This is a genomic window from Streptomyces sp. NPDC086519 (genome assembly GCF_040686075.1).
Lineage (GTDB): Bacteria > Actinomycetota > Actinomycetes > Streptomycetales > Streptomycetaceae > Streptomyces > Streptomyces shenzhenensis.
This window is the reverse complement of the sequence record NZ_JBFBJL010000068.1, coordinates 1-47,913: the sequence shown is the minus strand read 5'-3', so window position 1 is coordinate 47,913 and position 47,913 is coordinate 1. Positions and strand designations below refer to the sequence as shown.

General features: G+C 73.0%; 43 protein-coding genes. 10 read left to right on the top strand and 33 right to left on the bottom strand.

What is annotated here, in order from left to right; genetic code table 11:
- Positions 1-125: 125 nt before the first annotated feature.
- The 26 genes from AB0P24_RS39730 to AB0P24_RS39605 form a co-directional block, all read right to left on the bottom strand.
- Complete coding sequence (locus AB0P24_RS39730) at positions 126-563, bottom strand: HIT family protein (protein ID WP_365802853.1); 438 nt, start codon at positions 561-563, stop codon at positions 126-128.
- 93 nt (positions 564-656) lie between these two features.
- Positions 657-1,328: an LmbU family transcriptional regulator gene (locus tag AB0P24_RS39725; RefSeq protein ID WP_365802851.1), complete on the bottom strand. Its 672-nt coding sequence runs from the start codon at positions 1,326-1,328 to the stop codon at positions 657-659.
- 78 nt (positions 1,329-1,406) lie between these two features.
- Complete coding sequence (locus AB0P24_RS39720; RefSeq protein ID WP_365802849.1) at positions 1,407-3,146, bottom strand: AMP-binding protein; 1,740 nt, start codon at positions 3,144-3,146, stop codon at positions 1,407-1,409.
- Positions 3,143-4,558 carry an AMP-binding protein gene (locus tag AB0P24_RS39715; protein WP_365802847.1) on the bottom strand — a complete coding sequence of 472 codons (1,416 nt, stop codon included), beginning with the start codon at positions 4,556-4,558 and terminating at the stop codon, positions 3,143-3,145. Before AB0P24_RS39715 ends, AB0P24_RS39720 begins: the two co-directional genes overlap by 4 nt.
- A gap of 3 nt (positions 4,559-4,561) precedes the next feature.
- Complete coding sequence (locus AB0P24_RS39710) at positions 4,562-4,834, bottom strand: acyl carrier protein (protein ID WP_365802845.1); 273 nt, start codon at positions 4,832-4,834, stop codon at positions 4,562-4,564.
- The gene (locus tag AB0P24_RS39705) at positions 4,831-6,177 is read right to left on the bottom strand and encodes a condensation domain-containing protein (protein ID WP_365802841.1); all 1,347 of its coding nucleotides are present in this window, start codon (positions 6,175-6,177) and stop codon (positions 4,831-4,833) included. The genes AB0P24_RS39710 and AB0P24_RS39705 overlap by 4 nt, the downstream gene beginning before the upstream one ends.
- Positions 6,165-8,453, bottom strand: coding sequence for a peptidase domain-containing ABC transporter (locus tag AB0P24_RS39700; protein WP_365802839.1), 2,289 nt, complete (start codon positions 8,451-8,453; stop codon positions 6,165-6,167). The genes AB0P24_RS39705 and AB0P24_RS39700 overlap by 13 nt, the downstream gene beginning before the upstream one ends.
- 820 nt (positions 8,454-9,273) lie before the next feature.
- The gene (locus tag AB0P24_RS39695; RefSeq protein WP_365802837.1) at positions 9,274-10,212 is read right to left on the bottom strand and encodes a cupin domain-containing protein; all 939 of its coding nucleotides are present in this window, start codon (positions 10,210-10,212) and stop codon (positions 9,274-9,276) included.
- 246 nt (positions 10,213-10,458) lie between these two features.
- A complete protein-coding gene (locus AB0P24_RS39690; protein ID WP_365802835.1) occupies positions 10,459-11,196 on the bottom strand; it encodes a radical SAM/SPASM domain-containing protein in 738 nt (245 codons plus the stop codon).
- Between the two features lie 47 nt (positions 11,197-11,243).
- A complete protein-coding gene (locus AB0P24_RS39685) occupies positions 11,244-12,050 on the bottom strand; it encodes an FkbM family methyltransferase (protein ID WP_365802833.1) in 807 nt (268 codons plus the stop codon).
- Positions 12,051-12,120: 70 nt separating this feature from the next.
- Entirely contained in the window at positions 12,121-13,671 is a 1,551-nt protein-coding gene (locus tag AB0P24_RS39680; RefSeq protein WP_365802831.1) for a class I tRNA ligase family protein, read from the bottom strand.
- A gap of 120 nt (positions 13,672-13,791) precedes the next feature.
- The gene (locus tag AB0P24_RS39675) at positions 13,792-14,895 is read right to left on the bottom strand and encodes an NAD(P)-dependent oxidoreductase (RefSeq protein WP_365802829.1); all 1,104 of its coding nucleotides are present in this window, start codon (positions 14,893-14,895) and stop codon (positions 13,792-13,794) included.
- The gene (locus AB0P24_RS39670) at positions 14,888-15,913 is read right to left on the bottom strand and encodes a Gfo/Idh/MocA family oxidoreductase (RefSeq protein ID WP_365802827.1); all 1,026 of its coding nucleotides are present in this window, start codon (positions 15,911-15,913) and stop codon (positions 14,888-14,890) included. The genes AB0P24_RS39675 and AB0P24_RS39670 overlap by 8 nt, the downstream gene beginning before the upstream one ends.
- A 238-nt stretch (positions 15,914-16,151) precedes the next feature.
- Positions 16,152-17,156: an aminoglycoside phosphotransferase family protein gene (locus AB0P24_RS39665; protein WP_365802825.1), complete on the bottom strand. Its 1,005-nt coding sequence runs from the start codon at positions 17,154-17,156 to the stop codon at positions 16,152-16,154.
- Positions 17,153-17,935 carry a glycosyltransferase gene (locus tag AB0P24_RS39660; protein WP_365802823.1) on the bottom strand — a complete coding sequence of 261 codons (783 nt, stop codon included), beginning with the start codon at positions 17,933-17,935 and terminating at the stop codon, positions 17,153-17,155. The genes AB0P24_RS39665 and AB0P24_RS39660 overlap by 4 nt, the downstream gene beginning before the upstream one ends.
- Positions 17,936-17,982: 47 nt before the next feature.
- On the bottom strand, positions 17,983-19,200 hold the full coding sequence (locus AB0P24_RS39655; RefSeq protein ID WP_365802821.1) for a cytochrome P450: 1,218 nt from the start codon (positions 19,198-19,200) through the stop codon (positions 17,983-17,985).
- 116 nt (positions 19,201-19,316) lie between these two features.
- Positions 19,317-20,072, bottom strand: a complete 756-nt coding sequence (locus AB0P24_RS39650; RefSeq protein ID WP_365802819.1) for a class I SAM-dependent methyltransferase — start codon at positions 20,070-20,072, stop codon at positions 19,317-19,319.
- Positions 20,069-20,911 (bottom strand): methyltransferase domain-containing protein, encoded by an 843-nt coding sequence (locus tag AB0P24_RS39645; protein ID WP_365802817.1) that lies wholly within the window; start codon positions 20,909-20,911, stop codon positions 20,069-20,071. The genes AB0P24_RS39650 and AB0P24_RS39645 overlap by 4 nt, the downstream gene beginning before the upstream one ends.
- A 169-nt stretch (positions 20,912-21,080) precedes the next feature.
- Positions 21,081-22,013: a phytanoyl-CoA dioxygenase family protein gene (locus AB0P24_RS39640; protein WP_365802815.1), complete on the bottom strand. Its 933-nt coding sequence runs from the start codon at positions 22,011-22,013 to the stop codon at positions 21,081-21,083.
- An 8-nt stretch (positions 22,014-22,021) separates the two neighbouring features.
- Positions 22,022-23,083 carry an asparagine synthetase A gene (locus AB0P24_RS39635; RefSeq protein ID WP_365802813.1) on the bottom strand — a complete coding sequence of 354 codons (1,062 nt, stop codon included), beginning with the start codon at positions 23,081-23,083 and terminating at the stop codon, positions 22,022-22,024.
- Positions 23,084-23,113: 30 nt separating this feature from the next.
- Positions 23,114-23,917 carry a ChbG/HpnK family deacetylase gene (locus AB0P24_RS39630; protein WP_365802811.1) on the bottom strand — a complete coding sequence of 268 codons (804 nt, stop codon included), beginning with the start codon at positions 23,915-23,917 and terminating at the stop codon, positions 23,114-23,116.
- Positions 23,914-24,513, bottom strand: a complete 600-nt coding sequence (locus tag AB0P24_RS39625) for a class I SAM-dependent methyltransferase (RefSeq protein WP_365802809.1) — start codon at positions 24,511-24,513, stop codon at positions 23,914-23,916. The genes AB0P24_RS39630 and AB0P24_RS39625 overlap by 4 nt, the downstream gene beginning before the upstream one ends.
- Positions 24,514-24,517: 4 nt before the next feature.
- Positions 24,518-26,599: an aminotransferase class III-fold pyridoxal phosphate-dependent enzyme gene (locus tag AB0P24_RS39620; protein ID WP_365802807.1), complete on the bottom strand. Its 2,082-nt coding sequence runs from the start codon at positions 26,597-26,599 to the stop codon at positions 24,518-24,520.
- Between the two features lie 32 nt (positions 26,600-26,631).
- On the bottom strand, positions 26,632-27,876 hold the full coding sequence (locus AB0P24_RS39615; protein WP_365802805.1) for a hypothetical protein: 1,245 nt from the start codon (positions 27,874-27,876) through the stop codon (positions 26,632-26,634).
- A complete protein-coding gene (locus AB0P24_RS39610) occupies positions 27,869-28,396 on the bottom strand; it encodes a hypothetical protein (RefSeq protein ID WP_365802803.1) in 528 nt (175 codons plus the stop codon). Before AB0P24_RS39610 ends, AB0P24_RS39615 begins: the two co-directional genes overlap by 8 nt.
- Positions 28,380-29,435: a S66 peptidase family protein gene (locus tag AB0P24_RS39605; protein ID WP_365802801.1), complete on the bottom strand. Its 1,056-nt coding sequence runs from the start codon at positions 29,433-29,435 to the stop codon at positions 28,380-28,382. The genes AB0P24_RS39610 and AB0P24_RS39605 overlap by 17 nt, the downstream gene beginning before the upstream one ends.
- 478 nt (positions 29,436-29,913) lie before the next feature.
- Between AB0P24_RS39605 and AB0P24_RS39600 the strand changes: the two genes are divergently transcribed.
- From AB0P24_RS39600 to AB0P24_RS39590, 3 genes are all read left to right on the top strand, one after another.
- Complete coding sequence (locus tag AB0P24_RS39600; RefSeq protein ID WP_365802799.1) at positions 29,914-30,402, top strand: hypothetical protein; 489 nt, start codon at positions 29,914-29,916, stop codon at positions 30,400-30,402.
- A gap of 81 nt (positions 30,403-30,483) precedes the next feature.
- Entirely contained in the window at positions 30,484-30,831 is a 348-nt protein-coding gene (locus tag AB0P24_RS39595) for a hypothetical protein (protein WP_365802797.1), read from the top strand.
- Between the two features lie 175 nt (positions 30,832-31,006).
- Entirely contained in the window at positions 31,007-31,570 is a 564-nt protein-coding gene (locus AB0P24_RS39590) for a hypothetical protein (protein ID WP_365802795.1), read from the top strand.
- Positions 31,571-31,593: 23 nt separating this feature from the next.
- Here the strand turns inward: AB0P24_RS39590 and AB0P24_RS39585 are convergent, their stop codons facing one another.
- Together AB0P24_RS39585 and AB0P24_RS39580 are read right to left on the bottom strand one after the other, a co-directional pair.
- Positions 31,594-32,787, bottom strand: a complete 1,194-nt coding sequence (locus tag AB0P24_RS39585; protein WP_365802793.1) for an acyltransferase — start codon at positions 32,785-32,787, stop codon at positions 31,594-31,596.
- A gap of 440 nt (positions 32,788-33,227) precedes the next feature.
- Entirely contained in the window at positions 33,228-34,163 is a 936-nt protein-coding gene (locus tag AB0P24_RS39580; RefSeq protein ID WP_365802791.1) for a LysR family transcriptional regulator, read from the bottom strand.
- A gap of 139 nt (positions 34,164-34,302) precedes the next feature.
- Between AB0P24_RS39580 and AB0P24_RS39575 the strand changes: the two genes are divergently transcribed.
- From AB0P24_RS39575 to AB0P24_RS39565, 3 genes are all read left to right on the top strand, one after another.
- Positions 34,303-35,547 carry an MFS transporter gene (locus AB0P24_RS39575; RefSeq protein ID WP_365802789.1) on the top strand — a complete coding sequence of 415 codons (1,245 nt, stop codon included), beginning with the start codon at positions 34,303-34,305 and terminating at the stop codon, positions 35,545-35,547.
- Positions 35,548-35,644: 97 nt separating this feature from the next.
- Positions 35,645-36,115, top strand: a complete 471-nt coding sequence (locus tag AB0P24_RS39570) for a cysteine hydrolase (RefSeq protein ID WP_365802787.1) — start codon at positions 35,645-35,647, stop codon at positions 36,113-36,115.
- A gap of 100 nt (positions 36,116-36,215) precedes the next feature.
- Positions 36,216-37,217, top strand: a complete 1,002-nt coding sequence (locus AB0P24_RS39565; protein WP_365802785.1) for an NAD-dependent epimerase/dehydratase family protein — start codon at positions 36,216-36,218, stop codon at positions 37,215-37,217.
- Positions 37,218-37,447: 230 nt separating this feature from the next.
- Here AB0P24_RS39565 and AB0P24_RS39560 read toward each other — a convergent pair whose 3' ends face one another.
- Positions 37,448-38,563 carry a HAMP domain-containing sensor histidine kinase gene (locus AB0P24_RS39560; protein WP_365802783.1) on the bottom strand — a complete coding sequence of 372 codons (1,116 nt, stop codon included), beginning with the start codon at positions 38,561-38,563 and terminating at the stop codon, positions 37,448-37,450.
- A gap of 1 nt (position 38,564) precedes the next feature.
- Positions 38,565-39,365, bottom strand: coding sequence for a response regulator transcription factor (locus AB0P24_RS39555; RefSeq protein WP_365802781.1), 801 nt, complete (start codon positions 39,363-39,365; stop codon positions 38,565-38,567).
- 162 nt (positions 39,366-39,527) lie between these two features.
- Here AB0P24_RS39555 and AB0P24_RS39550 point away from each other — a divergent pair, with 162 nt between their 5' ends.
- The 3 genes from AB0P24_RS39550 (at position 39,528) to AB0P24_RS39540 (ending at position 41,843) form a co-directional block, all read left to right on the top strand.
- Complete coding sequence (locus tag AB0P24_RS39550) at positions 39,528-40,247, top strand: glycosyltransferase family 2 protein (protein WP_365802779.1); 720 nt, start codon at positions 39,528-39,530, stop codon at positions 40,245-40,247.
- A 229-nt stretch (positions 40,248-40,476) separates the two neighbouring features.
- On the top strand, positions 40,477-41,103 hold the full coding sequence (locus AB0P24_RS39545) for a DUF2064 domain-containing protein (RefSeq protein WP_365802777.1): 627 nt from the start codon (positions 40,477-40,479) through the stop codon (positions 41,101-41,103).
- On the top strand, positions 41,100-41,843 hold the full coding sequence (locus AB0P24_RS39540) for a methyltransferase domain-containing protein (RefSeq protein WP_365802775.1): 744 nt from the start codon (positions 41,100-41,102) through the stop codon (positions 41,841-41,843). Before AB0P24_RS39545 ends, AB0P24_RS39540 begins: the two co-directional genes overlap by 4 nt.
- Positions 41,844-42,156: 313 nt before the next feature.
- Here AB0P24_RS39540 and AB0P24_RS39535 read toward each other — a convergent pair whose 3' ends face one another.
- The gene (locus tag AB0P24_RS39535) at positions 42,157-43,395 is read right to left on the bottom strand and encodes a molybdopterin-dependent oxidoreductase (protein ID WP_365802773.1); all 1,239 of its coding nucleotides are present in this window, start codon (positions 43,393-43,395) and stop codon (positions 42,157-42,159) included.
- 113 nt (positions 43,396-43,508) lie between these two features.
- Between AB0P24_RS39535 and AB0P24_RS39530 the strand changes: the two genes are divergently transcribed.
- Entirely contained in the window at positions 43,509-44,867 is a 1,359-nt protein-coding gene (locus AB0P24_RS39530; protein WP_365802771.1) for a hypothetical protein, read from the top strand.
- Between the two features lie 273 nt (positions 44,868-45,140).
- Here AB0P24_RS39530 and AB0P24_RS39525 read toward each other — a convergent pair whose 3' ends face one another.
- Entirely contained in the window at positions 45,141-46,304 is a 1,164-nt protein-coding gene (locus AB0P24_RS39525; protein WP_365802855.1) for an NAD(+)/NADH kinase, read from the bottom strand.
- A 176-nt stretch (positions 46,305-46,480) separates the two neighbouring features.
- Positions 46,481-47,440 carry a serine/threonine-protein kinase gene (locus AB0P24_RS39520; protein WP_365802769.1) on the bottom strand — a complete coding sequence of 320 codons (960 nt, stop codon included), beginning with the start codon at positions 47,438-47,440 and terminating at the stop codon, positions 46,481-46,483.
- Positions 47,441-47,913 lie beyond the last annotated feature (473 nt).

Here is a 47,913-nt window from a genome sequence, read left to right as displayed (position 1 = left end):
GGTCTCCCCGGGCGCGCGGCGGGGGCTTTGGGCCGCGGCATACCCCGTTAGCGCTCGGAGAAGGGCCGACGCCTGTCCCTGCCGAGAAGGCCCTCACCCGTTTCGAGGCCTCTCGACGGAACCGTTCACGGCGGGGTGAGGGCTGTGAGGCCGGCCCGTACCGCGGCAGCGCTCGCTTCGAGTTCGCTCCGTTCGCGCACGCGCCAGTCCGCCTCGATGCGGAAGTCGTCTCCGGCGTAGCGGGGGAAGACATGCAGGTGTACATGGAAGACCTCCTGGAAGGCGGCCTCGCCGTCCGCCAAGAAGAGATTGACGCCCTCACATCGCAGGTCGGAACGGCGTAACGCGCGGGCGAGGCGGTGCGCCGCCGCCCACATGGGGACGCCGAGGGCCGGTTCCAGGTCCTCCAGGCCCGCCGCGTGCGCTCTGGGGATGACGAGCACATGCCCGGGAGTGACAGGTTGGTGATCCATGAAGGCCACCACCGTGTCGTCTTCGTACACGGTGCTGGCCTCGACCTGACCTTGCACGATCGAACAGAAGACGCATTCGCCGACGGCCATGTCCAGTCTCCTCGCGGTGGGCAGGGCCCCACCACACCAGAGCCCGGGCCACCCGCGCAAAGGCCGGGACTCCCCCGGGCCCCGGGCGCGGTTTCAGGTCCCGTGGCCCGGGTCGCCGTGGGCGGCGCGGTCCGCGAGGGACGTGAGCCACTCGGCCACGTCCTTGTCCTCCCGCTGCGCGGCTCGCCGCCACACCGCCCAGCGTTCCTCGCCGACCTCCAGGCTGAGCCGTGTTCCGCGTCCGCCGGGGGCGTCCCGTCCCGGCGCGTTCGCCCGCAGCCGCCGGCGCAGTTCGGCCTTGGACCAGCCGTACTCGATCGACCGGTCCAGCCACAGGTTCTGCTGATCCGGCGCAAGGGCGGCCACCTCCTGGTGGTGCTGGAAGCTCAGCTGCGGCCGGCGCCGAGGCACCGGGAACTTCCGCGCGACCCAGGCGTAGTTGCGGAGCGTCTGATGGTCCAGCCCCGTGCGCTCGATCGCCTCCCGGTAGCGATGGGGGTAGCGCTCGCTGCCGTAGACGAGCCAGTCGCCGGCCCACCAGGCGGACGAGTCCCTCACCGACATCAGTTGCTGTCCGACCCGCAGCCAGGCCGTCAGGGGCAGGTCGTCCGGCAGTTGCAGGCACGTGCGCCGGGCGCGGGCCCAGCGGTCGATTCCGAGGTGCGCGGGTTCGGGCACGGAGGCAGCGGCGGCGGGCACGGTTCTCGCGGCGTGGTCCGCCGGCCGCTGCCGGGGGGCGGCGGAGCTCCGCTGAACTGGTGACATGGCGGTTCCTGGAGTGGGTGGGCGACGGGGACCGGTCGTGGGCGGACGGCTCGCGGGCACCGCGGCGGCCGCCCGGGGTCATCGCGTCTGCGGCGATCGTTCCTCGTAACGGGCTCGCGTCTCATTGACCATGGGCTTGCCGCTGGTCGTGAAGGGCAGTTCCCCGGGGGACACCAACTCGACGTCGCGCACATAGAGTTCGAGCTCCGCGGCGAGGCGGCGCCGGATGTCCGCGGCCATCTCCCTCCGGTCTCGGAGGCTGCCCGCGCCGACCTCGGCGACCAGGCGTACCGCGGGGGGCGTGGACGGTACGGAGCCGGGACCGCCCGTGGTGAAGGCCACACAGCGGCCCGGCCGCAAACCGGTGACGCCCGCGCAGACGGCGCGAATGTCCGACGCGTGGAAGTTGCGCCCGTTCAGGACCACGGTGTCGTCAGCGCGTCCCAGGACGAAGAGGTGTCCCCGGTGGACGAAGCCGAGGTCACCGGTGGCATGCCAGCCTTCGCCCCCCGTGCCGCTCCGGCTCGGCCCGCGCCAGTAACCGGAGAACATCTGGGGTCCACGGATCCAGATCGGTCCGACCGTGCCGTCCGGACGGCCCGTCCGGTCACCCGGGCGGCCGATCGCCACGTCGGTGCCGGGCAACGGCCGCCCGGAGGAGAGCAGCGCCGACCGGGCGGGTACGGGCTCGGCGGTGTGCGGGGCGGGCACCACCCGGCCGGCCCGCAGCGCGTCGCGGTCCACGACGAGCCGCAGGGCCGGCTCGTCGTGGGTGCCGGCGGTCACGGCGAGGGTGGCCTCCGCCATGCCGTAGGAGGGACAGAGGGCGGCGGCGCGGAAGCCGGCCGCGCGGAAGTGCGCGGTGAACCGGTCGGCGGTGTCGGCGCGTACGACTTCGCCCGCGTTGCGCGCGACCCGCCACGAGGACAGGTCCAGCCGCGGCACCTGTTCGGCGGGGACCTTGCGGACACACAGCCCGTAGGCGAAGTCGGGTGCGCTGGAGACGGTCGCGCGCAGCGCCGTGATCGCCCGGAGCCAGGACGCCGGTGCCCGGGCGAAGTCCCGGGGCTCGAGCAGCACGGAGGCGTAGCCGCTGAACAGCGGGCGCAGGATTCCGGTGACCAGGCCCATGTCGTGGTGGAGCGGCACCCAGGTGACCGCGGTGTCGCGCGGGCTCTCCCGGTAGGCGTGCGCGGCCTGGGCGCAGCTGGCCCGCATCGCCCGATGGGTGATGACGGCGCCTTTGGGCGTGCCCGTCGAGCCGGAGGTGTACTGCAGCACGCCGATGTCGCAGCTCCCGGGGAGGTCCCCGGGCCGGGCCGGGCCGTCGGCGGACGCCACCAGGTCGTCCCAGGTGACGACGTGCCGCACCCCGGGGACCGGGGGCGCGCCGGACCCACCGCCGCTCTCGCGTCCGCAGCTGACGACCAGTACCGGCCGGCAGTCCTCGACGATCCCCCGCAGACGGGCCAGCGTCACCGGTGCCGGATCTGCCGTCAACGGCGGAGCCGGCACAGCGATCAGGCCCGCGGCCGTCGCGGCCAGCAGGGCCGCGGTGAAGGACAGGTCGTTGGGCAGGGCGAGGACGACGCGGTCGCCCGCCTCGTGGGTGTAGCGGGACAGGGCCGCCGCGGCGCGCCGCACCAAGGCGGACAACTGGGCGAAGTCCAGAGACCGGTGGATCACCCCGTCACGCCACACCGCCACCGCGGTCGCGCGCGGGCGCAGCCGCGCGTGCCGCTCCAACCAGTCGTAGGCCGTACCGCCCGCCGCCGGCCCGGCCTCGGTGCCGGGCACCGCCTTCCGGCCGGCGGTCATGAGGGCCGCCGGGAGGCCGCTGCGCCGTCTGCGGCCAGTGCCGCCCGTCGTATCTTGCCGCTCGCGGTGCGGGGCAGGGCGCCGCTCGGGTACAGCACGATCCTGGGGACGGGCAGGCTCCGGCCCGCGATCGCCTCGCCGATGGCCCGCGCCAGTACCGGTGAGCGGTCCGGGGTGCGGGTCTCCACGTGGCAGACGGGTCCGGGTCCGTCGACCACGACCACGTCGGTGACGTCCGGCAGGGCCCGCACCACGTGCTCCAGCAGCGCGTTCGTCTGCGCGCCCCCGTTCCCGGCCCTGCCGATGACGAAGAGGTAGCCCTCGGCGTCCAGGAAGCCGACGTCGCCGGTGCGCAGGACCGCGTCGTCGCCGCCCTCGCGGTCGACGGCCCGCAGGTGCGCGGTGATCTCGCCCGGTTCACCGGCGGGCAGCGCCGTGCCGTCCCGGTCGATGACGAGGTCGATCCCGGGCAGCGCCCTCCCGACCGAGCCGGGACGGCCGAGCCAGTCCTGCGTGCTGATCTCGGTGAGGATGCTGCGGGATGTGCCGTAGTACTCGTGCAGGACGGGTCCCAGCAGTGCGATCGCGGCGCGTTTCACCCCGGGCGGACAGGCGGCGCCGCCGTGGAAGACCGCTCGCAACGGGACGGCGGGGGCGCGGCCGGCCGTCACGACGTCGACCAGCAGGTCGGGGCTGAGCATGGTGCTGGCCACCGCGTGCCGGTCGGCCAGGGCCGTGAAGAGGGCCGGGGACCAGTCTCGTTGCACGATCACGGCGCTTCCCGCCTGTAGCGCGTACAGGGCGGGGCCGAGCGTGCCCAGGTGGTAGGAGGCATTGGCCATCAGGTGGGGGCCCTCCCCCGGTCCCGCCGCGTACCGCTCCGCCACCGCGACGCCCCGGTAGGGGCGCCGCGGCCGCACCCGGGGCACGGCCTGCGGCTCGCCGGTCGTGCCGGACGTGGCGAAGGCCAGGTACCCGGCGGCGACCGCCGGTCCCGGAGCCGGGGGGCGCGCCGCGCCGGCGAGGACCAGCGACTCGTCACCGGTCACCGGGCAGGGCAGCGCGAGGCTGTCGGCTGTTGCCGCGGGGTCGTCCGTCACGTGCAGGGCCACCCGCATGTCGGCCGTCAGCCGGTGCCCGGCGGACGATCGCAGCAGGTCCGCCTCGACGGGGAACAGCCCGTATCCGTGGGCGAGTGCTGCCAGGGCCAGGGCGAAGAACCGCGGGCCGGTGGGGATGTCGGTGGAAAGGACGCTGCCGTCCGGCACCCCGCGGGCGCGCAGGCCGCGGCCCAGCGCGTCGGCCCTCGCGGTCAGCTCGCCGAAGGTGCAGGTGTCGGGCCCGGCCGCGACGGCGAGCCGGCTGGGATCGGCGGACGCGGTCCGCCAGGGGCTCCAGAGGTACGGCCGCACGGGTCAGTCCTCCTCGGCGGCCGCGCGGACGCCGGCCGGGACGGGGCCACCGGCCAGTTCGGCGGCCAGGGCCCCGAAGCTCTCCGCGCGGTGGATCAGCTCGATGTCGACGTCGGTGCCGAGGCGCTCCTCCAGCAGATCGGCCAGTTCGACCGCGGCGACGGAGTCGCCGCCGGCGTCGAAGAAATTGTCGTCGGGCGCCATCGCGTGGCCGAAGACCGCGGTGACGGTCGCCATCACCTGGGACAGCAGCGCGTCGGGGGGCAGGTGACTCATGGCAGGGCCTTTCCGGACGGCGACGACGGACGGCGGACGCCGACCGCGTCCTCGACGATGTGGTGCACGATCGACCGCGCCAGGGGCTCGCCGATGCGCCGCCCGTCGAAGAGGAGGTCGAGGAGGACGGCGTCGCGGTACTCGTTGCACCGCAGGTGAAGTGCCGCGCGCTCGGTGACGGAGATACGGCGCAGTGGATAGGCGTCGGGGGTGATCCGCAGCCCGTGGTCACCGCGGCCGCCCCTCAGGTCGCCGGGGAAGGTCCGCAGGTTGACGTAGATGTCCCGGGCCGGCGGGCCGGCGTCGTCGGAGGCATCCAGCATGCCGGCCAGTTCGCGGGCGGTGAGTTGCTGGTGGCGCAGTGCGTCGACCATCGCCTGGCCGACCTCGGCCACGACGTCGGGCAGGGCGGCGCCGGGGGCGCCGATCGCGAGTGGCGCCGGTCCGGCGAACATACCCACCACGTCGCGCTCGGCGGTACGCCTGGAGTCCAGGGACGTCCACAGGCTCACCCGGCGCTGTCCCGCGCACTGCGCGAGCGCCCTCACGAACGAGCCGACGAGCCACTGCATGACGGTGCACCGGGCACTCCGGCAGGCTTCGCGCAGCGCCTCCACGGCGGCCGTGGGGATCTCCGCGTGGACACTGCCGTTCGGGGTGGGCGCGATGCCGTCCAGTTCGCGCCACGGGTGGCGGGCCGCGAATTCCATGCGCCGGTGCCAGCTGGCCCTCGCCCGCTCCAGGTGCCGCGGCCCGTATCCCGCGCGCTGTCTGCGCGCCGCGTCGGCGAACGAGGGTGCGGTCAGTGCGGGTGCGGTGCCCGCCTCGCGGAGGGCGGCGTAGTCTCGCCAGACCTCACGCGTGAACAGATCGTGGGCGCGGCCGTCGAAGAAGAGGTTGGCGAACGTCGCCAGGAAGGCGTGGTGTTGGGCGTCGTGGCGAAGCAGTCGGAAGGTGAAGGGGCGGTCTGGGCCGGTGAGGGGTGTGATGACGTCACGGGAGAGAACCGCCGAGGCGTAGCGGGAGAACTGGCGGGTGGACGCGGCGGCGACGTGTTCTCCGCGGACCGGTCGGTCCCCGTGCCGGACCGGGAGCGCCCGCTGCGCGGTGTCCGTGGGGGCGGCAGCCTCGGTGAGGGTCATCCGCAGCGCGTCGTGCCGGGCCACGAAGCACCGCACGGCCTCCTCCAGGAGGTCCGGGTCGAGGGGGCCGAGGATCTCGTAGGACAGGCGGACGTTGCGTGGTGTGAGGGTGTTCCGCCTGGTGTTGGCGAGGTACCACTCCTGTTCGTATGTGAGGGGGGCGGTGTCGGGCGCGCTGTCGGCTCCGGTCAGGTCAGGCACAGGAACTCACCGCCGTCCGCCTTGAGATCCTCGGGCGTGCCGGACTGGACGATTCTCCCGTCCTGGACGACCAGGACCTGGTCGGCGGCGTCCAGCACCGTGAGGCGGTGGGCGACGGCGACGACGGTGGTGCCGCGGGTCAGCAGCCCCTGGAAGATCTCCCGCTCCAGCTCCGGGTCGAGGGCGCTGGTCGCCTCGTCGAGGATCAGCAGCCGCGGCCGGCGGGCCAGGGCCCGGGCGAGCACGATCCGCTGGCGCTGCCCTCCGGACAGGCCGTGCCCGCTCGGTCCCACAAGTGTGTCGTACCCCCTGGGCAGGGCGGCGATCTCCTCGTGGACGCGGGCCAGCCGGACCGCGTCGATCAGGTCCGCCTGGGCGACTTCACCGGCGCCGAAGGCGACGTTGTCGCGGATCGACCCGCTGAACAGGTGGGCGTTCTGGTTGACGTACGCGATCTGACGCCGGTAAGCCGGGCCGTCGATCTCGGTGATGTCGAGGCCGTCGACGCGGAGCGTGCCCGAGGTGGGCGGGTGCAGTCCCGCGAGCAGCATGCCGAGCGTCGACTTCCCCGACCCGGACCGCCCCACCACCGCCACGAACTGGCCCGGTTCGATCCGCAGGCCGATGTCGGACAGGGTCGGCCGCTGAGCTCCCGGGTAGCGGAACGTCAGATCATCGGCGACAACGCCCAGCGGGCCGGCGTCCGTGCCGGCGGGCAGCGGCCGGCCGCCCTGCTCCCGCCGCGTGGACAGGATGTCGTCCAGCCGGACCAGGGCGGGGCGGACGGTGGCCAGTTGGGAAGCGGTGTCGAACACACTCTCCAGCGGGGCGAACAGCGAGGTCGTCAGGGCCATGAAGGCGAGGGTCGCGCCCGCCGAGTCATGTCCGTCCAGCACCCGCCAGACGCCGACGACGAGCACCACCATGGGGGCGCAGAACTGGAGGGAGCGGCTGAGGGAGGTGGTGGTGGCCAGGCTGCGCTTGGCCTGCATGCGTTTGTTGACCTCGCCGACGAGCGCGTGTGACCAGCGCTCGGACGCCACGGCCTCCACCCCCGCCGACTTCAGGCTGGTAATGCTCTCCAGCATCTCGATCAGTTCCCCCTGGGCCTGCGTCTGGCGCTCCAGCACCTCGTAGCTCAGCCGGGACTGGCGGCGCCAGGTGACGGCCATCACCGTGGCCTGCAGAGCGATGAGGCAGATGACGATCGACGCGAGAACCGGGTTGGCGACGGTGATGGCGACGAGGTAGACGAGGATCAGAAGGCTGTCGAAGACCGCCGACACCGCGGAGAGGCTCAGAATCTGGTTCAGCGTGCTGCTGGTCCGTACCCGCAGGGCCAGGTCACCGGAGTTGTGCACGGTGAAGAACTCGTAGGGCAGGGACACCAGGTGCTCCACCACCCCCCAGGTCAGCCCCCTCTCCGCGGCCGCCTGACGCTTCGTCAGCAGGAAGGACCGCAGGATCTGCAGGGCGAAGAAGAGCAGGCAGACGAATCCGAGTCCCGCGGTGGCGAGCCAGAGGGTTCCTGTGAGCCGGTCGGGGATGACGCGTCCGACGATGACGCTGATGGCGGCCGGCAGGACGAATTCCAGTGCCATGAGGGCACCCGAGGAGGCCGCGATACCGCCCAGGTTCCTGCCGTGCGGCAGGACGTGCCGCAGCAGCCGCCAGGGCCCGGCGGTCGCGGGTGCGGCGGACTGCCGCGCGGGCGCCGGTTCCAGCGGCGCCTCGAACTCCAGCGCGACGCCGGTGAAGGACTCGGTGACGGCTTCGGGGCTCAGCCGCCGACGGCCCGACGCGGGGTCCACGATGTCGGTGTAGTCGTCGGTCGAGCGCTCCAGCACCACGAAGTGGCTGAAGTTCCAGAACAGGATGCTTCCCGCGGGCAGGTGCTGGAGCCCTTCGAGATCGGTGCGCACCCCGCGTCCGTGCAGTCCGCTCTGCCGGGCGACGTCCAGGAGCGTCCGCGCCGACGCGCCGTTGCGGCCCGAGTCGGTCCGCGCCCTGATCTCGGCGAGTTGGGCGTCGATCCCGTGGTGGCGCAGCGTCATGACGAGGCAGGCGGCGCCACAGTCGCTGACCTGGGTCTGCAGGCACACCGGGACACGTCGCCGGCCGCGCCGTTCGCGCAGTTCGGTGAGCGCGGAGCGGACCCGGTCCCGCCGGCGCTTCGGCCGGTGCGTTTCGCCGATCCGGCCGAGCACCGGCCCGAGGCCGTCGCGCCCGTAACGGTGTGCCAGGGCCGCGGGCCGGAAGCGTGGTCTACTCGTCATGTCTTGCTTCCTTCGAGGCGACGCCGGGCGAACCGGTGGGCCGGTCGGCCCGGCGCTTGGGACTTGTAGGCGGCCATCGGCGCCGGGGTTCCGTGCGGTCCGCGGCCCCGGCGGCAGACGCCGGCCTTGCCGGAGGGCGAACCTCCCGGGCCCCGGAGAACCCGGACGGCTCGGGAGGTTCGCCGCTCACGTAAGCGCCCGTCGTCAGATGCAGGCGGCGGCGATCACGAAGCCGTCGCCACCGACGATGTCGTCCAGCTCCTCGTCCGACAGGGCGGCGATGTCGACCTGGTTGTTCTCCATGGCTTTTCCTTTCATTGGTTATCGAATCTTTTCTCGCACACTCATGGAATCGCACAAGCGACCAAAGAGCGGGAGAGTGCAAGCACCAGCGGGTGCGGTGGATTGCTGAAACGACATTAGCTCCGCAGGCCGAACACAAACAAGTACTGCCGGGAAAACAGGGCGGATCACGCCTCGCAAATCGCCAGCCCTTCAGGCGCAAGGTCCAAGAATTCGGAACAAACCGACCAGCCATAAGGGACATTTCACCTTGCCGCGAGGTCGCTTTCCGTCTCGCCGGCGGGACAGAAGAATGGCGGTGGAACCACCCGAAGCAATCACCCGGGAGCACACGCAAAAAAGCCGCCGGGCGCACGAAAAGCACCCTTTTCATGAATGCAAGAAAAGGGTGTTTCGCGCGGCCGGCGGCGCCGGTTTCGCTGGGGGTCATCCCCCTGTGGGGGCAGCAGCACAGGAGGGGCCGAGCTGCGATGGTGGAAAAAGCCCGGGACAGGCCGGGAAACTGGTCAGCGGGAATTCAGGAGGAAACGCCGGCCGGTTCGTTCGTACGGGACGACGCCGACTCCGCCTCCTCCCACGCCCGGGCCATCGCCGCCAGAGTCGGCTCGTGCGCCGGGTTGCGGGTGGTGTCGGGGTTCCTCGCGTGGTCGACCAGGTCCTTCGGTGCCAACGTGGCCAGTTGGCCACGCGCGCGATCGAGCAGGCGGCCGGCGACGTCGAGCAGGGCCTCGTCGCCGAGCGGCCGGGGCGGGAGGGTGAGCCCCGTGAACAGCATGCGCTGCAACGCACGGTGGAGCTCGACGGTGCCGGCTTCCCGGATGGTCAGGGAAAGGTGCACCGACAGCCCCCCGTCACCGATCGCCTGGTGGGCGAAGCCCCGGGGGATGTAGAGGACCTGGTCCTTGCGCAGGGTGGTGCGCAGCACCTCGGCCGGCTCGGGACCGTCGCCGACGGGGCCCGGGGCCCAGCCGGCGTCGCCGGGACCCTCGTGCACCCGCCAGCTCTTGCTTCCGGCGACCTGGACCACCAGCACGTCCGCGTCGTCCCGGTGCAGGGGCAGTCCCTGGTGTCCGGCCGGGGTCACGAAGTAGAACGCCTCGATCGGCCGGCCGAGTTCGGCCGACAACGCCTCCAGCATCGCCGCGGTGGGTTGGTGCCACTGGTCGATGCACCGCAGAAGGAGGGTGGCTCCCTCCTTCAGCAGGGCGTGAATCTTGGCCGCGTCGGCGAAACCGGTGAACGTGGAGTTGTGGACCTTCCGCGAGGCGGTGTAGGCGTCACTGGTCAACGGCTTCTGGGCGTTGGTCATTTCGACGTACGGCCCGCGCAGCAGACCGCCGGACAGCGCCTGGTCGGCGTCGGCCAAGGTGAAGGGACTGAGTTGTCCGCCGTCCGGATCGAACACCCCGGGCCGGCGACACCAGTAGGACGCCATGAAGTCCTCGGGGTCGCCCACCCAACGGGCAAGCGTCGGCGCATACAAAAGGATCTCCTCCTCGGGGTCGGCCCGTCCATGCTTGCGTGCAGGCCGGATGGTGCCCAGTCACGGAAATGCGGTATCGGGCCGTGGAAGACCCTCACCTGCGAGGTGCCGTGCCCCGTGGGACTGACGAGGACGTAGAGACTCCCGTCATCCCAGGTCAGCGCGCACCTCTTCGCATGTCGTCGTCCACAGGACGGCTGTCACGCGGCAGAGCCGGGCTCAGAACATGCGGCCGAACCCGCAGGTCCGGCAGCCCGGCAGAGTGAATTCACCTCGGACGTTGCCGCGATGGACGGCCATCCGCTCCGGCAGTGTCCACGCCTCCTCGATGGACAGGTCCTTGATATTGCCGAACACCTTCTTGGCGAGGTAGTCCTCGCAGCACAGGATCAACTGACCGTGAGCGTTGATGTGCAGTTCGTTCATCACGACGCCGCACGCTTTCCGCCGTTTGACTTCCAGCGAGATCAGGCCCGCCCTGTTGGAGGCGTTGGCCTTGATCTGCTGGCTGGTCTTGTAACGGAACTTCGGCGGACTGTTGTCGTACTCCTTCATGATGTCCTTGACTCCGCCCGGCATACGCTCTCCGTGTTGCGTCACGATAAACGCGTCGACGGAAGCGCTCAGCTCGTGGAAGAGGTCCAGATTGAGGAAGTCGCCGTTCGTGTAGAGGGCTATACGGGCGAGCGGCATCTCCTTCCTGGCCAGTTTCAGGAGTTCCGGCATCCTCGGGTCGGCCAGCGGCTCGCCGTAGCTGTGCGGACTGAACTGGTTGCAAAAGTTGTTGCGCCCGAGATCGGAGACGATCTTGTAGAAGAGATCGTCCGACATACGCACCTCGTTCGCCCGGAGACCCCGGTCGAAGATGCTGTTGGGGCAGTAGTCGCAGCGCCGGTTGCAGTAGGTCGTGGTCTCGACCTCCACGAACATCGGCTGGTGATCGGAGAAGGTTCCCATGTCTCGACTCCCTGGGTTGGATGGGACCGCGCGCGGGATCTCGGGGCTCAGCGCGAACGCGGGGCGAGCCGGCGCGAGTAGATGAGCAGGAAGTACCGGTAGTCCTCGGTCACCCGCAGCGGCGGGACGCAGGACCGGTTGGTCTCGTCGAAGTGGCTGACGATGTAGGTGTGGCCGGCCTCGTGCAGCCGGGCCAGGATCGTGTGAAGGGACTGCGGCAGTTCGGCGAAGCCGTGGTACTCGATGAGCACCTGGTCCACCGAGGCCAGACGGTCGCCCAGCTCCGCTATGACGTCCGCCTCCGCGCCCTCCACATTCAGCTTGAGCAGCGAGACGGGCTCGTCCACGTAGGGGCTCAGGCGGCGGGCCGGCACGGTGACGGCGGATCCGCGGGCGTTCGCCACCAGGCTCCCGCTGTCGCTGCCGGTGGCCGTGAACGTCTGCTGGCCGTCCTCGTGGCTCAACGCGGCCTGCACCGTCTCGACGTCACGCAGCCCGTTGCGCTCGATGTTCCGGCACATCAGCCGGAAGATCTCGGGATCGGGCTCGAACACCGTGATGTGGGCGTCGGGGAAGAGCTGCCGGAAACGCAGAACGCTCAGCCCCAGCCAGCCGCCGCCGTCGATGACGCGGGCGGGAGCGGACAGGGGGGCGACGTCGTAGATCCGCGATCCGAACAGCAGCCGCAAGGTGTAGGCGAAGGCGCGCGGCGCGACGTACTCGAGGGTCCAGCCGCCGAGCCGGACGGTCCCCGTCGGTGCGCAGCCCGGATCGAGCAGCGCACCGACGACGTTCTCCAGCTCCGCCGGGTCGATGTCGGACGCGGCGGGTCGAACAGATTCCTTCGTGGTCATGGAAGCCTGCCTCCAGTGTGTGGGCGCTCGCCGCGCCTGGCCCACTGGGGAGTGCTACCGACCAGTGGGGTCAGGCGAGTTCGAGCTTGGGGAAGAGTGGCGGTGCCTTCTCGATGCTGCGGCCCGCCGGGTCGAGGGCCAGGTCGGCGCCCTGGACCTCGGGGTTCTCGTTGAGCGCCCGCAGCATCCGCTCGGCGGCCTGCGGGATGAAGGGACGCAGCAGTACTCCCAGGCGCTGAAGCACCCGGTAGGTGTGGTGCAGCACGGTGTCGAGGTCCTGGGCCGCCTGCGCGTCGCCCTGCTCGGCGGCCCGGGCCAGGTGCCACGGCGCCCGCTCGTCGACGTAGGCGTTCGCCCGGCGCACCAGGTCCCAGATCCGGGCCAGCGCCTCGCGGTGGTCGTACCGCTCCATCGCCGCTTCGGCCTCGCGCGTGCTGGCCAGCGCCTGCTCGCTCAGCCCCTCCTCCGGCGCCCCGAGCGGGCCGCTCGGCGGGACCACTCCCCCGCGATACCGGACGGTCATGGCGGTGACCCTGCTGAGCAGGTTGCCCAACGCGTTGGCGAGATCGGTGTTGTAGCGGGTGACCAGGCGCTCCTCGCTGAAGTCGCCGTCGCCGAACGGGGAGAAGTCCGCCAGCAGGAAGTAGCGCAGCGCGTCCTGGCCGTACCGGTCCACCAGGTCCATCGGGTCGATCGCGTTGCCCAGGCTCTTGCTGAGTTTCTGGCCGCCGGTCGTGATGTAGCCGTGCACCATCACCTCGGTGGGCAGCGGCATCCCCGCCGAGAGCAGCATGGCCGGCCAGTACACGGCGTGGAAGCGGAGCACTCCCTTGCCGACGACGTGGGTCCGCTTGTCCGCGTCCACCCAGAAACGCTTGTACTCGTCGCTTTCCCTGGTCCAGCCGAGGGCGTTGACGTAGTTGGTGAGCGCGTCGATCCAGACGTACATCACCTGTCCGTCCGAGTCGGGCACCGGAATGCCCCACCCCCGGGCCCGTTCGACCGAGCGGGAGATGCTGATGTCCTCCAGGCCGGAGCGGATGAAGCTGGTCACCTCGTTCAGCCGCGACTCCGGGTAGACCCTGAGCCGGCCCGACTCCAGCTCCTCCAGCAGCCGGTCGCCGTACCGCGACAGCCGGAAGAAGTGGTTGCGTTCGCTGACCAGCTCCGGCACGGTGAAGTGCTCGGGGCACTTGCCGTCCACCAGCTCGGCCGGGCTGTAGAACTGCTCGCAGCCCACGCAGTACAGGCCCTCGTAGTCCTTCGTGTAGATGTCGCCGCGCGCGTCCATGCGGCGCCAGATCTCGGTGGCGCCCGCGATGTGGTCCGGACTGACACTGGTGCGGATGAAGTCGCTGACACCGATGCTCATCGCTTCGAGCAGCTTCTCGAAGTACTGCACGTTGCGGTCGACGAGCTCTCGTGTGGAGACTCCCTCGCGCTCGGCGGCAAGCACGTTCTTGAGGCTGTTCTCGTCCGAGCCGCTGAGGAAGAAGACGTCCTTCTGGGACATCGCGTGCCGTGCGAAGGCGTCCGCCTGGACGTATTCCAATGCGTGCCCGAGATGGGGACGGGCATTGACGTAGGGAATGGTCGTTGAGATAAATGCGGTGGCGGACATGGTCTCCTCTGAGGGAACGGCTGAGCCGACGGGGCCGCGGAGCGGAGGCCGGCGCGCAGCTGCGGCGGAACACTTCGATTCCGGAAGCGAATTCGATCCTACCGGTGTGCGGCATGCCGTTCATGAGTCCGATTCCCCAACTGCCGTGCGGGGGGCCGCATATGGGCGGCCGGCCCGGACCCGCCGCACCCGGTCCGCGGTGGTCGCCCACCGGGGGGCCGAGCCCGCGAGGACCCGTTCGAAGTCCGCCACCAGTTCGGTGAGCACGAGCCGGTGCGCGGCCAGCGTCCGGCCCGCCACATGCGAGGTGTGGACCACGCCCGGCATGCCCCGCAGCCGGTGGTGGGCGGGCAGCGGCTCCTCCTCGTAGACGTCGACGCCCAGTCGCAGGCGGCCGGCGGCGACGTGCGCGAGCAGGGCCGTCGTGTCGACCGTGGACGCACGGCCCACGAGCACGACCAGGGCGCCGTCCGGGAGGGCGTCGAGCACGTCGGCGCTCACCAGTCCGGCCGTGTCGTGCCGGGGCTGGGTGGCCACCACGAGAATGTCGGAGCCCTTTGCCAAGTCCCCTACGGAGGCGGCCAGCGACAGCCCCCGGGCGCTCGCCTCCCGCTCGGGAAGCCAGGACGAGTGAACGGTGACCTCGGCGCCGGCGGCACGGAAGAGTGCGGCCGCGTGCGAGCCGATCCGGCCGAAGCCCACGATGCCGACCCTGCTGCCGAAAACGGTGCTCACCGACGGCCGGCAGCCCTCGCTCGCGGCGTCCTCGCCGTCCTCCCAGCCGTCCCACCAGCCGCCGGCCGCCATCAGGTTGTGCCGGCGCGGGAGGTCACGCAGCGCGCACACGGCGAGCGCGAACGCGAACTCGGCGACGACGGGCCCCATGGCCCCCGAGGCGTCCGAGCAGACCACGCCGCGGCTCAGCGCGGCGGGTACGTCGACGAACCGCCAGCGGCCGTCCTGTCCGGCGCCTATGTAGCGCAGGCCGGGGGCGTCCGCCAGGCGGTCCCGGTCCAGCCGGGGGGAGCTGACGGCCCATCCGAGGGCGAAGAGGGCTGTGCTGCGGCGCAGTTCCGCGAGCACCGTCTCCTCGTCCGCCGCCGCGGGCAGGACGGTGACCTGTGCGCTGCGGGCGAGCCGGTCGAGTGCGGGGCCCCGCAGGACGTGCCGGTCCGCGAAGTCGTCGGCGAGGACGAGGGCCCGGGGCCGGGCCGCGTCAGCCATGGAGTGTCTCCCGGATGTCGATGCCCTCGGCGGCCCGCGGACGGATCCGGCCGCCGGTCCTGGCGGCCAGGTAACCGGCGAGGCAGACCTCCAGGGCGCGCAGGGCCCGCTCCCCGTCGTGGGCGGGGGTGCGGCCCTCGGCGAGGGCGTCGGTCAGTTCGCTGAGCGAGCGCAGCCACTGCTGGGCGGCCAGGGCGCTCTCGCCGGCATCGATCTCCTGCCAGCCCGCCGAAGGCCCGAGGACGCGCAGGACGGGTCCGCGCCGGAATCCCTCCGGTGCCGGGACCACACTGCCGAACTCGATCACCCCGCCGGTTCCGAGGATCCGCAGCAGCGGCTGGCCCGCGGTGTCGGCTCCGCACTCCAGTTGGCCGCGCAGGCCGTTGGCGTGCTCCCAGACGAGCTGGCCCCAGCCTTCCAGCCGCAGCCCGGCGTGGTCGCGCGGGTCGGAGAGGTCGACGGCACCGCTGACCCAGGTGACCGGTGCGTCCTGCGCGACCAGGTGGGCGATGTCGATCCAGTGCGGTCCCCAGTCGAAGAGGGTGGCGTCCTTGGCGAACCCCTCCACGCGAACCGGCCGGCCGATGGTGCCGTCGCGGACCAGTTCGACGGCCTTGCGCACGGCGAGGCCGAAGCGGCGCTGGTGGTTGACGGCGATCGTCATACCGGCCCGCGCCCCGGTGTCCAGCAGCCGCCTGGCCGCGGCGACGCTGGTGGCGAGCGGCTTCTCGCACAGCAGTCCCGCGTGGAATCCCTCGGCGGCCAGCTCGGCCACGATGTCCGGCTGGGCGATCGGCCCGGTGGCCACGATCACCACGTCCGGCTTCTCCGCGGCCAGTTCCGCGATCGATCCGACCGGCCGGCCGCCGTGCTCGGCGCACAGGGCGCGCGCTCGCTCACCGGCCGGGTCCAAGGCGGCCACGAGCTCGGCGCCGTGCAGGCGGCCGACGGTCACCGCGTGCGCGGTGCCGGCGTCGCCGCATCCGATCAGGGCCACTTTCCACCGTGGGGTCGTCATGGGGAATCCTCATCTCCTGTCTGTCTGCGGTCCGGGCGCGACGGCGCCAGGGGCTGTCCGGCGGATCAGGCCGCGGGAAAGCGGCGGTGACTGTCAGCCGAGGTGAGCGGGGTCATGGGGGCACCTCCCGGCCGGAGGCCGGGGGCGTCGGCGACCGGCGACAACGGCGCTGGGGGCACCCCCCTCTGCGGGAGGGCGTGCCAGAGCCCGCGGCCGCGGCATGATCCGCCGGACAGCACTACCGCCACCGGGTCCGGGTGCGCAGCCACCGGATCACGGTCGCCGCTTCAGCCCGCTGAAAGGCCCGTATGGGCGCGGTGTCCCACGTGGCGGGCTGCCGGGCCGCCACCACGAACCGGCCGGCGAGCGCCGCGAGCGCGCTGTCCACGGCGGCCGGGTCCGCGGCCCGGCCCGCCGGGTGGGCCAGGAAGACCGCCTGGGGATCGGGGTGGCCCTGCACGGCGGCGCACAGGGCGAAGGTCATCGGGTCGAGCCAGTCCTGCCCCTGCGCGGCCCACGCCCAGTCGACGAACGTCACCCGGCCGCCGTCGATCAGGATGTTGTCCGACCGCAGATCGGAGTGGAGCAGGGTGTCGCCCGCCACGGCGGCGGGGAACTCCGCCTCGGCCGCGGCCAGTCGGCGGGCGTTGCGGCGGGCCCACTCGGGTACGTCGGCGAGCGGGTCGGCGTCGTCGAGCAGCCGGTTCCAGCCCTGCCACTGCGCCAGGGTGCCGCCCCAGGCCGGCAGGCCCGGTATCGGGTTGGGGGTGGCCCGCTCGGTGAGCGTGGTGAGTGCGCCGAGCGTCAGCGCCAGGTCGTCCTCTCGCCACGGCACCGCCGGAATGCGTCCGGCCACGTCGTCGAAGACCAGCACCGTCCAGTGGCCGTGGTCGACGCGGCCGTGGAAGGCCGGTGCCGGCAGGCCGAGTCCGGGGGTGAGTGCGGTTGCGACGACGGCCTCCTGCTCGGCCAGCGCGAGCGTGACCGGATCCCCCTCGCGGCTGACCGCCTTGACGAAGGCCCGGGAGCCGTCGGCGCACCGCAGGCGTGCGGCGACGCCTCGGGAGAAGCCGCCGCTCTGGTCCTCGGCGGCGATCACCGGGGAGCCGAGCCGGTCGGCCACGGCGGTCCGCACCTCGTCGGGCATGCCGTTCCACGGGAGGCGGACGGTACGGGCGAGAGGGACCGCGGGGTCCGCGAGGCCGGGGGTGGCGTCCGACACGGTGCCGCTGCGGCCGCTCATGACCGGGACCCCACGGGATCGAGACTGCCGAGCAGGTCCTCCAGCTCGGCGACGACGGGCAGGGCGAGTTCGCTGAACAGGCAGGGGTGGGTCCGCAGCCACGCCACGTCCATCGCGGCGGTGTACTTCCGGCTGAACCAGCCGTAGTGGTGCAGTACGTGCACGGCGTCCGCCTCGCCCGCGCTCCCCGGCTCGGTGAAGATCCGTTCCCACTCCTTCCAGTGGACGGGGAAGAAGCTGTCCAGAGCGCCGAAGTCGCCCGGGGCGGCCGCATTCCGCACCAGCCGGGTCCAGCGGTAGACGATGCTCTGGTAGACGTCGAGGTCCTGCGCAGGCATCCGCAGGAAGTCGTCCACCATGGCCGCGGGCAGGGGGTCGCCCGGCGGGAAGGACATCGCGCCGACGTGCACGATCTTCCCGTCGTCGAACAGCAGCCGCGGCGGGAGGCCGGCCAGCGAGCGCGTGGTCAGGGTGTCCGTGTCCAGGTAGAAACCGCCGCCGTGCGCCAGCACCCAGAAGCTGACGAGGTCCGAACGGTGGGCCACGAAGGTCATGCGCCGGTAGAGCGCGGCGTGCTCGGCGGACATCCGCCGGTCGACGTCGACGGGTTCGACGACCACGCGGGGAACCGAGGCCAGCAGGGAGAACCAGTGGTTGTCCACCGGCTCCTCGTCGACCAGGAGGACCACCTGGCCGGGGGCGTGGACGGCGGCCGAGGCCACCGCCAGGAAGTTGCCGAAGTCGAAGTCCGGCCCCGACCAGTACATGTAGAGGGACATACCGCTGCCTTTCAGGGGTGCGGGGCCACGCGTGGTGGCGGGCCGGGTCACGTCGCGGTCCCCGCGGTCACGCTCAGCGGGGCCCGCATGCCCATGCCGATACGCCACTGGACGTCCAGGGGCCGGAGGTTGCCGGACCCCGCCAGCTGGGCGTCGAGCACGGGGCGCATGGTGTGGTGGGCGACCAGGGCGCCCAGACAGGCGTGCCGGCCGCGGCCGAAGGCGACATGGGCACGGGTGCGGTCCCAGCGGAACTCCAGGGGCGCGGAGAATCTGCCGGGGTCACGGTTGGCCGCGGCCAGCACCAGCACCACCCGGGACCCGGCGGGGATCCGCTGCCCGCGGACCTCGAGATCGCGCACCGCGCGGCGGGCCGCGAAGTGGAAGGGCGTCGCCAGACGGGCCGCCTCGTTGACGAAGCCGCCGGGGTCCCTGCGGTACCCCTCCCGGTACGCCGGCCCGCGGCAGACCGCTTGCAGTGCCACGGCGAGGACGGCGACGGTGGGCTCCAGCGCGCCGGTGACCAGTTGGGCGTAGATCGCGACCGCCTCGGCCGGCTCCAGCACGCCGTCGCGTACGGCCGTGCCGACGGCCGTGGCGAGCGGGCTGGCCGCGGCCGCGAGCGTCTTCCCGGTGAAGTCCGTGAGCTGCTCCAGTGCTTCCTCGGCCTCGCCGACCAGGGCCAGGTCGATCCGGGCCCGGCCGACGAAGCCCATCAGCCGTTCGGACCAGTCGACCAGTTGCGGGAAGTCGTCCGGTGACACGCCGAGCAGTGCGCTCAGCGCCGCCCGGCAGGAGGGCCGCAGCAGCGTGTCCAGCAGGTCCTCGTCCCCGGCGGCGGGAAGGGCGCCGTCGGCAGTGGCGCTCTCGTGGACGACGCCGGCCACCCGGGCCACTTCGGCGGGCGTGAACGCGGGCCGCATGACCCTGCGCACGACGGTGTGGCGGGGCGGGTCGAGGAACATCGGCCAGCGGGAGAGGAAGTCCACCAGCGGCCGGACCGCGACCCGTTGCGGCGCGGTGAGTTCACGCAGGAAGGGGTCCGGGCTGCGGGCGGCGAGCCGGTCGTCGAGCAGCAGCCTCCAGACGTCGTCGAAGCGGGTGATGTACCACGAGGCGGTCTGGGGGTGCCAGAGCGCGGGGCAGGTCTCCCGCGCGTTGTCGAACCAGCCGAGGGGGTCGTCCGGGACGAACGGCCGATGCGCGTGCCCGGCGGACGGCGTCGGGTCCGGCACCGGTGCCGCGGCGTCATCGGGGTGGGGCATGAGAGGTGGATCCCTTCTCGGCTGTCGGTGGTGCGCACCCGCCGGTACGGCGGCGGGGTCCCCGCGCGGGGAGACGACGGGTCGGTCCGGGCGTACGCGGGGACGGCCGGTCGGCCCTAGCGTCCGCGCACGAGCGCCCAGGTCTCGCGCAGGGTGTCCGGGCCGGGGGCGCGGTCCTGGTAGTCGTCGGTGACGGTGGCCTGCTCGAAGCCGGCCGCCCGGGCGGCCGACCGGATCTCGTCCGCGGGGAACCACCACTGGCTGTGCCGTTCGGTCTGCCGGGTGAAGCCCGCCGGCGTCTGCGTGAACAGGCTGATGGAGAAGTCGCAGCGGCGTTCGCGCGGGTGGTAGCGGTTGCGCCAGACGTAGGCGAAGTCGTCCAGGTCGTCGCCGTAGTGGCTGTCGCCGAACACGTGCTCCAGCTTGTGCCGGGTGTTCACGTCGAAGACGAACAGCCCGCCGGGGCGCAGGAGTCGGGCGACACCGGCGAAGAGGTCCGGCAACTGGTCCGGCGGGAAGTAGTTGACGCTGTCGAAGCAGCACACCGCGGCGTCGAAGGAGGCAGCGAGGGCGGGGACGGGCTCGGGCAGCCGGACCTGGAGGAGTTCTGTGCCGGCGGCGGTACGGGCCCGGGCCCGTTCCAGCATCCCCGGCGAGCCGTCCACGCCGACCACCTCCAGGCCCTGCTGCTGCAGCAGGGCGGTGATGCTGCCGGTGCCGCAGCACACGTCCAGTACGCGGTTGACGCGGCCGTGGGACCGGAAGCGGTCGGCGAGGTGGGCGGCCCACCGGGCGTAGTCGTTCTGCTCGGTCCACCGGTCGTAGACCGCCGACAGCGCGTCGTAGGGTGCGAGCGGTGTCGCGGTGCTCACGGCCGCCGGACCTTGATCGCCAGGTTGGTGCCGCGCTCGGCCCATGAGTCGTGCTCGCTGGCCTCCAGCTCCAGGGCCAGGACCGTGCGGAAGTACTCCTTGTCCTCCAGGGCCCGGGAGATGTCGCTGATCTTGTCGTAGGGGTAGCCGAAGTCCTCCGGTCCCGGCAGCGCGAGGGAGGTGACCCCGAAGACCCGCTCGCCGGTGAGCCCGGCCCCGGTGGCGAGGGACCTGAGCTCGTCGGCGGAGTAGACCCGCAGCGGCGGGACGTGCTCGGACCACTTCACCGTGCGGGTGGCCAGCAGCGCGGCGAGTTCCTCGGGGCCGGCGCCGTCCCGGAGGATCTTGGAGGAGAGGGCGTTGGACAGCGAGTGGCTCATCAGGAAGCCCGCCGCGCCGGGCCGCATGACGCGGCGGATCGTCGCGAACGCCGCCGCCGGGTCGTCGAGGAACGAGAGCACTCCGTAGGTGCTGATCACCGCGTCGAAGGACTCGGAAGCCAGTTCTGGAGCGTTCTCGACGTCGCAGTGGACGAGTTCGACGGAGTCGGCGACCGACGAGGCGAGGCGGTTGGTCTCGGCCTGTCGGAGCATGTCGGCGGACTTGTCGGCGACGGTCACCGACACACCGAACTCGGACGCGAGCCAGATGCCCCAGCGGCCGGTGCCACCGCCGACGTCCAGGACGCGCTGGCCGGCCCGCAGGCCGAGGTGGCGGCGGATCAGCTCCTTGATCACCTCGTCGGCGAGGTGCCAGTAGGCGGCCTCGTAGAAGCCTTCGACGTTGCCCGCGTAGGGCTCGAAGAAACGGTCGAACTCGGCGTCGGTCATCAGCGGCATGGGGTGTCTCCTTGTGATCGTGAAGGCGGGGCCGGCGGCACGGCGGTCGTGCGGCTTCGGCCAGGGCGTTCAGGGTGTCCGGGGCGTTCGGGGTGTTCGGGGCGTTCGGGGTGTTAGGGGCGTGAGCGGGCCGGGCCTTCGGAAGGCCCGAGGCCGGTGGTGAGTGGCGTCAACCGGTTTCCCGGGCGTGGGCCAGCAGCCTGGACGGCGGCGGGGTCAGCCCGGCGAGGTAGGCGCCGTAGTCGACGCCCTCCGGCATCGGCACCAGGCGCACTCTTTCGTCGAGCCGGTACCACTCGTCGGTGGTCCAGCCGGCGGCAAGGTCGTCCCAGTCCGGGGTGACGGGCCAGCCGTGCGGGTGCGCGAACTCCGCCCGCAGCGGCTCGTCGAGCAACTGGTAGCGCACGTCCGCGGACATGCGCAGCTCGTCACCGGTGTTGGGACCGCCGCCGTGCACGGTGAGACTGTGGAAGAGCACCAGGTCTCCCGGCGCGAAATCGGCGGTGGCCCATGCGGGGTCGTCCGGCGGCACGGGCAGGTACAGCGGACGGCGGCCGCCGAGCGAGGGGTCGGTGGGCAGGAATCCCCGGCGCTGCGACCCCGGGATCAGCCGCAGGCCCTGCTTGTCCGGGTCGCAGGCCGTGAACGGGATCCACGCCGTCACCGCGTCGGTGGTCACATGCTGGACCACGTAGTCCTGGTGGGCACGCGTCGCGTACCGGCCGGGGTCGGCGGACGGCACCGCCAGGCGCACGACGCGTGCGGGGTGGCAGAAGATCTCCCCGCCCAGCAGCCGCCGCACGAGCGCCCACAGGACAGGGGTGAACGCCAGCCGGTGGACGCTCTCCAGCCGCAGCACCGCCGGGTACACGGTGCGGAAGGACTCGGTGGTGAAGCCGAGCCCCCGGTCGGCGACGGCCAGTTTTCCCGGGTCGGCGAGCCAGCCGATAGCGTGCAGCGCCGTGCGCAGTTCGGCCTGGACGGCTGTCACTTCGGCCGCGTCGAGCACACCGGGCAGGAAGAGGTAGCCGTCCTCGGCCAGCCGGTCCCGCAGTTCGCTGGTGTCCTGGAGGACATCGGAGGAGTCTCGGAGGTCGCGCACGCCGCCTCCTAGGGCAGGATGGTGCTGCCGTTGACCCGCGGCAGCAGTTCGAGGTCACGGATGTCCTGCTGGCCGAGCAGCCACATCAGGAAGCGTTCGACGCCCATGCCGAAGCCCGCGGTGCGCATCGGGAACCGGCTCTTCATCCGGACGTACCAGTCGTAGTCCTCCACCGGGACGACGTGCCGCCGCAGGGCGCCGATCACCTCCTCGCCGTCGATGTGCCGCTCCCCCGCCCCGACGACCTCGCCCGGGCCGAAGAGCAGGTCCCCGTTGAGAGCCCGGCCCTGGGCATCGCGTCGCTGGTAGAAGGGCACGGCCAGCGCGTCCCAGTGGGTGATCCACAGGAACTCGCCGAAGCGGTTCATGAGTTCACGCTCGCCGGCGCGGGTCAGGTTGCGCCAGCCGTCCTCACGGACGACGTAGCGAGGATCGGCGTCCAGTGCCTCGACCGCCTCGTCGAAGGTCATCCGCAGGAACGGGCGGGGGTTGGCGAGCAGCGCCGTCACGTGGTCCAGGGAACCCGCGGCGGCGCCGATGACGTCCGCGTGGCGGTCCGTCAGCTCCCGGACCAGGTGGCGCACATACGTCTCGGCGACGGTCATGACGTCCTGCAGGCCGCCGGGGATCTCGGCCTCGCTGTGGAAGAACTGACACAGGTGTGTGGCGTCCGGCGCCTCACCGCGGAAGGACGGCATCAGATAGTAGGCGCCCCGGTCGGCGAGCCGGCACAGGTACTCCAGGCTGAACTGCATGGAGTCGGCGAGGTAGGTGGGCGCCCCGAACAGGTCGACCTTGACCGGGAGCGAGTCGCTGCCCAGGCCCATGGGGGAGGACACCGATCCGGTGGTCACCGGCAGGTGGCCGAAGCGCAGGCCGCGCGCGGTCCAGAAGCCGACCGTCGCCGAGGTGATGGTGTCCTGGAGGTCGACCAGCGCGGAGTACCAGGGGCTGCTCATCACCGTCAGGAAGTGGGTACCGGGGTCGCGCCAGGAACCGGGCGGCGTCAGAGCGCCGGAGGTCGCCTCCGGCACAGGGGCGGTCGAGGCGGGCATCGCTTGCAGGGACATTGCGGCGTGTTTCCTTTCTCGGTTCTCGGCTCAACCCGCGCGGAAGTGGGCCGGTGGGGCCGGGCTGGGCGCCGGCAGGGGGGCGAGGGTGATGCCGAAGCGCGTACACGCTTCGTGGAAGCGGGGATCGAGCAGGGCGGCGAGGTCGCTCACCCGGATGGGCCGGGCCCACTTCCAGCGGCGGGAGCCAGGGTCCGTGAGCCGGTCGAGTTCGGGCCGGTCGGCGGCCGGGTGGGCGACCACCATGTGCGTGCCCGGCGGCAGTCCCGACAGATGCGCCACGAGGTCGTCGGTCTTGGAGTCCGGCGGTTGGACCGACAGGTGCCAGACGGAGTCCACGGCCATCGGCAGCCCCGGGGCGGGCACCTCGTCCCGGCAGGGCAGCCGCCACTCGGCGCTGACCTCGGCCAGCACCCGCGGGTCGAAGACCCCGACGTGGGACTCGCAGTGCCGGGGACGGACACCGGCGGCCGCCATGACACGCAACTGCTCGCGGAACTCGGCGAGCGCCTCGCCCGGGTCGGCGCCGGCGGCACGCAGTTCGGGGATGCCCGGCAGGTAGGCGCCGTCCGGGGCACGCAGCGTCGTGGCGGCCGTCAGCGGGTGGTACCGCAGCCCCTCCCACTCGCAGGCCAGCACCAGGTGGGCGCCGAGCGGGAGGTTCTGGCGCCGGGCCAGCCACATCGCGCGGTGCGCGTCCGGCGCCGGGACCATGACGGATGCCTGTGTCACCGCCCCGGCCCGGTGGGCCTCCAGGATGCCGTCGGTCACCGCGGGGCACATGCCGTAGTCGTCCGCCTGCACGATCAGGACGCGGTCGGTGCGCTCGCTCATCGGCCGGCCTCCTTGGTGAGCACGTACAGCCGCCAGCTGCGGCGGCCCGCGCCGGTCACCAGTTCATGGGCCGTCCCGGCGAGCGACCGCACGTCCCGGTCCAGTGCGCCGATCAGGGCGTGCCAGCCGGGATGCCGGTCGGCCGGCGGCTGGTACAGCGAGATGAGCAGCCGGCCGCCCGGCGCGACGAGGTCGAGCATCCCGCGGACGGCGGCCAGCGGTTCGTCGAGGTAGTAGAGGACCTCGCTGAGGACGACGGCGTCGAAGGTCCCGCGCAGCGGCAGGCGGGACGCGTCCGCGCACAGCAGCGTCTCGCGGGGCCGGCGCGTACGGCCGGCCAGCGCGGCATGGGACCAGTCGACGCCCACGTAGCGGCCGCGGAACCGGTCGCCCAGGCAGTCGCGCAGCACCCCCGTACCGCAGCCGATGTCGAGCACGCTCTCGGCGCCCGCCGCTTCGATACGGGCGCACAGGGCCGTGTAGCGCGCCTGTTCGGGACGTTCGGCGAGGTAGTCCCAGCGGCCCGACCGGTACTGGTCCTCCCACTCGTCGCGGCTGGTCTCGGGGACCTGTCGTGCGGTGTCCTGGTCGGTCACGGGTTCACACCCCCCTCTGCGAGACGCTCAGCGGCCGCGGGGCGGCCGCCTCACGGAACCGGGCCGTCGCGAAGACTTCGGCGGCCGCGCCCACGGCGAAGTCCACCTGCTCCGCACTGTGGGCGGCGGTGAGGAAGTTGACGTCCCGGCGCAGCAGGACGCCGCGCCGGGCCATGCCGGCGAGGAACGCCTCGGCGGCGCGGGCGTGCCGCGCCGGGTCGTCGGACAGCCGCAGGCAGGGCATCGGGTCGTAGCCGACGGCCACGGGGGCGAGACCGGCGTCGGCCGCGGCCCGGTTGAAGCCCTCCCGCAGACGCCGCCCGAGCCGGGCGATGGACGCGTAGTAGCCGCTGGCCGCGTAGTGCCGCAGGGCGGCCTTCATCACCTCCAGCGAGACGGTCTCCCCGGCGAAGGTGCTGGAGACCCGCAGCCGCTCGAAGCCGGTCATGGTGCGCCGGGGGCCGGCGACCGCGGCCAGCGGCGCGCCCGCCGCGAGTCCCTTGGAGAAGCAGACCAGGTCGGCCTGGACTCCGAGGTACTCGCCGAGGCCCCCGGAGGCGAGCCGGAAGCCGGTGACGACCTCGTCGAGGACGAGCAGCGCGCCGGACCGGTGGCAGGCGTCCCGCAACTCGGTGAGGAACTCCCCGGTCAGACGGCGGTGGTACGGGGTGGACAGGACCACGCACGCCACCCTCTCGCCCGCCGCCCGCAGGTCCGCCAGCAGCCGCTCGTCGTCGGCGGCGGTGTGCAGTTCCGTCCTGCGCGCCAGATGTGCCATGGCCCCGGGCACCCCCGGGCTGGCACCGATCAACTGGTCGTGCCAGCCGTGGTATCCGGCCAGCAGCACCTCGTCCCGTCCGGTCAGCGACCGGGCGAGGCGGATCGCGGCCGCGCACGCCTCGGCACCCGTCTTGAGGAAGCGGACCATGTCCACGCCCGGCACGGACTGCGCGAGGAGTTCGGCGGCTGTCACCTCGGCGGGGGTGGGCAGGGACAGCAGCACTCCGCGGCCGGCCTTCTCCTTGATGGTGTTCGTGACGACCGGGTGGTTGTGCCCGAGGGTCGCGGCTCCCAGGGACGACACGAAGTCGAGGTACGTCCGGCCGTCCACGTCCCTGACGTAAGCACCGCTGCCGCGCTCCAGGTAGACGGGGTAGTGGCCGTCGGCGAAGTTCTCCGGGCGCTTGTGGAAGGTGTGGGTCAGCCCGGGGGTCACCTGTTCGGCACGGCGGCGCAGCCCGGCCGACCGGCGCAGGTCCAGCGGCCCGGGGCGGGTGTCCGGCAGCGAACCGCTGCCGGGGACCGCGCTGAGGTGCTCCGGGGTGAGCGAGCGGTGCTGCCCGTGTCCGGCCAGCCAGGCCCGGCCGATGTCGTGGGCCACCACCGCCCGGGTCCAGTGGACCCGGTGCCGGCCGTAGCCGTCCTCGGCGAGGACCTGCTCGCGGATGCGCTCGTCCACGCAGAGCGCGGGATCGGTGGTGGCCAGGGCCCGTGCCACCAGGGGTCCCCATCGGCCGGTGAGGTGCACATGGGGGCTCAGCGGCATGAAGTGAGCGGCCCAGCTCGACCTCTCCAGGCGGACCAGGGGCACCCGGGTGCCGACGGCCGCGGTCGCCTCGCCGGGCCGGTCGAAGGTGCCGCCGCGGGCGGCGTGCGAGGTGCCGAACGCGATCTCGGTCGACCCCAGAGTGTGCAGGTCCTCGATCAGGGCGTCGAGGTCGAGGGGACCGGTGAACTCCCAGTCGTCCTCCAGGTGGACGCCGACCGGCGAGGTGGCGTGGGCGAGCAGCACCCCGAGCGCGGCGGGCAGGCCGGCCTGGCGGGGGAACTCCTCCAGCACGACGTCGCCGACCCTGGGGTCCACGGCGCGCAGGTCACGCAGGAAGGCGAGGGTCCGGGCCCGCTCCTCCTCCGGCACCGCGTAGGCCGGGTCGACGGTGACGAGGACGCGGAAGGTGCCGCTGAAGGTGACGTGCTCGAAGAAGCTCGTGAAGGTGCGCAGCACGGTGTCGCGCCCCACTGATGTGGTGGTGAGGTCGACCGTCGTCGGCGCGGGGACCGCGGGGACTTCTGCCGGGTTGAGCACACCATCCTCCTTTCGGTACGCGGGATCCGCGCCTAGTAGAAACGGCCCTGTTCGCTGACCAGGTGGTCGCTGCCGGGGGCGGCGCAGTGGACGCACCGCGCGGGCCGGTGCGGCACGATCCGGCCGAAGACCGGAACTCGGCCGGCCGCCGCACACCCGTCGCAGACACCGCGGACCAGTCCGTCACGCTCGACGCTGTGCCGCAGACGCGTGCGGGCGGCGTCGAGTTGGCGCCGGTCGTAGCCACTGAGCTCGGCGCGCACCGTGTCCGCGTCGGGGAACGGCGTCGTCGGCGCGTAGCGCGACGGGGCCCGCCGTCCCACCCGCCAGGTGCCGTCCGGCCACACGCCGTAGGTGAGGGGCGTGCCGGTGCGGACGAGACCGCGCTCGGCCCGGTGCCTGCGGAAGGGCACGTCGCCGGCGACCGTGACCGTCCGGGTGCGCAGGCCGGCCAGGCTCCTCGACCAGGTGTCGAGGCCGGGGGCACCCTGCGGAGCCAGTACACCGACCTGGACCGGTGCCAGGGCCGAGGGAAGTCCGAGTCCGCCCCGGTCGAGGTGGTGCATGCTCACCAGAGCGAGCACCTTCCCGGTGAACCCGATGTCCACCAGGTCGCCGCTGACACCCAGCGCCCTGCGATACGGAGCGGCCATCAGGTAGGCGGTGGCCAGGACCGTGGGCCGGCCGTCGCGCAGGCACGTCACCGTGAGGTGGCACACGTCCCCGTACGAGGACAGAGCGTCGGTGGCGAGGGTCAGCACGGGCAGCCCGAACGCCTCGAAGGTCCGTTCGAGGACCTGCCGGTAGCTCTCCAGCGCCGCGGGGCCCTCCCCCGCCGGTACCAGGTGGTTCAGCTGTACCGCGGGCCATATGTAGCGCTCGCGGAACAACGGGGATCCGGAGCCGCGCAGCTGCCGCAGCAGGCCGCCGGTGGCCACGACGGGGCCCTGGTGCCGGTTCTGCCGCAGCCACTCGACGTTGAGGTGGAGGTTGTCCGCACGCAGTACCCAGTCCGGCTGGGACTCCTCGGGCGCGCGGAGCCGGTAGATGTTGGCGTAGTGGGGGAAGACTCGCTCGTAGGCGTCCCGCCGGTTCAGGAAGGGGTGCTCGGTCCTGGCCACCGGGGCCACCCTGCCGGCCTCTTCGACGAAGGTGTCCACCATCCGCCGGGCCACGCCCAGGCCGCTGCCGCGCCACGGTGTTATGCCGCTGCCGGAGCCGCCACCGGCCACGATGCCCGCGTCGACGAGAGCGCGGTGGTAGAGAATGTCACGCATGCGCCGGTCGGCCCTCCTCGACGGTGATCCGGGCGGCCACCCAGCAGCACGGCCGCCGCCACACCTCGCCGGTCCTGCCCTCGACGCGCTCGGCCACCGCGGACAGGTCCGCCACCAGCGCCCCGGCGAGTTCCTCGGCGCCTTCGTGGTCGGCAGTGAACGCCTGGACGAGCACGAGGCCGTCGCGTTCCCCGTCCTCGTCGAGGTCGCATCCGACCGAGTAGCAGCGGCTGGGCCCGCGCCGCAGCCAACTCGCGGGCAGGATCTGGAAGTCGGTGCCGAAGGAGCGCAAGTACCAGGGCTCGTCCTCAGGTTCGAGCCGGACCGCCCGGCGGTAGCGCAGTCCGCTCGCCGCCGGAACCGCCGGCACCCCCAGGATCTCCTCGATGCCGTGCCGGCGCATGATGCCGGCGACTTCGTGAAGGGCGCTGTCACCGGGACCGCGCGGGGCAGGGCCGCCGCCGGGCAGGTCGTCACAAGGGGCGCGGCCGGCCAGTGCGTCGTCACCGTACGGCGGCATCGAGCACCTCCACGGTTTCGGTGGCCGAGTCGACCCGGGCGCGTACGCCGAGCGGCAGGGTGAGCATCGGGTCGCTGTGGCCGATGTCCATGCCGGCCACGACGGGCACGCCGTACGGTGCGGTCAGGGCGCGCACCGTCCGTCGGAGCGTGGCCTCGAAGCCCTCGGGGCCGCGGAACGACCGGCCGAGCAGCAGGGCCGCCATCGTGTCGAAGACACCCAGCATCCGCAGGTGGGTCAGGGCACGTTCGACGTTGTGGACGTCGGTGGAGGTGGTCTCCAGGACGACGACCGCCCCGGAGAAGTCGGGGAAGTAGGGCGTGCCGGCCAGCAGACCGATGGTCTCCAGGTTTCCGCCGACGAGCGGACCCGTACCCGAGCCGGGGTGCAGCCACCGCCAGCCGTCGGCGGGCAGCGTGTGCCGGGGCCGGTCGTCGGCCTCGTCCCAGTAGAGGAGTTCCTCGGTGCGCTCGTCGGGCGGCGAGAGGCGGCCCAGTGGCTCCGGCCGGGCGACGGCCCGCAGGAAGCCGTCCCGGGTGTAGGGCAGCACCTGCGGGTATTCGGCCAGTTCGGGCAGGAGGGTCGGTCCGTGGAAGGTCACCAGACCGGTTCTGCGCAGCACCGCCAGCAGGACGGTGGTGATGTCGCTGTACCCCGTGATGATCTTGGGGTCGGCCCGCAGCGCGTCGTAGTCGAGGGAGCCGAGCACCGCGTTACTGGTCAGGCCGCCGAGCGATGCCACCACGCACCGGACGCTCGGGTCCCGGAAGAAGCTGTTGAGCTCGGCAGCCCGTTGTTCGGGTGTCGCGTCGTGGGCGCCACGGGCCGCCAGCGGGCCGAGGCGGACCTCGTACCCCAGTGCGCGCAGCGCGGCGACCCCGCGGTCCAGCCGCCGCGGTGTGACCACCGGTGCCGACGGGGTGGCGACAGCGACGACGTCGCCTTCGCGCAGACGCGGTGGCAGGAGTGTCGGGCGCCCGGCGACGGGGAACGGCCCCGTGTCCGGCCTCTGGGGACCGGCCTGAGGGAGAACGTGCATCACTGCCTCCAGACCAACGCCGACGTTCGGTTGCGACGAGCGGGCGCATGCCGTGGCCGGTGGCCCGGCCCGCCGGTGGGTGGCCACCGGTACGTGGTCGGAACCGGCGCTGCCGGGGCCGCCACGGCCTCGCTTCGTGGGAGCAATGGTTGGCGAGGGGCCACCCGATTCCCAGTCCCGATTTCCTGGTACCGGAAGTGCGGGTCACGTGATCGGGCCACTTGGCGGCCGGGGCTTCGCGGCGGAAGCCGTGACGGCATTACGTGACTGGGGGCGCGGCGGACGAGCTGCGACAGTGGGGTGTCACGCCGTCAGGCGTGCCACCGGCCGGCGGCGCAGGATACCGGCGACGGACATGAGAGCGAAGCGGTGACGCACCCGTGGGGAGTCACTGAGGACGCAGACACCCCCGCCGGGCGCCGCGGAGGCGCCCGGCCGCACCCCCCAACCCCCTTTCGACACCTCTCGGAGGAGCTGCGTGACCCCGACCCGACGCCCTTGGGCCGTCTTCGACATCGACGGGGTGGTGGCGGACGTCACTCACCGGGTGGTCCATCTGACCGCCGCACCGCCCGACTGGGAGACGTTCTTCGCCCTGGCGGGCAGCGACACTCCGCTGCCGCAAGGTCTTGCCCTCGTGGAAGAGGTACTGGCCACCCATGAGGTGGCCTGGCTCACCGGACGGCCGGAACGCATCCGCGCGATGACCACCGAGTGGCTCTCCGCCCAGGGCCTGCCCACCGGGCACCTGCACATGCGCCCCGACGGCGACGACCGCCCCGCGAGTGTCCTCAAGTCCGCCTGGCTCGTGGAGCTGGCCCGGATCCGCCCGGTCGCCGTGGTGGTGGAGGACGACGACGCGGTCGTCTCGGCGTTGCTGGCCGCCGACTGGCCCGTACGGCAGGCGGCATGGGCCGCGCCGGCAGCGCCGCTGCACACGGCACAGGAGCGATGGGGCCGCACCTGACGACTCACGCGACCATGTCCCGGGAGGACGCGGTGACCAGGGCCGTGGCGGCGCGCACCGGTCTGCCGGAGTGCCACCTGTATGTGCGGACGACCGCGGCGGCGGTCTTCGCGGCCCAGCAGGCTGGCCTACAGGTTCCTGACGTCGGTCGTCGTCCCGCGGCCGATCGCCTGGATTTCCACGATCACACCTGACGGACGTACCGGGAACCTGGCCCCGCACTCCTTCTTCAGCATCGCCGGCACCGACCCCCCGATCGTCCGGTTCACCTCGACGGGCCGGAAGGACCCGCTGCGCAACGTCGAGGACACGGGGGAGCTGCGCCCGCTCACCAAACTGGGCGGTGACGAGTGGGGCACGCTGGGCGAGGTCCTGCACCTGAACCGCATCCCCTGCGAGGAGCCCGGCACCCCCCACGATCAGCCGTAGCGGGTGGCCTTGCCGGGCGGGCAGCCGAGATTCGCCGGAGGCAATGGCGACAATGGCCCACACCGGCGCGGCGATGGTCAAGAGTGCGTCAGATGGTCTCGGCGGCTGAGCGGGCGGGAGTCGGCCGACGTACTGAAGGGGCAGGTAGACGCGACTTCCGACGAAGGGCACCTCCTTGATTCCGCGACGCATCGGCCTGAGCCTCGCCACCGGGCTCGCCTCCGCTCTCCTGCTGGGGGCGTGCGGCTCCTCGAACGGCACCGGATCCACCGCCGCCGCCCCGGCCGCCCCGGCCCCGTCGGCCACGTCGGCCACGCCCGATCCGGCGACCTCCGCGCCGGCCGCCGGCGGCAGTCCCGCGAGCGGGCAGCCGGCCACGACCTCCGCGGTGGCGGCCAGGACGGCCCAGGGCCTGGGCAGCATCGTCACCGACGACAAGGGGCTGACCCTCTACCGCTTCGACAAGGACCAGCCGAACCCCTCGAAGTGGACCTGCTCGGGCGCGTGCACCAAGACATGGCTGCCCGTGATCGTGCCGGAGTCCGTACAGACCTCAGGGGTGGAGAAGAGCCTCCTCGGCACGGTCCACCGGAACGGCATGACACAGCTCACCCTGGCCGGGTGGCCGCTCTACCGCTACACAGGCGACACGGCGGCCGGACAGACGAACGGCCAGGGGAAGGACGGCGAGTGGTACGCCGTCACTCCCTACGGCCGGAAGTCCGGTGCGACCGGCTGACAGCGCGGGCCACGTGCCCTCCCTCACCTGCCCGAACGAGCCGCGGCGAACGATTTCCAGGACCTGTTCCGCTTGAACGGAATTTCGAAGACCTTGGAAAACAGCCACGCCCCGAGGATCGAACCCGGCAGGCCCACGGTGAGCGTGAACCAGAACGTGGGCAGGCCGGGCGCCACGAAATGCGGGGCGACGCGGCGCATCACGGCAAGGACGATCGGCAGATGGATCAGGTAGAGGCTGTAGGAGAAGCCGCCGAGGCCGTGGACGGGGCGTGCGGTCAGGAGCCGTACCAGGAGGGCGGGTTTTCCGGTGGCGACGGCGGCCAGCAGCATCGTCATGGCGGGCGCGACGGCGAGATCGATCCAGAAGTAGTGGTGCACCGTCCAGACGGACCCCCGGACGGCGCACAGGGCCAGGACCGGCAGGGCGGCCGGCACGGCGAACCAGCCCCAGGGCAGGCGTCGTACCCGGTCCGACGCGGCGACGACTCCCGCGCCCAGCACGCCGGCGGCGAACACCGGGGCGAGATGGGGAGCGAGCCAGTTGTCGCCCTCCACCGGGTTCGCGCCGGCCGCCGTCAGGCCCCAGGCGATCACCGGGAGGGTCACGCACGCGCCCAGCATCACGGCGCCCCAGCGCCGGCGGACGAACAGGAGCAGGGGGAAGAGGAGATAGAGCTCGGCCTCCACGCCGATCGACCAGAACGCGCCGTTCGGCGTCGGGGCGGTGACCACGTCCTGGGCGACCAGGCCGTACACCACGACCGTCGCGCCGGTGGGCGGCCCGAAGTGCGAGGCCGGCACCACGAACCACGAGATCAACAGGCTCATGGCCAGCGCCGCCCAGTACGGGGGAAGGATGCGCCAGGCGCGGCGGCGCAGGAACTCGCCGATGCCGGCCGGCCGCCAGCCGTGCCGGGCCGGGGAGATCGCCAGGGAGAACCCGGACAGCACCAGGAAGAAGACGACGGCCAGGCGCCCGAACATCAGCCCGCCCAGCCAGGGGGGCGCCGAACTGCGGGGATAGCCCGGGAAGGTGTACAACCAGCAGTGGAACAGGACCACGTACAAGGCCGCCAGGCCACGGAGCCCGTCCAGGCCCCGCACCTGCCGACGGCTCCGCGCTCCGTCGGCGTTCCCGGTCCCGGTCCCGCTCTCCGCCTGGCGCACGGGGGCGGCCAGGTCGAGGGCGCTGCCGGCCGGGCGACTCGAATCCACTGAAATCGTTCAACCCTTTCTCCGGGCACCGACCGCCGCGCGTCGTCGATGCCTTAGGACGGCACGGCGCCGCCCACAGCGACAGGTACGTGACCCCCGGCCGGGCCGTTCAACAGGTGAGCCGGTCGCCCCCGCCGAGGTCTCCGGGGGCGTTTGGGCGGCGGCGGGTCCGGCTGCCCACGGGGCGTGGTTTCCTCCCGGGGCGAGGAGACCCTGCCGGAGCCGGCCCCCTTTCCTCCGCCCTGACCCGTCTCGGCGAGCAGGGTGCCTCGCTGTTGATGCTGGCGGCGAAGTCCCGGCACAAGAAGCCGGAGAACGTCCGCCGCTGCTTCAAGCCCTCCCCGGCGGCGATCTCCGCGCTGACCAGCCTGCTCGCCCCCGGCGACGCCCGCCGTCGACCGCCTGTTCCGGCCCCGGCCGGCCGCGCGGGCGGAGGGCGGTCAGCGCGGAATCACCCAGGCCGGCCGCCAGGTCCCGGCGGCGTCCCGGCCGGCCGTCGTGGCGGCGAGGTGGGCGCGGAGGGCGGCCAGTGCCGGGTGGGGGTTGTCGCGGTGCCAGAGGAGCGAGTGCGGGTAGACGGGGGTGGGGTCGATGACCGGGATGCGGCGCAGGCCGTGGCCGGCGGGCCAGACGAGGCGGGTCTGCTCGGTCGTGAAGGTGGCCAGGGCCGGGGTGTCGGCGATGGTGTCGAGGAGCACGTCGGAGCCGAAGTTGGGGCCGGTTGCCTCGATGGTGAGGCCGAACTCGGCGACGAGGGCGTCGTAGTAGGCGGCCCACTCGGTTCCGGGAACGATGCCGGGCATCCAGACCCGGTGCCCGGCGAGCTCGGCGACGGTCACCGACCGGGCGCGGGCCAGCGCGTGGGCGGGACCGGTGAGGAGCTGGTGCGGCTCGTCCAGAACCCGGATGGACTCGATGTCCTCGGGGAGGGGCCGCCCGGGCATGGCGACGGCACGGAAGGAGGCGTCGATCGCCCCGGACCGGATGGCGGCGACGGCCGTCTCGACGTCGAACAGCATCACCACGTCGAGGTCGATCTCGGGGTGCGCGTGATGGAAGCCTCGCATCAGGCCCGAGGGCGCGACGCGCGAGGCGATCACGTCGACGCGCAGCGGACGGCGGCCGGTGCGCACGGAGGCGACCGCGCGCTCTTCGACGCGCAGCAGCTCGCGCGCGTGGGGCAGGAACGCCTGCCCGTCGATGGTCGGCTCGACGCCGCGCGGCATGCGGGTGAACAGCCGCACGCCGAGGTCGCGCTCCAGGGCGGCCATGCGCTTGGAGACGGCCTGCTGGGTGATCGACAGGTCGGCGGCGGCTTTCTGGAACTGGCCCGTCTCCGCGACGGCGACGAAGGTACGTACGGCTTCGAGATCCACGCCGCTCACCTTAGTGAACAACGGATGGTTGTGGATGGCTGGTTGGGCAGTTGTTTGACCTGCTGTTAACCAGCCCGCTTAGCTCTCACAGGGCAACGTCTGTTTGTTCGTGTGGGTCGCCAAGGGGAGTGCGCTGAGCATGGTGGGCAGGAGACGGCTGGGCCGGCAGTTCGGCTGGCTGTGGGCGTCATATGCGGTGAGCGCGTACGGGTCCGGGCTGGGGTTCGGGGCGTTGCCGCTGATCGCCGTGCTCGTGTTGCATGCCGGGCCCGCCGAGGTGTCCGCGCTGTCCGCGGTGGGGCCTGCGGTCGGTGCGCTGATCGCGGTGCCGCTCGCGCCGTGGGTGGAGTTCCGGCGCAAGCGCCCGGTCATGATCATGATGGACCTGGCCCGGTTTGCGGCCATGGCGACGATCCCGGTCGCCTACGCCTTCGGATGGCTCGGTTTCGTCCACCTGCTCGTGGTCTCGGCCGTGGTCGCCGCTGCCAAGATCGCCTTCAACGCGGCCGGCGGCGCCTACCTCAAGGCCCTGGTGCGGCCGGACGACCTTCTCGTCGCCAACGCGCGGTTCGAGTCCACGAACTGGAGCTCCATCGCGGTGGGGCCACCGCTGGGCGGGGCGGCGATCGGCCTGTTCGGGCCGGTCACCACCGTGGTGGCCGACGCGCTCAGCTACCTGCTCTCCGCGTTGGGCATCACCGCGATCCGCGGCCAGGAAGAAGCGCCGCGAGCGACCGGCAAGAGCCCGGTCCGGGCGGGCGCACTGCTCGACGGCTGGCGACACATCATGGGGCACCCCGGTCTGCGGCCGCTCTACCTCAACCAAATGCTCGTCGGCGGTCTGATCATGGCCACCGAGCCGCTGCTGGCCGTGCTCCTGCTCCGCCGGCTCGGGTTCCCACCCTGGCAGTACGCCCTCGCCTTCGCCGCCCCCTGCCTCGGCGGACTCATCGGTTCCCGGCTGGCCCGCCGTGTCGTGGCCCGCTTCGGCCGGCACCGGGTCTTCCGGACCGTCGGCACCCTGCGCGCCATCTGGCTGATCGGCCTGGCCTGCATCCGTCCCGGCGTCGTCGGCCTCGTCACCGTGATGGCCGTCGAGCTGGCGATCATCATCAACATGAGCCTGTACAGCCCGGTGCTCGCCACCTACCGGCTCGAACACACTCCCAAGCATCTCCTCGCCCGCACCCTGTCGGCCTGGTCGATCGGGCAGCAGGCGTCCATCGCCGTCCTCACCGCGCTCGCCGGGCTGCTCGCCGACGTCACCAGCCCACGCACCGCTCTCGCCGTCGCAGGACTGCTCATCCTGACCACCCCGCTCCTGCTTCCCCGGCGGGAGCAGACGTCGCAGCACGAGCCGGAACTGTCCCGCAGCCACTCATGAGACACCGCGACTCAGCGCTGAAGCCCGCAGCCCTCAGCCGGTCCGCCGGTGCGCGTCCGCGTCGGCCAGGCACCCCACCAGCGAGGAGAACACTCGCGTGAGCACTGCCCCCGTACTCGACCCCGCGCACACGGCTCTTCTCGTCATGGACTACCAGCCCGCGATCCTGGCCTTCGTGCCCGAAGGCGAGGCCCGAAACGCCCTGCTCGGTCGCGTGGAAAGCGCCATCGCCGACGTTCGCGCAAACGGCGGCACCACTGCCTACGCACGCGTCGGCTTCACCGAGGCCGACTGGGACGCGGTCCCGGCCGCCAACAGGTCCTTCGCCCCGCTGGCCCGACACCGCGTCATGCACCACGAGGACCCTGCCGCTGCCGTCCACGAGCGCCTGGCTCCCCAGGACGGCGACATCATCGTGCGCAAGATCCGCTACGGCAGCATGTCCACCACCGACCTCGACCAGCGGCTGCGCGAGCGCGGCATCACCTCTCTGGTGGTCTCCGGCATCAGTACCAGCGGAGTCGTCCTGTCCACCGTCATCGACGCGGCCGACCGCGACTACCAGTGAACCGGGTCAGGCCCCCGGGGAGACGCCGCGCGTCTTACGAAGTCGTGACGTGCGGGCGTGGACGCGTGGTGCGGGGGCCGCGCGAGCCTAGCGTGGCCGCATGCGTGTACTGGTCACCGGCGGTGCCGGGTTCATCGGGTCCCATGTCGTCGAGGAGCTGACGGCGCGCGGTCACGAGGCGGTCGTGTTCGACGTCCGCGACGATCCGGGCGCCGACGTGCGCAGCCCGGCGACGGTCGGGCGGGCGCTGGCGGGTGTGGACGCGGTCTGCCACCAGGCCGCGATGGTCGGCCTCGGCGTCGGGTTCGGCGACGCGGCGGAGTACGTCTCGCACAACGACCTCGGTACGGCCGTGCTGCTCTCCGCGATGGCCGAGGCCGGGGTGGGCCGCCTCGTGCTCGCCGGGTCGATGGTCGTGTACGGGGAGGGACGGTACGAGTGCCCGCGCCACGGCGTCGTACGGCCCGGCCCGCGCGCGGTCGCCGATCTGGACGCCGGACGGTTCGAGCCGCACTGCCCGGTGTGCGGTGCCGAGGTGACGCCCGGCCTGGTCGGTGAGGACGCGCCGGCCGATCCGCGCAACGTGTACGCCACGACCAAGCTGGCCCAGGAGCATCTGGCCGCCGCCTGGGCCCGGTCGACGGGCGCCTCGGCGGTGTCGCTGCGCTACCACAACGTGTACGGCCCCCGGATGCCCCGCGACACCCCCTACGCGGGCGTCGCCTCCTTCTTCCGTTCCGCGCTCGCCCGGGGCGAGGCGCCCCGGGTGTACGAGGACGGGCGGCAGCGCCGGGACTTCGTGCACGTCCGGGACGTGGCCGCCGCGAACGCGGTGGCGCTGGAGGCGGAGCCGGCCCCGGGTGTGCTGACGGCGTACAACACCGGAAGCGGCGAGCCGCACACCGTGGGCGAGATGGCCCGCGCGCTGGCCGCGGCGTACGGCGGGCCGGACCCGGTGGTCACCGGGGAGTACCGGCTGGGCGACGTACGGCACATCACGGCCGACTCCTCGCGGCTGCGGGCCGAACTGGGCTGGAAGCCGGAGGTCGGGTTCGCGGACGGCATGGCGGAGTTCGCGCGGGCCGGGATGCGGGGCGCGTAGGGCCGGTCGCGAAAGTGGCGCCGTCGCCCGGAGGGCGGCCGCGCGGCGTCCGGTGCGTGCTCTGGGGGTCCCCCGGCCGAAGGCTGGGGGAGTGCCGCCCGGAAGCCCTCGTACCGGGCGTACTCGGGCTTTCGGGCGGTGCGGCGGGAGGGCGCGCCGGACGCCGCGCGGCAGACGGCACTTTCGCGACAGGCCCCATGCCCCGGACGGACCGGTGGTGCTGCCCGCGATCAGGAAGCGGCGGCGGGCAGCACCACCTCGAAGCGGCAGCCACCGGGAATGTTGCGCACGGTGGCCCGGCCCTGATGGGCCTCGACGATCCCGCGCACGATGGCGAGGCCGAGACCGGCCCCGGCCGGCGGGGTACGGGCGTGGCTGCCGCGCCAGCCGGTGTCGAAGACGCGGGGCAGGTCCTCGTCGGGGATGCCGCCGCAGCCGTCCGTGACGGACAGGACGACGGCGCCCTCGGGCGACCGCTCGGCGGCGACCGCGACCGTGCCGTCGGGGGGCGTCCGGCGGATGGCGTTCACCAGCAGGTTGCCCAGCACCCGGCTCATCTCCTTGCCGTCCACCTCGACCGGCACCGGCTCCACCCGGTCGCCGACCAGCCGTACGCCGTGCTCGCGGGCCAGCGGGTCGGCGCCCGCGAGGGCGTCGCCGACGAGGTCGTACAGGGACATCCGGCTCGGGCTCAGCGCGAGCGCGCCGGCGTGGATGCGGGAGAGTTCGAAGAGGTCGCCGACCATGTCGTTGAGGCGCTCGACCTCGGTGCGGATCTGCTTGTGATAGCGGTCGGGGTCGGTGGCGACGCCGTCCTCCAGGGCCTCCGACATGGCGCGCAGACCGGCCAGCGGGGTGCGCAGGTCGTGCGAGATCCAGGCGACGAGTTCGCGGCGCGAGGTCTCCAACGCGCGTTCCCGCTCGCGGGACTCGGCGAGTTTCGCGCTGGTCGCCGCCAGCTCGCGGCTCACCTCCTCCAGTTCGGCGGTGGCCGGCACCAGGGGCACCGCGAAGTCGCCGTCCTCACCGAACGAGCGTGCCGCGAGGGCGAGTTCACGACTGCGGGCGACGACCCAGCGGCCCAGTAGCAGCGCCGTCGCGAGGGACACCACGGCGGCCATCGCGACGACCGTCGTCACCACCGACAGGTCGTGCGAGGACAGGAACATCGCCCAGGCGACGGCCAGGGTGCCGGCGAGCATGGCGACCACGCCGACGGTGGCGACCACGGCGAGGGACGCGGTCAGCGAGCGACGGCGCAGCAGGCGCAGCGCGGCCGCGCCGAGCAGCCCCGTTCCGGCGGCGCCGGCGAAGGCGTACAGGGCGATGAGGAAGGTGTCGCGCATGTCAGGCCGCCCCTTCCGATCCGCCCGGTCCGGCCGGTCCGGCCGGTCCGCCCTGGAGGCCCTGGAGGCCCTGGGCGCCCTGGGCATTCGGCTCGAATCGGTAGCCGACGCCCCACACCGTCTGGATCAGCCGTGGCCGGGCCGGATCGTCCTCGACCTTGGCGCGCAGCCGGCGGACATGGACCGTGACGGTGGACAGGTCACCGAAGTCCCAGCCCCACACCGCGCGCATCAGGTCCTCCCTGCTGAACGCCCGGCCGGGGTTCCGCAGGAAGAAGGCGAGGAGGTCGAACTCGCGCAGGGTGAGGGCGAGTTCGGTGCCGCCCTTGGTGGCGCGGCGGGCGCCGGGGTCGAAGGTGAGGCCGGCGCACGAGAAGGACCGGTCGGCGGGGGCGGGGCGGCTGCGGCGCAGCACCGACTCCACCCGCAGGACCAGTTCCCGGGGGCTGAAGGGCTTGGTGACGTAGTCGTCGGCGCCGACCTCCAGGCCGAGGATGCGGTCGTCCTCGTCGCCGCGTGCGGTGAGCATGATGACCGGGACGGTGGCGTGGCCGCGCAGCCGCCGGCAGACCTCCAGGCCGTCCATGCCCGGCAGCATCAGGTCGAGCACGACCAGGTCCGGCCAGTGGGCGGCGGCGCGGGTCAGGGCGGTGGGGCCGTCGTCGGCGTGATCGACCAGATACCCGGCGCGCTCCAGGTATCCGGCGACGATCTCGGCGACGGTCGGGTCGTCGTCCACGACCAGGACCCGGGCGGCACCGGCGGTGGCCTGGGCCTCGGTGAACTCGTACGGCTGCTGCATGCCTCCAGCCTCGCACCGGGCCGTCGCGGGTGTCGCGGCCGAGGGCGGGCCCGGTGGGCGACGTTCGCGTTTCGTAAGGAACCGGGGAGCTGGGCGCCGGGGCTCCGACGTCCGCGTTTCGTAAGCAGTCGGGGCCCGTTATGTCCGGTTCGCGTTCGTAGGGTGAGAGCCGTGACCACCTCACCTTCTTCTCCTTGCCCGGTGCCGGACGTGGATGTCGTCCTGCCGTGTCTGAACGAGGCGGAGGCCCTGCCCTGGGTGCTCGCCCGGATCCCGGCGGGCTGGCGGGCCCTCGTGGTGGACAACGGCTCCACCGACGGCTCGGCCGGCATCGCCCGGGCGCACGGTGCGACCGTCGTCCACGAGGCGCGGCGCGGTTTCGGCGCGGCGTGCCACGCGGGGCTGGCCGCGGCGACCGCCGGCATCGTCTGCTTCTGCGACTGCGACGCCTCGCTGGATCCGGGGCTCCTCGTGCCGTTCGTGCGCGAAGTCCTGGACGGCGAGGCGGACTTGGTGCTCGGCCGGCGGCGTCCGCAGGGGCGGGGCGCGTGGCCCGCGCATGCCCGCGCGGGGAATCTGGCACTGGCGCGGATACTGCGGCGCCGCACGGGGCTGCGCCTGCACGACCTCGGTCCGCTGCGCGCGGCCCGCCGCGAGGCGCTGCTCGGGCTGGACCTCGACGACCGGCGGAGCGGCTATCCGCTCCAGATGGTGGTGCGGGCGGCGGACGCGGGGTGGCGGATCGCCGAGCACGATGTGGCGTACCTGCCGCGCGCGGGTTCCTCGAAGGTGACGGGCACGTGGCTCGGCACGTGGCAGGCGGTGCGGGACATGAGCCGGGTGCTGCACGAGGCGCCTCGGGCGCGGGCCGGTGGGGGCTGATCGCGCCCACGCGGCGGCAGCCGCACATCGATACAGCCCCGCGCCCCTGAGGGGGCGCGCTGCACAGCCGTGTCCTGCACAGCTGCGGGCAGTCGTGCCTCCCCCAGTGCCTTAAGGGCCTGGGAGGTGCCCCCAGGGCGGCACGGGTGGGCGCAGCGGCACCCGGCCGGCGCCGGGAAGCGTCCCCACCCCCGGCCACCCACCCACCCGCACCGTCCAAGGGACCCCCATGACCACCCTCCTCGTCATCGCCAAAGAACCCCGCCCCGGCAAGGTCAAGACCCGGCTCACCCCGCCCTTCTCCCCCGGGCAGGCCGCCGCCCTCGCCGAGGCCGCCCTCGCCGACACCCTGGACGCGGTGGCCGCGACCCCCGCCGACCGCCGGGTCCTGGCCCTCGACGGAGACCCCGGCCCCTGGCTGCCGCCCGGCTTCGACGTCGTGCCGCAGTGCGCCGGCGGGCTGGACGAACGGCTCGCCGACGCCTTCGCCCACTGCTCCGGCCCCGCCCTGCTCATCGGCATGGACACCCCCCAGGTCACCCCGGCCCTTCTCACCGTGGACTTCGCGGAGTGCGACGCGTACTTCGGTCCCGCCGAGGACGGCGGGTTCTGGGCGCTGGGGCTGGCCGACCCGGACCCGGCGCTGCTGCGCGGGGTGCCGATGTCCGCGCCGGAGACCGGCGCCGTCCAGCGGCAGCGCCTGAGCGACGCCGGGCTGCGCGTGTGCGACCTGCCCCGGCTGCGGGACGTGGACACCGCGGCCGACGCGGCCGCGGTCGCCGCCCTCGCCCCGCACGGCCGGTTCGCCGCCCTGCTGGCCCGGTGCGCGGCGCACAGCGGAACGGGCCGCCGATGACCACCTCGCCGGCCGTCCCCTGGACCGGCGCCGACCCCTACGCCGCCGCGCTGCGCGCCGGGCGCGGCCCGCTGTTCCTGCGCCGCGCCGACGGCTGGCTGCTGCCGCTGGACGTCGAACGCTGGTGCGCGCGGGCCGACCCGGTCGACCGGGCGGTCCTGGACCGCTGCGCGGGCGCGGTCCTGGACGTCGGCTGCGGCCCCGGCCGGCTGGTCGTCGAACTCGCCGGCCGGGGCCGTACCGTCCTCGGCATCGACGTCAGCTCGGCCGCCGTCGACCACACGGTGCGGCTCGGCGGCCAGGCCCTGTGCCGCTCCGTCTTCGATCCGCTGCCCGGCGAGGGCCGCTGGGGCACCGTCCTGCTCATGGACGGCAACGTCGGCATCGGCGGCGACCCGCACGCCCTGCTGGACCGGGTGGCCCGGCTCCTCGCCCCCGGTGGGCTGCTGATCGCCGAGACGGCCGAGGCGGACGTGGACGAACGCGCCCGCGTCCACCTCACCGACGCCCGGAAGGCCGTCGGCGTCCCATTCCTCTGGGCGCGGCTCGGCACCCCGGCCCTGCTGCGCTACGCGCGGGGCTGGGAGGTGGAGGCTCGGTGGGTGGCCGGCGGGCGCCGCTTCGTGGCCCTGCGCACCCGGCATGCCAGCAGCAGGGCCGAGCCGCCGAAGAGCACGGCGGTGATCAGCAGCCAGCGGGCCGGGAAGCCGTTCGCGGACAGGCCGGTGGCCGACCGGTAGCGGCCGGCCACCGTCCCGCTGATCAGCGGGAACCACACGAGGAGGAGCAGCGCGGAGAGCGCGGCCGGGACCCGCACGTACATCGCCCAGGACCGGCGCCCGGCGGTGCCCAGCCCTCGCAGCACCGCCCGGTCGGCCAGCGCGTACAGCGGCAGCAGCACGAGGTCGTGCAGCAGGGCCGCCCCCACCACCCACAGCGCCACGCCGAGCCAGTCGCCGGACAGCAGCCGTACGCCGGCATAAGCGGCGAGCGCGAACGAGCAGGCCAGGAGGAGGATCTGGAAGGGGCTGCCGAGGGCGGGGCGCGGGCGCATCACAGGTCTCCGAAGGTCATCCGGGCCACCCACTTGGTGTTGAGGACACCGGGTGCGGCGGACACGATCACGCGCGCCGGGTAGCCGTGGTCGGGGGACAGGTCCTCGCCGTTCACCTGGAGGGCGAGCAGGGATCGCGGGTCGGCGACCTGGTTGGCGCGCAGCGCCCCGCGGCGGAAGGCGCCGTGCCGCTGAAGGGACTCGACGAGCACGTCCGGCGGGTCGCCGTCGTAGCCGACCAGCGCGGCGAGGTCGCGCAGCCGCACCCCGCGCCACCACTGGTCGGCGGTCGACCAGCCCTCCACGCAGGCGATCGGCAACGCGGCGCTGTGCTGCGGCAGTCGGAGGAGTTCGGGGCGGCTGAGGCGGACCGTCCGGCCGTCGCGTCCGGTGACGACGAGCCGCCAGGCCTCCTCCCCGGTCTCCTTCGGGTCGACACCGGCGTACGCGGCCGTCTTGTTGATCTGGAAGCCGTTCGGCCCGCTGCCCGGGTCGGCGCCGCCGTGCGGTGCGAGCAGGGCGGTGCGCCGCAGCGCGCCCCCGATGCTCTGCCCGGCCGTCGTGGCGAGCAGCAGCAGGGACGCGCCGGACACGAACCACAGCGCCCCGCGCCGGGAGACGGTGGGCGCGTCCGGCCGGGGTGACTCCAGCTCCGCTTCGTCCCGACGCCGTTCGCGAACGGCCCGCAGCGCGGCCGGTGTCTTCAGCGCCGCGTGCGCCAGGAACGCGGCGAAGAACACCCAGGCGCCGTAGAAGTGCAAGGGGTAGAAGGAGCCGGGGAAGACGTAGTCGAGCTGGACGTTGAGGACGCCGGTGGTGAACTCGAAGAGGCCGCCGCCGACCAGGAGCAGCAGGGAGATCCGCTCCAGGGCGTGGGCGAGCGAACGGGCCGGGGGCAGTGTGAACAGCTTGGGCACCACCGACCAGAGCTTGGCGAGCAGCACCGGGATCAGGGCGATGCCGAGGGTGACGTGCAGGCCCTGGGTGGCCCGGTAGAGCCAGGACGGGTTCGTCGGCCAGGCGAAGAGGTAGAAGCCGAGGATGCCCTTGTCCGGGGTCTGGTCGTTCACCGCGGCCAAGTCCGGGTTGTACGCGGCGTACGACAGCAGTCCGGTCACGAACAGCACGGTGATGCCGGCGAGCAGCACCAGGCCGAGCACCGAGGTGAACCAGGTGCCGCGCAGCGGGCTGCGCCAGAAGCCGGGTGAGGTGGGAAGCCGTGGGTCGTCGTGTCGCATGGTCCGACCGTAGGCCGGGGAAACCCCCGGAAAGGGGACGCGACCCATGACGAAAGTCTGACGTCAGCCGCCTGATCCACACTCCGGCGCGGTCGCCGACCTAGCGTTCCGGTGTGACCCGCCCCCCGCTCCGTGACCGGTACGCCGATCCGTCCGCCGATCTGATCGCCGTCCTCGCCGCCGCCCTGTTCGTGCTCGTCGCCGTACTGGCCGGCCGGCACCTCCAGGACACCTACCGCGTCCTGTTCGTGCACTGGCCGCCGCTGTTCGCCGACTGGGACCCGCACGTGGGCCCGGGCACCCCGGCCGCCGTGCTGGTCGCGGCCGCCGTGGCGGCGTACGGGCCGGGCCTCGCCGTCCGGCTGCCCTGGCGCGGGCTGCTGGGCGCGGCCTGGGGTGCCTGTCTGGCCTGGACGTGGTCGCTGGCGCTGGTCGACGGCTGGCAGCGGGGCGTGGCGGGCCGGCTCACCAGCCCCAACGAGTACCTCACGGTCATCGGCCGCTTCCACGACATCCCGGCGGCCCTGCGCGACTTCACCCACCACATCGTCAGCGGCACCCCGGCCCCCTGGCCCGCCCACATCGCCGGGCATCCGCCGGCGGCCACGCTCACCTTCGTCCTCCTGGACCGGATCGGGCTGCGCGGCGGCGGCTGGGCGGGCGCCTGGTGCATCACCGTCGGATCCACGGCCTGTGCCGCCGTGCTGGTCGCGGTGCGGGCGCTCGCCGACGAGCGGCTCGCCCGGCGGGCCGCGCCCTTCCTGGTCCTGGCCCCGGCCGCGGTGTGGGTGGGCGCCTCGGCCGACGGGTACTTCGCGGCGGTCGCCGCCTGGGCGGTGGCCCTGCTGGCGCTCGCGGTGACCGGCCGGTCCGTGGCGTGGGCCGCGGGTGCCGGACTGCTGTACGGGCTGACCTGCTATCTGTCGTACGGCCTGACGCTCTTCGCGCTGATCGGGGCGGCCGTGCTGGTGCTCGGCCGGCGCCGGGTGCGCGGCGCCCGCCCTGCCGTCCTCGCCCTGCTGGTGGCCGGGGCGGCGGTCGTGCCGCTCGTGTTCACCCTCGCGGGGTTCGACTGGTGGCAGGGGTACCGGCTGCTGGTCACCCGCTACTACCAGGGCGTCGGCGGGACCCGGCCGTACGGCTACTGGGTGTGGGCCAACCTTGCCTGCACGGTGGTCATCACGGGTCTGGCCACGGTGGCCGGGCTGCGCAGGGCGGGTGCCGTACTGGTCCACCGCCGTACCGCGCCCGCCGGGCAGACCCGTCTCGCCTTCCTCGCGGGCGCCGCCCTCCTCGCCCTGCTGATCGCCGACCTGTCCGGGATGAGCAAGGCGGAGACGGAGCGCATCTGGCTGCCGTTCGCGATGTGGCTGCTGCCGGCCTGCGCGTTCCTGCCCCGGCCGCGCGCCTGGCTCACGGCCCAGGCACTGCTGGCGCTGCTGCTGAACCACCTGCTGTTCACGGGCTGGTGATCCCGCCGGTCCGCGCGCATCGCGTGCGGCGCGCCGCACCGAGGTGATCGCGGACACCCTCCGCGCCCTGGCCCGGCCGAAGTGCGGGGCGCCGGCGCGGCCGGCGCCGGCCTGGGTGCACAACCGGGGTGCCCGCCTCGGGGTGCCCGTGGTGCCGGTCCCGGGTCGAAGCGCGTGAAGTGGCTGGACCAGTGCCCGTCACCCTCGCCACGCACGCCACGGGGCGGCCGAGGCCGACCCATGTCCGGACCGTCCAGCCCGGGAAGCCGGCGGTCAGCGGCCGCTCCCGCCGTCCCGCGCACGACGTGGGAGGACCGGCTCTTCCAGTGCCGGGGCGACACCGTCCGTCCCCTCGGCGCACGGTCCTTTCGCCTGGGCGCACTGCGCGGCGAGGAGCGGCATGGAGAGGTGGGCCATGTCGCCGGGCGGGGGCGACGTCAACGACCACAGGGGCGGGGGTGTTCCGTCGGCGACCGCGGCCGGGGCGTCGGTCAGGTTCATGCGCTCGCGCAGGCGGCCGTAGAAGTCCATCGGCGAGAGCCGGACCACCCGCAGCCGGGCGGGGGCGGCGTACACGCCGATCCAGTCCCCCGGTTCCAGGACGCCGCGCACCTGACCGTCGACGCTGACCGCGGCCTGCCCGGACCGTTCCAGGACGCGCAGGCCGACGGGTTCGTTCGGGGCCGTGACGACCGAGCGGTTGAACGTCATGTGCGGGGCGACCGGTGTGAAGACGAGCGCGTCCGCGCAGGGCGAGACGACGGGTCCGCCGGCGGCGAAGCTGTAGGCGGTCGAACCGGTCGGCGTCGCCACCAGCAGCGCGTCGGCGGAGTAGGAGGCCAGCAGCCGGCCGGAGACGTACACGCCGACGGACACCTGGCGGTCCCGGGACAGCTTCTCCAGGACGACGTCGTTGACCGCGGTGACGTGCAGCGGGACGCCCCAGTCGGTGTCCTGCTCGCAGTCCGCGCGCACCTGGGGCGGCGGCAGCAGCGGCCCGCGGCCGTACCGCATCAGCCGCTCCATGTCGGCCGGCATCTCCAGGCGCCGGGAGGCGCGCATGGTCAGCAGCAGCCTGCTGTCGACGGTGTAGCGGTCCTCACGGATCGCGTCCAGCGCCTCCCGGACCGAGCAGACCGGCACCTCGGTCAGGAAGCCGACCCGGCCCAGGTCGACACCGAGGACCAGCGCGTCGTTGCGGGCGGCGAGCCGGGCGCCGCGCAGGAAGGTGCCGTCCCCGCCGAGGGTGACGATCAGGTCGGGATCGCCCGCGGCGGCGACCTCCTCCCCGGAGTGGTGCCGTCCGCCGTCGTGCCACACGTCGATGTCGGTGCACCGCACGTCGTGCTCCGCCGCCCACGCCCGTACGGCACAGGCCGCTTCCACCGCCTCCGCGCGCCCGCCGTGCACCACCAGTCCGAGCCCGTTCACCGTCATCTCCGCCTCCAGGACACCACCGTGCTCAGCCGTTGCTCCCACGCTGCCACGGCGGAGCGGATCTGTCGGGCGGAGCGGGATCACAGGCCGCGGGAGACGGCCGGCCGGGTGGGCTCGGCGGTGGTGCTGATGTCCGGCTCGGCCCGGACAGCGTTCCGGTACGGGCGCGGGTGCGGCTACCGGCGGAACACCGGGCGGGCCCAGGCCGGCGGCTGCGGGCCGCGGGCGGTGTCCCGGTCGACGGTCGGGGCGCCGTCGGCGGGCCGGTGCGCGGTCGGCTCCTCCGCCGAAACGGCGCCGTAGGCGCCGTACGCGGCGCGCCGCAGCGCGTCCACGAACTCCAGGCAGGAGCCGTACCGGTCCTCGGGGACCTTGGCCAGTGCCCTGGCGAACACGTCGTCGAACGCCGCAGGCAGCCCCGCCCGGACCTCGCTGAGCGCGGGCGGCCGGTCGTACTGGTGCGCCCACAGCAGCGCCATGTCCTCGTCCCGGACGAACGGCGGACCGCCGGCGAGCATCTCGAAGACCACGCAGGCGAGGCTGTAGAGGTCGCAACGGCCGTCGACCGGGCGCCCCGAGATCTGCTCCGGCGCCACGTAGTCCAGCGTGCCGACGAACGAGCCGACCGTCGTGAACCCCGTCAGCGACAGCGACTTCTTGGTGAGTCCGAAGTCCGTGAGGTAGACGTGCTCCGGGTGCTCGCTGTCGGTGCCCCGCGCGACCAGGATGTTTCCGGGCTTGACGTCCCGGTGCACCAGGTCGTGCTCGTGAGCCGCGTCGAGCGCGGAGGCCACCTGAGCCGCGATCCGCAGCGTCGTGTCCACCGGCAGCACGCCCTCCTTGTCCAGCAGCGCGCGCAGATCCGGCCCCGGCACGTAGCGCATCGCGATGTACAGCACGCCGTCCGTCTCGCCGGCCTCGAAGATCGGCACGATGTGGGGGTGGTCGAGAGCGGCGGCGACCCGTGACTCGTAGGCGAAGCGGCGGCGGAAGGTGTCGTTGCGGGCCATCTCGGGGGCCAGCAGCTTCAGAGCGACGGTCCGGTCCAGACGCAGGTCCGTGGCCCGGTACACGACGGCCATGCCGCCGCGCCCGATCTCACCCTGGACCTCGTAGCCCGCGATGCGCGTCGCCATCACCGACATCGTATCCAGCGGGCCCGCGGCCCGCGAGAAGGCCGCTTTCCGGCAGATCAGAGCGAGAACAGCAGATCACAGCAGATCACAGCAGATCACAGCAGATATGAGCATAACAGAGCAGCCGGGTGCGGATGGGTGGGAGCAGATCACAACGGTGCCTCCTGCCAGCCGGTCCAGCGCGTCACGGTCACGAAGGACGGGCCGCCGGGTTCCGTTCCGCCCGTCTTCGCCTCCCGGCGCTCACCGCCACGGCCGTCTCGCCGACCCTGACCCTGGCGGGCTGCGCGCAGATCGCCACGGCCTCACCCGCCGCCGTACGCGCTGCCCCGGCTGCTCGCCTCCGGCAGGCCCGAAGCGGAGGAAGGTGCGCCGGCCCTAGGTGTACTGACCCGTGAGGTTGGGGACGCGGCTGGCGGGTGGTTGGCCTTTCAGCGCGGTGTGTCCGCGGTGGTGGTTGTAGGTGTGCAGCC

Coding starts and splice junctions, on each gene's coding strand:
- AB0P24_RS39525 (WP_365802855.1), bottom strand. CDS start 46,304: ATGACGGTGAACGGGCTCGGACTGGTGGTGCACGGCGGGCGCGCGGAG.
- AB0P24_RS39540 (WP_365802775.1), top strand. CDS start 41,100: ATGACCACCTCGCCGGCCGTCCCCTGGACCGGCGCCGACCCCTACGCC.
- AB0P24_RS39595 (WP_365802797.1), top strand. CDS start 30,484: ATGTGCGGACGACCGCGGCGGCGGTCTTCGCGGCCCAGCAGGCTGGCC.
- AB0P24_RS39630 (WP_365802811.1), bottom strand. CDS start 23,917: ATGAGCGAGCGCACCGACCGCGTCCTGATCGTGCAGGCGGACGACTAC.
- AB0P24_RS39725 (WP_365802851.1), bottom strand. CDS start 1,328: ATGTCACCAGTTCAGCGGAGCTCCGCCGCCCCCCGGCAGCGGCCGGCG.
- AB0P24_RS39675 (WP_365802829.1), bottom strand. CDS start 14,895: ATGGCTGACGCGGCCCGGCCCCGGGCCCTCGTCCTCGCCGACGACTTC.
- AB0P24_RS39685 (WP_365802833.1), bottom strand. CDS start 12,050: ATGACCACGAAGGAATCTGTTCGACCCGCCGCGTCCGACATCGACCCG.
- AB0P24_RS39560 (WP_365802783.1), bottom strand. CDS start 38,563: ATGCGCGACACCTTCCTCATCGCCCTGTACGCCTTCGCCGGCGCCGCC.
- AB0P24_RS39615 (WP_365802805.1), bottom strand. CDS start 27,876: ATGCGTGACATTCTCTACCACCGCGCTCTCGTCGACGCGGGCATCGTG.
- AB0P24_RS39680 (WP_365802831.1), bottom strand. CDS start 13,671: ATGTCCGCCACCGCATTTATCTCAACGACCATTCCCTACGTCAATGCC.
- AB0P24_RS39670 (WP_365802827.1), bottom strand. CDS start 15,913: ATGACGACCCCACGGTGGAAAGTGGCCCTGATCGGATGCGGCGACGCC.
- AB0P24_RS39610 (WP_365802803.1), bottom strand. CDS start 28,396: ATGCCGCCGTACGGTGACGACGCACTGGCCGGCCGCGCCCCTTGTGAC.
- AB0P24_RS39575 (WP_365802789.1), top strand. CDS start 34,303: ATGGTGGGCAGGAGACGGCTGGGCCGGCAGTTCGGCTGGCTGTGGGCG.
- AB0P24_RS39605 (WP_365802801.1), bottom strand. CDS start 29,435: ATGCACGTTCTCCCTCAGGCCGGTCCCCAGAGGCCGGACACGGGGCCG.
- AB0P24_RS39720 (WP_365802849.1), bottom strand. CDS start 3,146: ATGACCGCCGGCCGGAAGGCGGTGCCCGGCACCGAGGCCGGGCCGGCG.
- AB0P24_RS39690 (WP_365802835.1), bottom strand. CDS start 11,196: ATGGGAACCTTCTCCGATCACCAGCCGATGTTCGTGGAGGTCGAGACC.
- AB0P24_RS39660 (WP_365802823.1), bottom strand. CDS start 17,935: ATGTCCCTCTACATGTACTGGTCGGGGCCGGACTTCGACTTCGGCAAC.
- AB0P24_RS39535 (WP_365802773.1), bottom strand. CDS start 43,395: ATGCGACACGACGACCCACGGCTTCCCACCTCACCCGGCTTCTGGCGC.
- AB0P24_RS39730 (WP_365802853.1), bottom strand. CDS start 563: ATGGCCGTCGGCGAATGCGTCTTCTGTTCGATCGTGCAAGGTCAGGTC.
- AB0P24_RS39665 (WP_365802825.1), bottom strand. CDS start 17,156: ATGAGCGGCCGCAGCGGCACCGTGTCGGACGCCACCCCCGGCCTCGCG.
- AB0P24_RS39655 (WP_365802821.1), bottom strand. CDS start 19,200: ATGCCCCACCCCGATGACGCCGCGGCACCGGTGCCGGACCCGACGCCG.
- AB0P24_RS39555 (WP_365802781.1), bottom strand. CDS start 39,365: ATGCAGCAGCCGTACGAGTTCACCGAGGCCCAGGCCACCGCCGGTGCC.
- AB0P24_RS39520 (WP_365802769.1), bottom strand. CDS start 47,440: ATGGCGACGCGCATCGCGGGCTACGAGGTCCAGGGTGAGATCGGGCGC.
- AB0P24_RS39645 (WP_365802817.1), bottom strand. CDS start 20,911: ATGCCGCTGATGACCGACGCCGAGTTCGACCGTTTCTTCGAGCCCTAC.
- AB0P24_RS39635 (WP_365802813.1), bottom strand. CDS start 23,083: ATGTCCCTGCAAGCGATGCCCGCCTCGACCGCCCCTGTGCCGGAGGCG.
- AB0P24_RS39565 (WP_365802785.1), top strand. CDS start 36,216: ATGCGTGTACTGGTCACCGGCGGTGCCGGGTTCATCGGGTCCCATGTC.
- AB0P24_RS39710 (WP_365802845.1), bottom strand. CDS start 4,834: ATGAGTCACCTGCCCCCCGACGCGCTGCTGTCCCAGGTGATGGCGACC.
- AB0P24_RS39545 (WP_365802777.1), top strand. CDS start 40,477: ATGACCACCCTCCTCGTCATCGCCAAAGAACCCCGCCCCGGCAAGGTC.
- AB0P24_RS39700 (WP_365802839.1), bottom strand. CDS start 8,453: ATGACGAGTAGACCACGCTTCCGGCCCGCGGCCCTGGCACACCGTTAC.